At 74.2% G+C, this 56,675-nt stretch carries 49 protein-coding genes and 4 pseudogenes (1 of these 53 only partly in view); 28 read left to right on the forward strand and 25 right to left on the reverse strand.

The window, feature by feature from the left end; all coding sequences use genetic code 11:
* Window positions 1-108 precede the first annotated feature (108 nt).
* The 7 genes from AB0N63_RS18155 to AB0N63_RS18185 form a co-directional block, all read right to left on the reverse strand.
* Window positions 109-984, reverse strand: coding sequence for an alpha/beta hydrolase (locus tag AB0N63_RS18155; RefSeq protein WP_365529990.1), 876 nt, complete (start codon window positions 982-984; stop codon window positions 109-111).
* Window positions 985-1,120: 136 nt separating this feature from the next.
* Window positions 1,121-1,621 carry a MarR family transcriptional regulator gene (locus AB0N63_RS18160; protein WP_365529991.1) on the reverse strand — a complete coding sequence of 167 codons (501 nt, stop codon included), beginning with the start codon at window positions 1,619-1,621 and terminating at the stop codon, window positions 1,121-1,123.
* The gene (locus AB0N63_RS18165; protein WP_365529992.1) at window positions 1,618-2,115 is read right to left on the reverse strand and encodes a MarR family transcriptional regulator; all 498 of its coding nucleotides are present in this window, start codon (window positions 2,113-2,115) and stop codon (window positions 1,618-1,620) included. The genes AB0N63_RS18160 and AB0N63_RS18165 overlap by 4 nt, the downstream gene beginning before the upstream one ends.
* A gap of 85 nt (window positions 2,116-2,200) precedes the next feature.
* Window positions 2,201-2,578, reverse strand: a complete 378-nt coding sequence (locus AB0N63_RS18170; RefSeq protein WP_365529993.1) for a fic family toxin-antitoxin system, toxin component — start codon at window positions 2,576-2,578, stop codon at window positions 2,201-2,203.
* Window positions 2,578-2,817 carry a hypothetical protein gene (locus AB0N63_RS18175; protein ID WP_365529994.1) on the reverse strand — a complete coding sequence of 80 codons (240 nt, stop codon included), beginning with the start codon at window positions 2,815-2,817 and terminating at the stop codon, window positions 2,578-2,580. The genes AB0N63_RS18170 and AB0N63_RS18175 overlap by 1 nt, the downstream gene beginning before the upstream one ends.
* A 267-nt stretch (window positions 2,818-3,084) precedes the next feature.
* Window positions 3,085-4,062 carry a dTDP-glucose 4,6-dehydratase gene (rfbB, locus tag AB0N63_RS18180; RefSeq protein WP_365529995.1) on the reverse strand — a complete coding sequence of 326 codons (978 nt, stop codon included), beginning with the start codon at window positions 4,060-4,062 and terminating at the stop codon, window positions 3,085-3,087.
* A 99-nt stretch (window positions 4,063-4,161) separates the two neighbouring features.
* Window positions 4,162-5,094 carry a LysR family transcriptional regulator gene (locus AB0N63_RS18185; protein ID WP_365529996.1) on the reverse strand — a complete coding sequence of 311 codons (933 nt, stop codon included), beginning with the start codon at window positions 5,092-5,094 and terminating at the stop codon, window positions 4,162-4,164.
* Window positions 5,095-5,325: 231 nt separating this feature from the next.
* Here AB0N63_RS18185 and AB0N63_RS18190 point away from each other — a divergent pair, with 231 nt between their 5' ends.
* Both AB0N63_RS18190 and AB0N63_RS18195 read left to right on the forward strand, forming a co-directional pair.
* Window positions 5,326-6,375 (forward strand): YncE family protein, encoded by a 1,050-nt coding sequence (locus AB0N63_RS18190; protein ID WP_365529997.1) that lies wholly within the window; start codon window positions 5,326-5,328, stop codon window positions 6,373-6,375.
* 67 nt (window positions 6,376-6,442) lie between these two features.
* A complete protein-coding gene (locus tag AB0N63_RS18195; protein ID WP_365529998.1) occupies window positions 6,443-7,327 on the forward strand; it encodes an NAD(P)H-binding protein in 885 nt (294 codons plus the stop codon).
* A 104-nt stretch (window positions 7,328-7,431) separates the two neighbouring features.
* On the opposite strand, the gene AB0N63_RS18200 is transcribed toward AB0N63_RS18195, so the two are convergent.
* From AB0N63_RS18200 to AB0N63_RS18210, 3 genes are all read right to left on the reverse strand, one after another.
* Window positions 7,432-8,076, reverse strand: coding sequence for a dihydrofolate reductase family protein (locus AB0N63_RS18200; RefSeq protein WP_365529999.1), 645 nt, complete (start codon window positions 8,074-8,076; stop codon window positions 7,432-7,434).
* Window positions 8,077-8,259: 183 nt separating this feature from the next.
* Complete coding sequence (locus AB0N63_RS18205; RefSeq protein WP_365530000.1) at window positions 8,260-8,766, reverse strand: SRPBCC family protein; 507 nt, start codon at window positions 8,764-8,766, stop codon at window positions 8,260-8,262.
* A gap of 155 nt (window positions 8,767-8,921) precedes the next feature.
* Window positions 8,922-9,347: a cytidine deaminase gene (locus AB0N63_RS18210; RefSeq protein WP_365530001.1), complete on the reverse strand. Its 426-nt coding sequence runs from the start codon at window positions 9,345-9,347 to the stop codon at window positions 8,922-8,924.
* A 220-nt stretch (window positions 9,348-9,567) separates the two neighbouring features.
* On the opposite strand from AB0N63_RS18210, the gene AB0N63_RS18215 reads away from it, so the two are divergent.
* The 9 genes and pseudogenes from AB0N63_RS18215 to AB0N63_RS18255 all read left to right on the forward strand — a co-directional run bounded on the left by AB0N63_RS18215 (window position 9,568) and on the right by AB0N63_RS18255 (window position 21,878).
* Window positions 9,568-11,376, forward strand: coding sequence for a methylmalonyl-CoA mutase family protein (locus tag AB0N63_RS18215; protein ID WP_365530002.1), 1,809 nt, complete (start codon window positions 9,568-9,570; stop codon window positions 11,374-11,376).
* Window positions 11,376-13,547: a methylmalonyl-CoA mutase gene (gene scpA / locus AB0N63_RS18220; protein WP_365530003.1), complete on the forward strand. Its 2,172-nt coding sequence runs from the start codon at window positions 11,376-11,378 to the stop codon at window positions 13,545-13,547. The genes AB0N63_RS18215 and scpA overlap by 1 nt, the downstream gene beginning before the upstream one ends.
* Entirely contained in the window at window positions 13,544-14,548 is a 1,005-nt protein-coding gene (meaB, locus tag AB0N63_RS18225; RefSeq protein WP_365530004.1) for a methylmalonyl Co-A mutase-associated GTPase MeaB, read from the forward strand. Before scpA ends, meaB begins: the two co-directional genes overlap by 4 nt.
* Window positions 14,549-14,558: 10 nt before the next feature.
* Window positions 14,559-14,883: pseudogene (locus AB0N63_RS18230) on the forward strand (iron chelate uptake ABC transporter family permease subunit); the annotation flags it as partial.
* A 315-nt stretch (window positions 14,884-15,198) separates the two neighbouring features.
* Window positions 15,199-16,683: an SDR family oxidoreductase gene (locus AB0N63_RS18235; RefSeq protein ID WP_365530163.1), complete on the forward strand. Its 1,485-nt coding sequence runs from the start codon at window positions 15,199-15,201 to the stop codon at window positions 16,681-16,683.
* Between the two features lie 5 nt (window positions 16,684-16,688).
* The gene (locus AB0N63_RS18240; RefSeq protein ID WP_365530005.1) at window positions 16,689-18,062 is read left to right on the forward strand and encodes a deoxyribodipyrimidine photo-lyase; all 1,374 of its coding nucleotides are present in this window, start codon (window positions 16,689-16,691) and stop codon (window positions 18,060-18,062) included.
* 255 nt (window positions 18,063-18,317) lie between these two features.
* Complete coding sequence (crtI, locus tag AB0N63_RS18245; RefSeq protein ID WP_365530006.1) at window positions 18,318-19,892, forward strand: phytoene desaturase family protein; 1,575 nt, start codon at window positions 18,318-18,320, stop codon at window positions 19,890-19,892.
* A complete protein-coding gene (locus AB0N63_RS18250; protein WP_365530007.1) occupies window positions 19,879-20,868 on the forward strand; it encodes a phytoene/squalene synthase family protein in 990 nt (329 codons plus the stop codon). The genes crtI and AB0N63_RS18250 overlap by 14 nt, the downstream gene beginning before the upstream one ends.
* Window positions 20,865-21,878: a DUF5914 domain-containing protein gene (locus AB0N63_RS18255; protein ID WP_365530008.1), complete on the forward strand. Its 1,014-nt coding sequence runs from the start codon at window positions 20,865-20,867 to the stop codon at window positions 21,876-21,878. The genes AB0N63_RS18250 and AB0N63_RS18255 overlap by 4 nt, the downstream gene beginning before the upstream one ends.
* Window positions 21,879-21,962: 84 nt before the next feature.
* On the opposite strand, the gene AB0N63_RS18260 is transcribed toward AB0N63_RS18255, so the two are convergent.
* Entirely contained in the window at window positions 21,963-22,757 is a 795-nt protein-coding gene (locus tag AB0N63_RS18260) for an alpha/beta fold hydrolase (protein ID WP_365530009.1), read from the reverse strand.
* Window positions 22,758-22,945: 188 nt separating this feature from the next.
* Here AB0N63_RS18260 and AB0N63_RS18265 point away from each other — a divergent pair, with 188 nt between their 5' ends.
* Window positions 22,946-23,338, forward strand: a complete 393-nt coding sequence (locus AB0N63_RS18265; protein ID WP_365530010.1) for a MerR family transcriptional regulator — start codon at window positions 22,946-22,948, stop codon at window positions 23,336-23,338.
* Here AB0N63_RS18265 and AB0N63_RS18270 read toward each other — a convergent pair.
* From AB0N63_RS18270 to AB0N63_RS18280, 3 genes are read right to left on the reverse strand one after another with little or no spacing between them, the layout of a single operon-like run.
* The gene (locus AB0N63_RS18270) at window positions 23,327-24,904 is read right to left on the reverse strand and encodes an FAD-dependent oxidoreductase (protein WP_365530011.1); all 1,578 of its coding nucleotides are present in this window, start codon (window positions 24,902-24,904) and stop codon (window positions 23,327-23,329) included. The two genes, AB0N63_RS18265 and AB0N63_RS18270, sit on opposite strands and share 12 nt — an antisense overlap.
* Entirely contained in the window at window positions 24,901-25,629 is a 729-nt protein-coding gene (locus AB0N63_RS18275) for a methyltransferase domain-containing protein (RefSeq protein ID WP_365530012.1), read from the reverse strand. Before AB0N63_RS18275 ends, AB0N63_RS18270 begins: the two co-directional genes overlap by 4 nt.
* The gene (locus AB0N63_RS18280) at window positions 25,626-26,879 is read right to left on the reverse strand and encodes a lycopene cyclase family protein (RefSeq protein WP_365530013.1); all 1,254 of its coding nucleotides are present in this window, start codon (window positions 26,877-26,879) and stop codon (window positions 25,626-25,628) included. The genes AB0N63_RS18275 and AB0N63_RS18280 overlap by 4 nt, the downstream gene beginning before the upstream one ends.
* A 267-nt stretch (window positions 26,880-27,146) precedes the next feature.
* Between AB0N63_RS18280 and AB0N63_RS18285 the strand changes: the two are divergent.
* Window positions 27,147-27,422: pseudogene (locus AB0N63_RS18285) on the forward strand (hypothetical protein); the annotation flags it as partial.
* A gap of 65 nt (window positions 27,423-27,487) precedes the next feature.
* Here AB0N63_RS18285 and AB0N63_RS18290 read toward each other — a convergent pair.
* The 6 genes from AB0N63_RS18290 to AB0N63_RS18315 form a co-directional block, all read right to left on the reverse strand.
* The gene (locus AB0N63_RS18290; protein ID WP_365530014.1) at window positions 27,488-30,508 is read right to left on the reverse strand and encodes a glycoside hydrolase family 38 C-terminal domain-containing protein; all 3,021 of its coding nucleotides are present in this window, start codon (window positions 30,506-30,508) and stop codon (window positions 27,488-27,490) included.
* Window positions 30,509-30,625: 117 nt separating this feature from the next.
* A complete protein-coding gene (locus AB0N63_RS18295; RefSeq protein ID WP_365530015.1) occupies window positions 30,626-32,641 on the reverse strand; it encodes an endo-beta-N-acetylglucosaminidase in 2,016 nt (671 codons plus the stop codon).
* Entirely contained in the window at window positions 32,638-33,894 is a 1,257-nt protein-coding gene (locus tag AB0N63_RS18300) for a glycosyl hydrolase (protein WP_365530016.1), read from the reverse strand. The genes AB0N63_RS18295 and AB0N63_RS18300 overlap by 4 nt, the downstream gene beginning before the upstream one ends.
* Before the next feature lie 46 nt (window positions 33,895-33,940).
* On the reverse strand, window positions 33,941-34,849 hold the full coding sequence (locus AB0N63_RS18305) for a carbohydrate ABC transporter permease (RefSeq protein WP_365530017.1): 909 nt from the start codon (window positions 34,847-34,849) through the stop codon (window positions 33,941-33,943).
* A complete protein-coding gene (locus AB0N63_RS18310) occupies window positions 34,846-35,838 on the reverse strand; it encodes an ABC transporter permease subunit (RefSeq protein ID WP_365530018.1) in 993 nt (330 codons plus the stop codon). The genes AB0N63_RS18305 and AB0N63_RS18310 overlap by 4 nt, the downstream gene beginning before the upstream one ends.
* Window positions 35,839-35,844: 6 nt before the next feature.
* Entirely contained in the window at window positions 35,845-37,137 is a 1,293-nt protein-coding gene (locus tag AB0N63_RS18315; protein ID WP_365530019.1) for a sugar ABC transporter substrate-binding protein, read from the reverse strand.
* Window positions 37,138-37,392: 255 nt separating this feature from the next.
* Here AB0N63_RS18315 and AB0N63_RS18320 point away from each other — a divergent pair, with 255 nt between their 5' ends.
* Window positions 37,393-38,439 carry a LacI family DNA-binding transcriptional regulator gene (locus AB0N63_RS18320; RefSeq protein ID WP_365530020.1) on the forward strand — a complete coding sequence of 349 codons (1,047 nt, stop codon included), beginning with the start codon at window positions 37,393-37,395 and terminating at the stop codon, window positions 38,437-38,439.
* Window positions 38,440-38,507: 68 nt separating this feature from the next.
* Complete coding sequence (locus AB0N63_RS18325; protein ID WP_365530021.1) at window positions 38,508-39,425, forward strand: aminoglycoside phosphotransferase family protein; 918 nt, start codon at window positions 38,508-38,510, stop codon at window positions 39,423-39,425.
* Between the two features lie 60 nt (window positions 39,426-39,485).
* Here the strand turns inward: AB0N63_RS18325 and AB0N63_RS18330 are convergent, their stop codons facing one another.
* From AB0N63_RS18330 to AB0N63_RS18340, 3 genes and pseudogenes are all read right to left on the reverse strand, one after another.
* A complete protein-coding gene (locus AB0N63_RS18330) occupies window positions 39,486-41,783 on the reverse strand; it encodes an FdhF/YdeP family oxidoreductase (protein ID WP_365530022.1) in 2,298 nt (765 codons plus the stop codon).
* A gap of 70 nt (window positions 41,784-41,853) precedes the next feature.
* Window positions 41,854-42,372 carry an SRPBCC family protein gene (locus AB0N63_RS18335; protein ID WP_365530023.1) on the reverse strand — a complete coding sequence of 173 codons (519 nt, stop codon included), beginning with the start codon at window positions 42,370-42,372 and terminating at the stop codon, window positions 41,854-41,856.
* A 120-nt stretch (window positions 42,373-42,492) separates the two neighbouring features.
* Window positions 42,493-42,788: pseudogene (locus tag AB0N63_RS18340) on the reverse strand (DUF1345 domain-containing protein); the annotation flags it as partial.
* Window positions 42,789-42,906: 118 nt separating this feature from the next.
* Here AB0N63_RS18340 and AB0N63_RS18345 point away from each other — a divergent pair.
* A pseudogene (locus tag AB0N63_RS18345) lies at window positions 42,907-43,614 on the forward strand (FUSC family protein); the annotation flags it as partial.
* Window positions 43,615-43,771: 157 nt separating this feature from the next.
* On the opposite strand, the gene AB0N63_RS18350 reads toward AB0N63_RS18345, so the two are convergent.
* On the reverse strand, window positions 43,772-44,185 hold the full coding sequence (locus tag AB0N63_RS18350; protein WP_365530024.1) for a nuclear transport factor 2 family protein: 414 nt from the start codon (window positions 44,183-44,185) through the stop codon (window positions 43,772-43,774).
* Window positions 44,186-44,316: 131 nt separating this feature from the next.
* On the opposite strand from AB0N63_RS18350, the gene AB0N63_RS18355 reads away from it, so the two are divergent.
* The 12 genes from AB0N63_RS18355 to AB0N63_RS18410 all read left to right on the forward strand — a co-directional run bounded on the left by AB0N63_RS18355 (window position 44,317) and on the right by AB0N63_RS18410 (window position 56,108).
* The gene (locus AB0N63_RS18355; RefSeq protein ID WP_365530025.1) at window positions 44,317-44,934 is read left to right on the forward strand and encodes a PadR family transcriptional regulator; all 618 of its coding nucleotides are present in this window, start codon (window positions 44,317-44,319) and stop codon (window positions 44,932-44,934) included.
* Between the two features lie 904 nt (window positions 44,935-45,838).
* Window positions 45,839-47,494 carry a GAF domain-containing SpoIIE family protein phosphatase gene (locus AB0N63_RS18360; protein WP_365530026.1) on the forward strand — a complete coding sequence of 552 codons (1,656 nt, stop codon included), beginning with the start codon at window positions 45,839-45,841 and terminating at the stop codon, window positions 47,492-47,494.
* A complete protein-coding gene (locus tag AB0N63_RS18365) occupies window positions 47,491-48,588 on the forward strand; it encodes a cobalamin B12-binding domain-containing protein (RefSeq protein WP_365530027.1) in 1,098 nt (365 codons plus the stop codon). The genes AB0N63_RS18360 and AB0N63_RS18365 overlap by 4 nt, the downstream gene beginning before the upstream one ends.
* On the forward strand, window positions 48,585-48,920 hold the full coding sequence (locus tag AB0N63_RS18370; RefSeq protein WP_365530028.1) for an STAS domain-containing protein: 336 nt from the start codon (window positions 48,585-48,587) through the stop codon (window positions 48,918-48,920). The genes AB0N63_RS18365 and AB0N63_RS18370 overlap by 4 nt, the downstream gene beginning before the upstream one ends.
* A 77-nt stretch (window positions 48,921-48,997) precedes the next feature.
* Window positions 48,998-49,348 (forward strand): STAS domain-containing protein, encoded by a 351-nt coding sequence (locus tag AB0N63_RS18375; protein WP_365530029.1) that lies wholly within the window; start codon window positions 48,998-49,000, stop codon window positions 49,346-49,348.
* Between the two features lie 74 nt (window positions 49,349-49,422).
* Window positions 49,423-49,818 (forward strand): ATP-binding protein, encoded by a 396-nt coding sequence (locus AB0N63_RS18380; RefSeq protein ID WP_365530030.1) that lies wholly within the window; start codon window positions 49,423-49,425, stop codon window positions 49,816-49,818.
* A 106-nt stretch (window positions 49,819-49,924) separates the two neighbouring features.
* A complete protein-coding gene (locus tag AB0N63_RS18385) occupies window positions 49,925-50,755 on the forward strand; it encodes an STAS domain-containing protein (protein ID WP_365530164.1) in 831 nt (276 codons plus the stop codon).
* Window positions 50,752-51,120: an STAS domain-containing protein gene (locus tag AB0N63_RS18390; RefSeq protein WP_009192564.1), complete on the forward strand. Its 369-nt coding sequence runs from the start codon at window positions 50,752-50,754 to the stop codon at window positions 51,118-51,120. Before AB0N63_RS18385 ends, AB0N63_RS18390 begins: the two co-directional genes overlap by 4 nt.
* Window positions 51,117-51,536, forward strand: coding sequence for an ATP-binding protein (locus AB0N63_RS18395; protein ID WP_365530031.1), 420 nt, complete (start codon window positions 51,117-51,119; stop codon window positions 51,534-51,536). The genes AB0N63_RS18390 and AB0N63_RS18395 overlap by 4 nt, the downstream gene beginning before the upstream one ends.
* On the forward strand, window positions 51,524-52,570 hold the full coding sequence (locus AB0N63_RS18400) for an ATP-binding SpoIIE family protein phosphatase (protein ID WP_365530032.1): 1,047 nt from the start codon (window positions 51,524-51,526) through the stop codon (window positions 52,568-52,570). Before AB0N63_RS18395 ends, AB0N63_RS18400 begins: the two co-directional genes overlap by 13 nt.
* Window positions 52,567-54,495 (forward strand): ATP-binding protein, encoded by a 1,929-nt coding sequence (locus AB0N63_RS18405; protein WP_365530033.1) that lies wholly within the window; start codon window positions 52,567-52,569, stop codon window positions 54,493-54,495. The genes AB0N63_RS18400 and AB0N63_RS18405 overlap by 4 nt, the downstream gene beginning before the upstream one ends.
* Complete coding sequence (locus AB0N63_RS18410; RefSeq protein ID WP_365530034.1) at window positions 54,492-56,108, forward strand: fused response regulator/phosphatase; 1,617 nt, start codon at window positions 54,492-54,494, stop codon at window positions 56,106-56,108. The genes AB0N63_RS18405 and AB0N63_RS18410 overlap by 4 nt, the downstream gene beginning before the upstream one ends.
* 60 nt (window positions 56,109-56,168) lie before the next feature.
* On the opposite strand, the gene AB0N63_RS18415 is transcribed toward AB0N63_RS18410, so the two are convergent.
* On the reverse strand, window positions 56,169-56,675 hold the 3' end of the coding sequence (locus AB0N63_RS18415) for a beta-1,3-glucanase family protein (protein WP_365530035.1). The gene runs 849 nt beyond the window's last position; only the last 507 of its 1,356 coding nucleotides appear in the window; its start codon lies beyond the right edge, outside the window; its stop codon occupies window positions 56,169-56,171.

Raw genomic sequence — 56,675 nt, forward strand, 5'->3', positions numbered from 1 at the left:
TCCCGGGGGTGACGGCGGCCCGCCGCCCGGGGATCCGGGGCGGCGGCCCGCCGTCGGGGCAGACGCGGGACAGATGCGCAGGGCGGGGTGCTAGGACGGGCTCAGCCGTCAGCCGGACGTGACGGTCAGGTCGGCGACGGCCGACAGGACGCGGGCCGCCGGGGCCGGGTCGACCAGCCACTTCAGATGGCTGCTCCGGAGGGTGTGGACGTCGTAGGGGTTGTCCGGCGTCAGCGCGTCGCCCTCGCGGATCAGCCGGTCCTGCAGGGCCAGCGGGAGGCTGGCGTCGTCGGCCAGGCGTACGTAGCTCCTGGGGATGCGGCCCCAAGTGTCCGCCTGCGCGCGGTCGTCGGAGGTGCCCGCGTCGAGATTCTCGTCGGGCTGGAAGGTGTTGAGGAAGGCCAGGAACTCGTCGTCGGTGCCGTCGGCGAGGAACGCCGCCTTGAACGCGGCGAGCACGGCCGGGTCGGCGGTGCGGAAGTTGACCCGCAGCAGGCCGAGTTCGGCCGGCTTCCCGGCCAGCGCAAGGGCCAGCGAGCCGGCGTCGACCGCGGCCATCTCCGGCTCGGCGTAGTAGGCGGCGGTGTCCAGCTCGACCGGGCACCAGGCCGAGACGTAGACGAGGCGGTCGATCAGGTCGGGCCGCGCGTTGGCCGCGGCGGTGGCCGTGACGCCGCCGCGGCTGTGGGAGACGAGGATCACCGGACCGTTCCGCTTGGCCCGCTCCAGGACGCCGATCAGGTGCGTGACGTTGTCGGCCAGCGTCACGCCCTTGAGGGAGCCCGGCGCGGCGGCGAGGCCTTCGGGGTCCTGCGGGGCCTGGTAGGCGCGCGGGAAGGTCGCCCGGAAACCGTGGCCGGGCAGGTCCACGGCGACGGATCGGCGCCCGAGGAGGCCGAGTTCGGCCTGGAGTGGGGCGAAGGCGAAGGAGTTCGAGAACGCTCCGTGCACCAGCACGAACGTCGGCTGCGTCTGTCCGCTCATCCACGGGACCCTACGCAGCCGAAGATCACCGGCGCAACCGGCATCGACTCCTCCGTTCACGGCAGCCGCCACGCCCTGCGCCCCCGCTCCCCGCCCCGTGCGCCGGGCGGCCGGAACGGCCCGCCCGGCGGTGCGGTCAGACGGGCGCCCCGGCCGCCAGCCGCGCCAGTTCCGCGTCGGCGCGTTCGGTGACCAGGGCGAGGACGCGGCCGGCGGCGGCCAGGTCCTCGCCGGGTATCCCGCCCCAGATGCGCGCGCTCACGGGGGCGGTCTCCGTGGCGACGGCGGCGAGCGCCTCTCGCCCGGCGCCGGTGGGCCGCAGGTGTGCGCCGGTCACGGCGAGCAGACCACGGCCCACCAGTTCGTCCAGGGTGGCGTGGAGGGCGGCCGGGTCGGCCTTGAGGACGCCCCGTACCTCGGCCACGAGGTCGTCCCGCGTCCGCGGGGTCTCGGCGGTGACGGCGGTGCGCAGGGCGATCTGCTGCGGGAAGGTGAGGCCGTGCCGGGCCAGGAAGTGCTCCAGGACGCCGCGGGCGGCGTAGTGGGCGAGGCCCAGGGCGCGGGCGTCGGCGGGGGGTGCAGCGGCGCGGGAGGCGGAGGCTCCCGGTGCGGTGCGGGTGGGTCGTGTGGTGGTCATGGCGGTGTCGTCCCCTTCGTGCTCTCGTCGTGCGGTACGGGTGGAGCCAGAGGTGCGTCGAGCAGGGTCGTCAGTTCGTCGGTGAACGCGCGCGTCCGCGGGTCGTCCAGGCCGCCGAGCGGTTCCAGCAACTGTTCCAGCAGTCCCTGGACCACCTCGATGGCCTGGCGGGTGACGACCCGGCCCCGCTCGCTGAGGGCGACCTGCACCGCGCGCGGGTCGCGGGGGTCGCGGACCCGTTCGACCAGTCCGGCCGACTCCAGGGCGCGCGCCAGCTTGGAGACGTACAGCGCCTCCAGGCCGGTGTGGTCGGCGAGCCGGCGCTGGCTGGGCCGTTCGCCGGCGCGCTGCATGCCGTACAGCGACGCGACCAGCGAGTACTGCGCGTGGGTGAGGCCGAGCGGGGCGACCGCTCGGTCGACCGCGACCCGCCACTTGTTGGCGAGCCGCCACACCAGAAAGCCGGGCGTGGGGCCCGGTGAACCCTTGCTCATGAGAAATACCGTACATGGCTATAGTAGCTATGGCTACTAACTGGTCGCGTACCGACCCGACTCCCGCCCCGTCTGGCGACGCACTTCAGGCGGTGTTCGGCCAGGTGCGCAGGAGGGCCGCGATCCGTGCGGCGGTGCAGGCGGGGTCGCGCAGCAGGTCGCGCAGGGCGACCGCGTCCTCGCGGGCGGGTTCGACCGGGATGCCGGAGGCCTCCAGGTACATCACACCCGTGGCCGCGGCGACGGCCATGTTGGAACGCTCCAGCCAGCGACAGCGGCCGAGGATGTGCACCAGGGCGGCGGCGCGGGTGAACGGGCCGTCGTAGACGGGTTGTTCGAGCACTTCGGCCCGGTGGCAGGCGACGGCGGCGACGGGCACCCCGTAGTCGTCGGGGGCGGGGTCGCCGGCGCCGGCGAGTTCGGCGACCTGGAGGATCCAGGGGACGTCGATGTACAGGTCCATCAGGCGGCATGCGCTCCCGGCGAGCGGCGGCCGGCGTCCTCGGCCTCGTCGAAGAGGTCCTGGTGTTCGGCGAGGAAGCGCTGTGCGGCGTCCAGGCCACGCTGCCGCATCCCGTCGGCGTCGTCGCGCACCAGAGAGGCGATGTAGTCGCCGAGGCTCAGGCCGCGGTCCTTGGCCCGCGCCCGGGCCAGTTCCGCGATCTCGTCGTCGACGCGCGCACCCAGCTGTGTCTTGGCCATACGCCGATGGTAACAGCTGTTACCGAGATCGTGGCGCGTCGACGGCAGGTCGCCGGCCGGACGGCGGCGGAGTGCGGGCGGGACGGGGCCGGTTGCGGTCCGGGGATGGACACCGAACGATGGAGACCGGGCGGCTCTCGCCCCCCCGGGGGCGCGCAGACCGTCACCGGCAGCGGCCCGTGCCGCCGCACGGCGGGGCACTGCGGTGCTGGCGACCTGGAGCGAACACGGCGCCGCACCGCGGCTGAGGCGCGAACGCCCCGGCGCTCACCGGGCGGCGAACAGGGGCTCCCACCAGTCGCGGTGGGCGCGGTACCAGTCCGCCGTGGCGGTCAGGGCCGGGGCGAAGGCGGTGCGCGGGCGGTAGCCCAGCTCGGCGGTGATCTTGCCGTCGTCGACCGCGTAGCGGCGGTCGTGGCCCTTGCGGTCGGTGACGTGCTCGATGCGGTCCGGGCCCGCGCCGCACCAGTCCAGCAGGCGTCCGGCGAGCTCCAGGTTGGTGAGCGCGGTGCCGCCGCCGACGTTGTAGACCTCGCCGGGCCGGCCCCCCGTACGCACCAGTTCGACCGCGCGGACGTGGTCGTCCACGTGCAGCCAGTCACGTACCTGCAGTCCGTCGCCGTACACCGGCAGGCGGCCGCCGGTCAGCAGGGTGGCCACGAACCGCGGGATCGCCTTCTCCGGGTGCTGGTACGGGCCGAAGTTGTTCGTGCAGCGGGTCACCCGGACGTCCAGGCCGTGGGTGCGGTGGTGGGCGAGCGCGATCAGGTCGGCCGCGGCCTTGGAGGCGGCGTACGGCGAGCTGGGGCGCAGCGGGTCCTGCTCGCGGGCGGCGCCCTCGGGGACCGAGCCGTACACCTCGTCCGTGGAGATCTGAACGAAGGTGCGCACCCCGTGCCGCAGCGCCGCGTCCAGCAGCACCTGGGTGCCGACGACGTTGGTGAGGGTGAATCCCGAGCCGTCCTCGATGGAGCGGTCCACATGCGACTCGGCCGCGAAGTGCACGATCTCGTCGTGCCCGGCCGCAAGACGCCGCACGGTCGGCGCGTCGCACACGTCGCCGTGCACGAAGACGTAGCCGGGGTGGGTGCGCACCTGGTCAAGGCGGGTGAGGCTGCCGGCGTAGGTGAGCTTGTCCAGCACGGTGACCGTGACGCCGGGCGGGCCCGAGGGGCCGAGCAGGGCACGGACGTACGCGGAACCGATGAAGCCGGCTCCGCCGGTGACGAGGATGCGGGAGGTCATGAGGTCGGGGCGTCTCGCTGGTGGTGCGGGTCGGGGATGGGGCCCGCCGGCGGGGTCACCGGTCGGGGCGTCGGCCGGGGCTGCTGGTCCAGGGTCTGGTCACGGTTCTACCACCCTGGCAGGAGTCGCCGCCTGTTCCGTACCCGACAGGGCCCGTGCCGAGGCCGCCAGGTGGTCGCGGAACCAGCGGTGGCCCGGGTCGGCGGCGTTGCGCGGGTGCCAGGCCATGCCGAACTCGACCGGGGCCAGGTCGAGCGGGACGGGGAACGTCCGCAGCCCCAGCGCGGCGACCGTCCCCGACAGCCAGTCGGCCAGCGTGAGCGCGACGAGGTCGGTGTCCCTGGCCAGCATCATCGCGCTGGTGTGACTGGGGACGACGACCGCGACCCGGCGCCGCAGCCCGTGTACGGCCAGGGCGCTGTCGATGGGCCCGGACCGCTTGCCCAGCCGGGAGATGCCGATGTGCGCGGCCGCGGCGAACCGGCGGGCGTCGATCGGCCCGTCGAAGAGGGGATGGCCGGCGCGGGCCACGCCGACCAGGTGCGCCCGGGCGATGCTCCGGGTGCGGATCTCCGGATCGAGGTGTCCGAGGACGCCCAGTTCGACGTCGACCGTGCCCAGCCGCAGCGCGGGCCCGCCCTCGACCGCCTCGGGCAGGAACACCACGTCCACGTGCGGGGCTTCGGCGTGGATGCGCTCGGTCAGGGGGCCGGCCAGCCCCGCCAGGAGCAGTTCGGTGCTCTGCACGGTGAAGGTGCGCTGGAGGTGCACCGCCTCGAAACCCGCCCCGGGCCGCAGGACGTTGTCGCAGCCGCGTAGCAACGCGGCCACCTCGTCGCGCAATTCGAGGGCGCGCGGGGTGGGCACCATGCCCTGGCCCGCGCGCACCAGCAGCGGATCGCCGACGGCGCGGCGCAGCCGGGCCAAGGTGCGGCTGGCCGCCGCGGGCGAGGTGCCGAGCCGCTCGGCGGCGCGCGTCACGCTGTTCTCCTGGAGCAGCGCGTCGAGGGCGCGCAGCAGGTTGAGGTCCATGATCACTCCCGAGCCCGGCGCCTGCGCCTGCGCCTGCGCCTGCGCCTGCGCCTGCGGACGAGCTTGCGCCAGCGCGCCGCATCCACCGCACTGACCTGCGTCTTTACGATTGAGGCAAGTATTGCCTGCCTATTCTTGCATTGCTGCGGAATTCTCTCGCGACCACAGTGGAGGTGTTCGCCAAGACACCGGGTGTCCGCGAGGACGCCCACCACCTGTGCGAGGAATCCCATGCAGAAATCCGCACGCTCCGGGCGGGAGGGCGACGTCCTGGCCGTGGCCGACCAGAGCGGGCCGACCATCTCCTTCTACGACGTCACCGACGACCGCCGCCTCGGCTCCGTCCAGGTCCTCGCCGAACCGCACGAGTTGTGCTTCGACCCGGTCGAGCGCCTGCTGTGGTGCACCGTCACCTACCGCTCGGGCTTCTACCACGCCCACAACGGCCGGCGCACCGAGCTGGTCGTCGTCGACCCCGATGCGCGGCGGGTGGTGGAGGTCGTGGACCTCGCCCCCGAACAGGCCCCGCACGGGCTGGCGTTGGACGCGCGGCGCGGTCGCCTCCACGTCACCGTGGAGGCGACCGCCGACCGGACCGGCGGTGTCGTCGTGATCGACACGGCCACCCGGCGGCCGGTGGACCGGATCGACACCGGGGCCACCGGTTCGCACTGGGTCGCGATCGACGCGGCGGGCACGACGGCCTATGTGGCCAACAAGGAGGCGCCGTTCGTCTCGGCGCTCGATCTCGACCGGGGCGCCCTCACCGGCAGGGTCGAGGTGCCCGGCAGCGAGGGCGTCGCCGTCTCCGCCGACGGGGCGTACGCCTTCGTCGCGGCGCCGTACGGCGGCTCGTTCGCCGGCGGCGAGGACCTGGCCCCCGGGGTCAGGGTCGTCGACACCCGGACGGCGACCGTGGTCGAGACGCTGCCCACCGACCACCGGGCCATGCCGCTGCACCTGACCGCCGCCGGAAAGCTGCTGGTGGGCGAGGTGTGCACGGAGTCCGACCCGGCGGGCGGGGCGACGCGGATGGCGCCGGGACGCCTGACCGTGTTCGCCGCCGACACCCGCGAGCGGCTCGGCGGCCTGGAGGTGGGGCTCTGCCCCCTGACCCTCACCTCGTCGCCCGACGGCCGGCTCGCCTACGTGGCCTGCTACGCCTCGTCCACCGTCCACGTCGTGGACCTGGACGCCCTGCGGCACCTGGCCCGGATCGACGTCTCCGCGGCCGGCGTTCCCGGAGCGCACGGGCTGGCGTACGTCCCGCGTGCCGCCTGACCGCCCCCATCCCGCCCCGCCCCACCCCCGCCCACGGACACTTCACCCGGATCACCGAGAAGGAATCATGATCGTCATCACCGCACCCACCAGCACCATCGGCCGCCGGCTCGTCGCCGACCTGCTCGACCGGGGGGCGCCGCTGCGCCTCGTCGTCCGCGATCCCGGCCGCCTCGAGCCCGAAGTCCGCGAGCGCGTCGAGATCGTCGAGGGCTCGCACGGCGACGCCGCCGTCATCGACCGGGCGTGCGCCGGAGCCGAGGCCGTCTTCTGGCTCGCACCGGGCGACGGCGCCGAGCCGGGCCCCGAGGCCGCCTACGTCGACTTCAGCCGCCCCGCCTGCGCGGCCTTCGTCCGCCACGGCGTCCCTCGCGTCGTCGGCGTGTCCGCGCTCGGCCGCGGCACTCCGATGGCCGAGCACGCCGGACTGGTCACCGCCTCACTGGCGATGGACGACCTGATCGCCGCCACGGGCGTCGCCTACCGCGCGGTGGTCTGCCCGTCGTTCATGCACAACCTGTTGCACCAGGCCGGCGCCATCAGGGAGCAGGGCCTGTTCCTCCTGATGGCCGACCCGGACCTCAAGGTCCCCACCGTCGCCGCCCAGGACATCGCCGCCACCGCCGCGCGCCTGCTGCTGGACGGCACCTGGACGGGCGCCGGCGAGGTCGCCTGTCCCGGCCCGGAGGACCTGTCGCCCACCGACATGGCCCGGATCATCAGCGAGGTCCTCGGCACCGAGGTCGGCTACCGGCAGATCCCGGGCGCTGCCCTCAAGGAGCGTCTGACCGGGTTCGGGACGACCGACGCGATGGCGCAGGCCATGGTGGACATGTTCGAGGCCAAGAACAGGGGCCTGGACAACGCCGCCGCCCGCACCCCCGAGTCGGCCACGGGGACGACGTTCCGCCAGTGGTGCACGGAGGTGCTCAAGCCGGCCGTGACGGGCTGACCCACGGCGGGACGACCGGTGGACGGCGCCGCCCGGCAAGACGGCTGCGCCGTTCCGCCGGGCGGCGCCGTTCCGGGTCGGGGCGGCGTCCTGTGCGGACCGGCTCACTTCCGCCAGAACAAGTGGTGCGTCACTCCGCTCGGGCTGGGCACGACGTCCAGGTGGAAGCGGTCGAGCAGTTCCTCCGGGGACTCCCACAGCCGCAGTCCGGTGCCGAGCTTCACCGGCGAGACCGCCACGTGCAGGGCGTCCACCAGGTCGGCGTCGAGGAACTGCCGGAGGGTGGTCACCCCGCCGCCGAGCCGTACGTCCTTGCCCCGCGCCGCCTCGCGTGCCCGGTCGAGGACCGTGGCCGGGTCGCCGGAGACGAAGTGGAACGTGGTGTCGGAGAGCGTGAAGGACGGGCGCTCATGGTGGGTCATCACGAAGACCGGGGTGTGGAACGGCGGCTCCTCACCCCACCAGCCGCGCCACTCGTGGTTCTGCCACGGCCCGCGCTGGGGGCCGAACTTGTTGCGGCCCATGATCTCGGCGCCGATGTTGTGCGAGAAGTCCCGGGTGAAGTAGTCGTCCAGGCCCCGGCTGCCGCCGGGGTCGGTGCGGTTGGGCCAACTCGCCGTGGCCCCGGCCCACGCGAACAGCCGCTCGGGCTCCACGAGGCCGAACGGACGCTCGAAACTCTGGTCCTCACCGGCGGCGATGCCGTCGCTGGACACGTTGAAGTTCTGGACTCTCAGTAGCTGGGCCACTGTGCCTCCCCTGTCGTCGTCGACCATACGACCGCACGGGGCCGGAAAACTCATCGCCGCACGCGGCGCGTACGGGCCGGGCATGTTCGGCGCGCTGTCGGACTGGGGCCGTCTCCGCCGCCGCGCGCCTCCGCCGGGCCCGGACCGGAAACCCCCTGGCGCCCCCGCCGGGCCGGGCCGCGGTCACGCCCGGCCCTTCTCCAGTTCCCGCTTCAGGTTCCGCAGGGTGATGTCGATGTTGCGGTTCTGGAACTCGGCGAAGGTCCTGCCCGAGGTGACGATCCGGTCGAAGACGCCCGCCGCGGCGTCGGGCCAGGCCCGCCGGTCGTCGGTCCAGGTCTCCGTCACCCGGGTCCCGGCGCCCTCGGGTTCGAAGGAGTACTCCCAGGTGGCGATCGGGCCGCGCAGGCGGGGGCGCTTCAGCCCGATGGCGTGGACGCGGAAGGCGAACCGGCGGCCCGGTTCGGCCGCGGTCACCGTGCACCGCGTGGACCACCGGAACGCCCCGCGCTTGTTGCGGCCGACGAAGGAGTCGCCCAGGGCGGCGGGCCCGGCCGGCGCGTCCTCGGTCGTGCCGAGGTTCTCCGGGCTCCAGCGGCCCATGTCGCCGGGGCGGCTCACCGCCTCGTAGGCCGCTTCGGGCGAGACCTCGACGAAGACACTGCGGGCCACGGTGAGGACGCGGGTCACGATGGCTCCTTTCCCACGCGGACGGAGCGGACGGCTGCCCGCCAGTAACTTACTGACGAGTAGATATCTTGGCACCTCCGCCGGCACCGCGCCGCCCTGCCCCGACACTCAGCCCGCCCGGCCACCGTGGCCGCCCGACTGCTCGGCCCGTCCGGCTACTCCGCGTCGAGCCGGTGGTCGGCCCAGACGTACGTCGAGGGCAGCAGCTCGGCGACGGGCACCGCCCGCAGACCGTCGCCCTCGCCCTCACCCCCGCCGACGATGATCCGCAGCTCGGGAAAGTAGTCGAGCAGGGCTTGGCGGCACCGGCCGCAGGGCGGTACGACGCCCCGGTCGCGGTCGCCGACGGCGACGACGGTCTCCAGCTCGTAGACGCCCTGCGCGGCCGCCGCGCCGATGAGGACCAGCTCGGCGCAGGGGCCGCCGGTGAAGTGGTAGGCGTTCACCGCCGTGACGATGCGGCCGTCGCGGGCGCGGGCCGCGGCCGCCATGGTGTGGTTGTCGCCCCGGCAGCGGGTGCGGGCCACCTCCGTCGCCGCCCGCACCAGTTCGTGGTCGACGTCGTTCGTCCGCGTGGTCATCTCTTCCGCCTTCTCCGGGTCCGCGGGCGGGCCGGACGGGGCCACCCCGGCCGGCTCCTCGGCACGCCCGCGATCATCTCATCCGGCGGTGTACGACCCTCGGCCGAGGCCGCAGGGGAGCGGGCGGGGGACGACGAGGCGGAGGTCACAGTGACCGCGAGGGCAAGGTCACAGCCGCGCCCTCTCCTGCGGATTTAGCCGCGTGGCCTAGCATCCGAGCATGACGGTCCTGCCTGACGACGGGCTCGAACTGGCCGCCGAGTTCCCTGACGTGACCCATGAGCAGTGGCAGCGCCTCGTGGCGGGTGTCCTGCGCAAAGCGGGCAAGGACGTCGAGGGCGACGCGGCCGAGGAAGCCCTGTCCACCCAACTGGAGGACGGGCTGCGCACCCGTCCCCTGTACACCGCGCGCGACACCGCGCCCGAACCGGGCCTGCCCGGCTTCGCGCCCTTCGTCCGGGGCGGCCGGGCCGAGGGCAACACCGTGGGCGGCTGGGACATCCGGCAACGGCACGCGGTGGCCGACCGCGACACCGTGCTCGCGGACCTGGAGAACGGCGTCACCTCTCTCTGGCTGGTCGCCGGAGAGGGCGGCATCCCGGTGCCGGAGCTCGGCACGGTCCTCGACGGCGTCTACCTCGATCTCGCGCCCGTCGTGCTCGACGCGGGCGCGGACGCCGAGCCGGCCGCGCGGGAGCTGCTGCGGCTGTACGAGGAGCGGGGCGTCGCGAAGGAGGCCGCGCGCGGCAACCTCGGCGCGGACCCGCTGGGCCACGAGGCCCGCACGGGGCGGCCGGGCGACCTCGCCCCGGCCGCCGAGCTGGCCCGGCTGTGCGCCGGGACGTACCCCGGGCTGCGGGCGCTGACCGTGGACGCGCTGCCGTACCACGAGGCCGGCGGTTCGGCCGCGCAGGAGCTGGGCGCCTCGCTGGCCACCGCGGTCGCGTATCTGCGCGAGCTGACGGAGGCCGGACTGAGCGTCGAACAGGCCTGCGCGCAGCTGGAGTTCCGGTACGCGGCGACCGCGGACCAGTTCCTGACGATCGCCAAGCTGCGGGCCGCGCGCCGGCTGTGGGCGAAGGTCGCCGAGGTGTGCGGCGCACCCCGCGCGGGGGCACAGGTCCAGCACGTGGTGACGTCGCCGGTGATGATGACGCGCCGCGACCCGTGGGTGAACATGCTGCGCACCACCGTGGCCACACTGGCCGCCGGGGCGGGCGGCGCCGACTCCGTGACCGTGCTGCCCTTCGACCACGCGCTCGGTCTGCCGGATGCGTTCGCGCGCCGTATCGCCCGCAACACCTCCACCATCCTCATCGAGGAGTCGCATCTGGCGCGGGTCATCGACCCGGCGGGCGGTTCCTGGTACGTGGAGCGGCTGACCGACGAACTGGCCCGGGCGGGCTGGGAGTTCTTCCGCTGGATCGAGCGGGCCGGCGGCCCGGCGGCCGCGCTGCGCTCGGGCGACCTGGAGCGGGAGCTGGCCGAGACCTGGCGGGCGCGCTCGGAGCGGCTGGCGAAGCGGCGCGAACCCATCACCGGCGTCAGCGAGTTCCCGCATCTGGCGGAGAAGCCCGTGGTGCGTGAGAGCGCGCCCGAGGCGCGGTCCGGCGGTCTGCCGCGGGTGCGCCGCGACGAGGCGTACGAGGCGCTGCGCGCCCGTTCGGACGCCCGTCTGGCCGCGACGGGCGCCCGGCCGCGGGTCTTCCTGGTCCCGATCGGCCCGGCCGCCGCGCACACGGCGCGCCTGACGTTCGCCGCCAACCTCTTCCAGGCGGGCGGCGTCGAGCCGGTGACCGGGGGCTCGTTCGAGGACAGCGGGGCGACCGAGGTGTGCCTGTGCTCCAGTGACGCGCTGTACGAGGAGCAGGCGGAGACCGTGGCCGCCGAGCTGCGGGCGGCCGGCGCCTCGCATGTGTTCCTCGCCGGCCGGCCCGGGCAGTACTCCGGTGTCGACTCCTACGTCTACGCGGGCTGCGACGCCGTGGCCGTGCTCTCCGCCACCCTCGACCGCATGGAGGTGTCCTGATGGGAATCCCCGACTTCACCGGGATCGAGCTGGGCAGCCCGGCCGTCGACGGCGACGCCGAGCAGTGGCGCACGGCCGTGCGGGCGGCGGCCGGCGACGGCGCGGACTGGGAGACCCCGGAGGGCATCCCGGTCAGGCCGCTGTACACCGGGCGGGACCTGGAGGGCCTGGACTTCCTGGACACCCGGCCGGGCATGGCGCCGTATCTGCGCGGCCCGTACCCGACGATGTACGTCAACCAGCCCTGGACGATCCGCCAGTACGCGGGTTTCTCCACGGCCGAGGAGTCCAACGCCTTCTACCGGCGCAATCTCGCGGCCGGGCAGAAGGGCCTGTCGGTCGCCTTCGACCTGCCCACCCACCGCGGCTACGACAGCGACCACCCGCGGGTGACCGGTGACGTCGGCATGGCGGGCGTGGCGATCGACTCGATCTACGACATGCGGCAGCTGTTCGACGGGATCCCGCTGGACCGGATGACGGTGTCGATGACGATGAACGGCGCCGTGCTTCCGGTGCTGGCGCTGTACATCGTGGCGGCGGAGGAGCAGGGCGTGCCGCCCGAGAAGCTGGCCGGAACCATTCAGAACGACATTCTGAAGGAGTTCATGGTCCGCAACACCTACATCTATCCGCCGAAGCCGTCGATGCGGATCATCTCCGACATCTTCGCCTTCACCTCGCAGCGGATGCCCCGCTACAACTCCATCTCCATCTCCGGGTACCACATCCAGGAGGCGGGGGCGACGGCCGATCTGGAGCTGGCGTACACGCTCGCGGACGGCGTGGAGTACATCCGGGCGGGCCGGGAGGCGGGGCTGGACGTGGACGCGTTCGCGCCCCGGCTGTCGTTCTTCTGGGCGATCGGCATGAACTTCTTCATGGAGGTCGCCAAGTTGCGGGCGGCGCGCCTGCTGTGGGCGAAGCTGGTCAGGCAGTTCGACCCGAAGAACTCCAAGTCGCTGTCCCTGCGCACACATTCGCAGACCTCCGGCTGGTCGCTGACCGCGCAGGACGTGTTCAACAACGTGACGCGCACCTGTGTGGAGGCGATGGCGGCGACCCAGGGGCACACCCAGTCGCTGCACACCAACGCCCTGGACGAGGCGCTGGCGCTGCCGACCGACTTCTCCGCGCGCATCGCCCGCAACACCCAGCTGCTGCTCCAGCAGGAGTCGGGCACCACCCGGGTCATCGACCCGTGGGGCGGCAGCGCGTACGTGGAGAAGCTGACGTACGACCTGGCCCGGCGGGCCTGGCAGCACATCCAGGAGGTGGAGGCCGCCGGCGGCATGGCGCAGGCCATCGACGCGGGCATCCCGAAGCTGCGCGTGGAGGAGGCGGCGGCCCGCACCCAGGCCCGGATCGACTCCGGCCGCCAGCCGGTGATCGGTGTCAACAAGTACCGGGTGGACAGCGACGAGCAGATCGAGGTCCTCAAGGTCGACAACTCCTCGGTGCGCGCCCAGCAGATCGAGAAGCTGCGGCGGCTGCGCGCGGAGCGGGACGAGGTGGCCTGCCGGGGCGCGCTGGACGCGCTGACCCGGGCCGCCGCCGGCGAGGGCAACCTGCTGGAGCTGGCGGTGGACGCGGCCCGTGCGAAGGCGACCGTGGGCGAGATCTCGGACGCCCTGGAGAAGGTGTACGGGCGGCACGCGGGCCAGATCCGTACGATCTCCGGGGTGTACCGCAACGAGACCGGACAGTCCCCGTCCGTGGACCGCACCCGCACGCTGGTGTCCGCCTTCGAGGAGGCCGAGGGGCGCCGCCCGCGCATCCTGGTCGCCAAGATGGGCCAGGACGGCCATGACCGCGGCCAGAAGGTGATCGCCACCGCCTTCGCCGACCTGGGCTTCGACGTGGACGTCGGCCCGCTGTTCCAGACCCCGGCGGAGGTGGCCCGCCAGGCCGTCGAGGCGGACGTGCACATCGTGGGCGTCTCCTCGCTGGCGGCCGGTCATCTCACCCTGGTGCCGGCGCTGCGCGAGGCGCTGGCCGAGGAGGGCCGGGAGGACATCATGGTCGTGGTCGGCGGAGTGATCCCGCCGCAGGACGTGCCGGAGCTGCTCCAGATGGGCGCCGCCGCCGTCTTCCCGCCCGGCACGGTCATCCCGGACGCGGCGTACGACCTGGTGCGCCGGCTGGCGGACGAGCTGGGGCACGACCTTTGAGGGCCGGGGCGGTCGATCTCGACGCGTACGTGAAGGGCGTCCTCGACGGGAAGCGTGCCGTCATCGCGCGCGCCATCACGCTCGTCGAGTCCACCCGCCCCCAGCACCGGGCGCTGGCGCAGGATTTGCTGACCGCGCTGCTGCCGCACGGCGGGCGGGCGCGGCGGATCGGGGTCAGCGGGGTGCCGGGGGTCGGCAAGTCGACGTTCATCGACGCGTTCGGCACGATGCTGACCTCGCTGGGGCACCGGGTGGCGGTGCTCGCCGTCGACCCGTCCTCCAGCCGGACCGGTGGGTCGATCCTGGGCGACAAGACCCGGATGGAGCGCCTGGCGGTGGATCCGGCGGCGTTCGTGCGGCCCTCGCCCACCGCGGGCACGCTCGGCGGGGTGGCCAAGGCGACGCGTGAGTCGATCGTGGTGATGGAGGCGGCCGGTTACGACGTGATCCTGGTGGAGACGGTCGGCGTCGGCCAGTCGGAGACCGCGGTCGCGAACATGGTCGACTCCTTCCTGCTGCTCACCCTGGCCCGCACCGGCGACCAGTTGCAGGGCATCAAGAAGGGCGTGCTGGAGCTGGCCGACGTGATCGCGGTGAACAAGGCGGACGGCCCGCACGAGCGGGACGCCCGCGCCGCGGCGCGTGAACTGGCGGGCGCGCTGCGCCTGATGCACGGCAAGGACGCCTTCTGGACGCCCCCCGTGCTCAGTTGCAGCGCGCGGGAGTCGGCGGGTCTGGACACCGTCTGGGAGCGGCTGGAGCAGCACCGCGCCCTGCTGGACTCCACCGGGCGGCTGGCCGCCAAGCGCCGTGACCAGCAGGTGGACTGGACCTGGGACATGGTGCGCGACGAGATCCTGGGCCGGCTGTACGCCGACCCGGCGGTCCGGTCGCTCGCACCGGTGCTCGAACAGCGGGTCAGGGAGGGTGAGTTGACGCCGACGCTGGCGGCCGAGCAGATCCTCGGCGCGCTCGGGAGCGGCGCGGACGGAGCGGCCTGAGGCGGGGGCCGAACTCGACCTGGTGTCGCTGGACGAGGGCACGCCCCGGCTGCCGGGGCTCGACACGGCGCGCGGACGGCTCGGCTTCCTCGCGCCGAGCGTCCTGCCCAGCGCCACCGCCGTGGCCGCCGCGGGCGCCATCGGCTTCGTCGGCCTGGTCGCCTCGCACGCCGCCCGGGCGCTGGTGGGGCGCCGGCATGTACGGGTCGTGCCGGTCGCGGTGCTGCTCGGCGCCGTGCTGGTGTGCGCGGCGGAACTGGTGGGCCGCACCGTGATCGCCGCCGGCCCAGCTCGGCGCCGGTCTGATGACCGCGGTGATCGGGACGTCGTACTTTCCCGCATCTGCTCGTCCAACAGCAGGGGTAGCCCCGGCCGGCCGGTGGTCCCGGCGGGGAGGTGGTCCCGGCCGGGCTCGGCGAGCGTCCCGGCCGGGAGAGGCGGTGGCCCGTTCGGGTGACGTCACGCGTCCGCCGGGCCGCCGCACCGTTGAGCGGGTACGTGGACAGTCCGCGCCGGGTGTCCGAGCACGGCGGGCGGCGGCGCGGCACACGGCATCGGACCGACCGGTTGGAGACTCGCTCGTGGACACGGACGGACAGCCGGACGCGGCCGGACAGGCGGACACCGAGGGGCGGCCGGACACGGAGTCCCTGCACTGCCTGGTCACCGGGGCGTCCGGGTACGTCGGGGGCCGCCTGGTGCCCGAGCTGCTGGCGGCCGGCCACCGGGTGCGGTGCCTTGCCCGCGCCCCCGGAAAGCTGCGCGACCAGCCGTGGGCGCACGACGTGGAGACCGTCGCCGCCGACGTCACCGACGCGGACTCCGTGGCCGGGGCCATGCGCGGGATCGACGTGGCGTACTACCTGGTGCACGCCCTCGGCACCGGCTCGACCTTCGAGGAGACCGACCGTCGCGCGGCCCGCGTCTTCGCCGAGCAGGCGCACGCCGCCGGGGTGCGGCGGATCGTGTACCTGGGCGGACTCACCCCGCACGGCGTGCCCGAGCGGGAGCTGTCCCCGCATCTGCGCTCCCGCGCCGAGGTCGGGCGGATCTTCCTGGACTCTCCCGTGCCTGCCACCGTGCTGCGGGCGGCGATCGTCATCGGCTCGGGATCGGCCTCGTTCGAGATGCTGCGCTACCTCACCGAACGGCTGCCGGTCATGGTCACCCCGAGCTGGGTGCACACCCGCATCCAGCCCATCGGCATCCGCGACGTGCTGCGCTACCTCGTCGGCTCCGCCGCCATGCCCGAGGACGTGAACCGCACCTTCGACATCGGCGGCCCGGACGTGCTCACCTACCGCGAGATGATGGCCCGCTACGCCGCCGTCGCCGGGCTGCCGCGCCGGCTCATCGTGCCGGTGCCGGTCCTCACGCCCGGACTGTCCAGCCACTGGGTGGGGCTCGTCACCCCGGTGCCCGCCTCCATCGCCCGGCCGCTGACCGAGTCGCTGCGTCACGAGGTGGTCTGCCGCGAGCACGAGATCGCCCGCTACGTCCCCGATCTGCCGGGCCGGCCGCTGCCGTTCGACGACGCGCTGGCCCTCGCGCTGCGCAAGGTGCGCGAGGCGCAGGTCGCCACCCGCTGGTCGTCCGCCGCCGTGCCCGGCGCGCCGAGCGATCCGCTGCCCACCGACCCCGACTGGGCCGGCGGCAGCCTCTACGAGGACGTACGCGAGGTCCCGGTCGACGCCTCCCGGGAGTCGCTGTGGAAAGTGATCGAGGGCATCGGCGGCGACCACGGCTGGTACTCCTTCCCGCTTGCCTGGGCGGTACGGGGCTGGCTGGACCGGTTCGTCGGCGGGGTCGGTCTGCGCCGCGGCCGGCGCGACGCGGAGCGGCTGCGGGTCGGCGACTCGCTGGACTTCTGGCGGGTGGAGGAGATCGAGCCCGGCCGGCTGCTGCGGCTGCGCGCCGAGATGCGGCTGCCCGGGCTGGCCTGGCTGGAGATGTTCGCCGAGACGGACGAGCGGGGCCGCACCCGCTACCGGCAGCGCGCCCTGTTCCACCCGCGCGGCCTGCTGGGGCACGCCTACTGGTGGTCGGTCGCGCCCTTCCACTCCGTGGTCTTCGGCGGCATGGCCCGCAACATCACCCAGGCGGCGGCCAAGGGCATGTCCGCCCACCGGAAGTGACCTCCATGACCGTCGCCGTCGTCCTGTTCACCTCGGATCTGCGGCTGCACGACCATCCGCCGCTGCGTGCGGCTCTGGCGGCGGCCGACGAGGTCGTCCCGCTGTTCGTCCGCGATCCAGGTGTCCACGCGGCCGGGTTCGACGTGCCCAACCGCGCCGCCTTCCTCGCCGACTGCCTGGCCGATCTGGACGCGGCGCTGCGCCGGCGGGGCGGCCGGCTGGTGGTGCGCGGCGGGCCGGTCGTCCGTGAGGTCGCGGCGGTGGCCGAGGAGTGCGGCGCCGCGCAGGTGCATCTGGCCGCGGGCGTCACCGGCTACGCCCAGCGGCGCGAACGGCGGTTGCGCGACCGCCTGGCGGGACGGGGCGTCGAGCTGCGGGTGCACGACGCCGTGATCACCGCTGTCGCCCCGGGCGTCCTGGCGCCGTCCGGCTCCGACCACTACGCGGTCTTCACCCCGTACTTCCGCCGCTGGTCCGGCGAGCGGCTGCGGGAGGTGTGCCCGGCGCCCCGGAGCGTACGGGTGCCGGAGGGGGTGCGCGGCGAGCCGGTGCCGGTCCGCGACGACCTGTCCGGCCTCTCCCCCGCGCTGCCCGCCGGCGGCGAGACGGCCGGGCGCGAGCTCCTGGCCGGGTGGCTGCGGGCGGGCGTGGCCGCGTACGGGGAGCGGCACGACGACCTCGGCGGTGACGGCACCTCCCGGCTCTCGCCCTATCTGCACTTCGGGGCGCTCTCACCCGTCGAGCTGGTCCGGCGGGCGCGGGAGCGGGGCGGTGAGGGGGCGGAGGCGTTCGTGCGGCAGCTGTGCTGGCGCGACTTCCACCACCAGGTGCTGGCGGCCCGCCCGCACGCGTCCGTACGGGACTACCGCACCCGCGACGACCACTGGCGCGGCCCGGACGAGGCGGCCGGGGACATCGCCGCCTGGCGGGAGGGCCGTACGGGCTACCCGCTCGTCGACGCGGCGATGCGCCAGCTGCGCCACGAGGGCTGGATGCACAACCGGGCGCGGCTGCTGGTGGCGAGCTTCCTGACCAAGACGCTGTACGTGGACTGGCGGATCGGCGCACGGCACTTCCTCGACCTGCTGGTGGACGGGGACGTCGTCAACAACCAGCTCAACTGGCAGTGGGCCGCCGGCACCGGCACCGACACCCGCCCCCACCGCGTCCTCAACCCGGTCGTCCAGGGCAAGCGCTACGACCCGGACGGCGCGTACGTACGCCGCTGGGTGCCCGAGCTGCGCGAGGTGGCCGCCCGGTTCGTGCACGAGCCGTGGCGCCTGCCGGAGGAGGAGCGGGCCGCCCTCGGCTACCCGCGTCCACTGGTGGACCTCGGGGAGGCTCTGGCGCGCTTCAAGCACGCCCGGGGACGCGACTGAGGGTGGCGCGGGCGCGCGGCGGGCCGCGGCCGAGGCGGCGTGGGGCTGTTCGGCCGACCGGGCGGTCGGCCGGTGGAGTGACGGGGTGGCCGGGGAGTGCCCCCGCGGGGCCCCGCGGGGCAGGGATCAGCGCAGCCGCGCGGCGACCGCGCGGCCCACGCCCCGGTGTGCGGGGATCGAGAGCGGGTGAGCGTTGTCCGTGCTGCGAGCGCGGCCCCCGGTGGCCGCACCGACCGGCCGTGCCGGGGAGACCGGGTGAGAACGGTGCCCGGGGCGACCGGGCATGTCGTCGTCGTGGGCGCCGGTCTGTCCGGTCTCTCCTGCGCCCTGCACCTGCTCGGCGCGGGCCGGCGGGTGACCGTCGTCGAGCGCGACGCCGGTCCGGGCGGCCGGGCCGGGCGGGTGCGGCTCGGCGGCTACGAGCTGGACACCGGACCGACCGTGCTGACCATGCCGCACCTGGCCGACGAGGCCTTCGCCGCCGTCGGCGACCGCCTCGACCGCCATGTCTCCCTCACCCCCCTGCACCCGGCCTACCGGGCCGCCTTCGCCGACGGCTCCGCGCTCGACGTGCACACGGACGCCGGGGCGATGGAGGCGGAGGTGCGCCGCTTCGCCGGTCCCGCCGAAGCGGCCGGCTACCGTGCCCTGCGCGACTGGCTGACCCGGCTGTACCGGGCGCAGATGGGGCGCTTCATCGACGCCAACTTCGACTCCCCCCTCCAGCTCCTCACCCCCGACCTGGCGCGCCTCGCGGCACTGGGCGGATTCGGCCGGCTGGACCGGCGCGTGGGCCGCTTCCTGCGCGATGCCCGGCTGCGCCGGGTCTTCACCTTCCAGTCCCTGTACGCCGGAGTCGCGCCCGCCCGGGCGCTCGCGGCGTACGCGGTGATCGCCTACATGGACACCGTGGCCGGGGTCTGGTTCCCCGAGGGCGGCATGCACGCGCTGCCCCGCGGCATGGCGGCCGCCGCGGCCGGCGCGGGCGCGGACCTGCGCTGGTCGGCCGAGGTGAGCGGCCTGGAGTGCGCGGCCGGGCGGGTGCGGGCCGTACGGCTGGCGTCGGGCGAGCGGATCGCCTGCGACGCCGTGGTGCTGAGCTGTGAACTGGCCGCCGCGCACCGGCTGCTGGGCCGCGCCCCGCGCCGCCCGGTGCGGCTGCGGCACGCGCCGTCCGCGGTGGTCCTGCACGCGGGCTGCGACCGCACCTGGCCGGGCCTGGCCCATCACACCCTGTCCTTCGGCGCGGCCTGGGACCGCACCTTCGACGAACTCACCCGCACGGGACGGCTGATGAGCGACCCGTCGCTGCTGATCACCCGCCCGACGACGCACGATCCGGCGCTCGCGCCCCCGGGCGGCCACCTCCACTACGTCCTCGCGCCCTGCCCGAACACCGACATCGGCCCCGACGCCGCCGCCTGGCGGGACCTCGGCCCGCGCTACCGCGACAGCCTGGTCGCCGAGCTGGCGCGCCGGGGCCTGACCGGATTCGCGGCGAGCGTACGCGAGGAGCTGCTCGTGACGCCGCTGGACTGGACGGCACAGGGGCATGCGGCGGGCACCCCCTTCTCGGTCGCGCACACCTTCGCCCAGACCGGCCCGTTCCGGCCGCGCAACCTGGTGCGCGGGCTGGAGAACGCCGTCCTGGCCGGCTGCGGCACCACCCCGGGGGTCGGCGTGCCGACGGTGCTCCTCAGCGGCAAGCTCGCCGCCGCCCGCATCACCGGCGCGGCCCGCCCCCGGCGCGTCCGTCACCACCCCGTGCCGCAGCGCCCCGTGCGGACCACGGCCGTACCGACCCCGGAGGCCGCCCATGACCCGGCGTGAACTGGACGCGGCCGGGATCACCGATCCCGCGCTGCGCGCCGACTACGCCCGCTGCCGCCGGCTCAACGCCCGCCACGGCCGCACCTACTTCCTGGCCACCCGGCTGCTGCCGGTCGAACGCCGTTCGGCCGTGCACGCGCTGTACGGCTTCGCACGCTGGGCCGACGACATCGTGGACGACCTCCAGCGCGGCCGTCCGCCCGCCGAACGCGACCGCCTGCTGCGCACGCTGGAAGGCGACCTCACCCACGCGCTGCGCACCGGCGGCGGGTCCGAACCCGTGGTCCGCGCGGTCGCCGACACCGCCGCTCGCTACGGCATCGACCACACGCTGTTCGCCGACTTCCTGGCCTCCATGCGCGCCGACCTTGACGTCACGGACTATCCGACCTACGCCGACCTGCGGGCGTACATGCACGGCTCGGCGGCGGTGATCGGCCTCCAGATGCTGCCGGTGCTCGGCACGGTCGTGCCCCGTGCCGAGGCGGCTCCGCACGCCGCCGCGCTCGGCGTGGCCTTCCAGCTGACCAACTTCCTGCGGGACGTGGGCGAGGACCTGGACCGGGGCCGCGTCTACCTGCCCGCCGATCTGCTCGCCGCGCACGGCGTGGACCGCCCGTTGCTGGAGTGGAGCCGCCGTACCGGACTGGGGGATGCGCGCATCCAGGCGGCGCTGATCGCCGCCGAGGCGCTGACGCGGGAGGTGTACCGGGAGGCGGAGCCCGGCATCGCGATGCTCGACCCCCGGGTGCGGCCCTGCATCCGCGCGGCGTTCACGCTCTACGGCGGCATCCTCGACGCCATCGCCGAGCAGCAGTACACGGTGCTGCACCGGCGGGCGGCGGTCTCCCGCACTCGCCGTGCGGCGGTGGCCGCGGCCGGGGTCGTCCAGATCGCGGGAGCGCGGTGGCGCACCCGTGGCGTGCGCGCGGCACCGGACGCCGTGGTGCCGGAGTACAAGGGGGCCGCACCGTGAACGGATGTGCGCGACGTCCCGGTTGGCGGCCGCCGCTGCGTCGGCGGCGGGGCGGCCGGCCGGACTGGGCCACCCAGCCGTCGACGTGGCGTGCGGCTCGCCCTGCGCTGATCGCCGACGCGCTGAAGCGGGCGGCGGCCCGCCCGTCCGGCAACTGGTTCGTCGTCGGCGCCTCCCGCGAAGTGCGAGCCGGGGGGCCGCCGTTCGGCAGGACCGTCGGCGGCGTCGAGGTCGTGCTGTGGCGCTCGGCGGCCGGCGAGCTGCACGCGGGTCCGGGTATCTGCCCGCACCTCGGGGCGCCGCTGCGGGAGAGCCGGGTGGTGTGCGGCACGTTGGTGTGCCACTGGCACGGACTCGCCCTGGACGGCCAGCCGTTCGCCGGCTGGGAGCCGTATCCGGCGTACGACGACGGGGTGCTGGTGTGGGTGCGGCTGGACGCGGTGGGCGGCGAGGAGCCGACCCGGCGGCCCGCGGTGCCGGAGAGGCCGGCGGCCGGCGGCGCGCTGGACGCCGTGTGCACGGCGGAGGGGCGGTGCGAGCCGCAGGACGTGGTCGCCAACCGGCTCGACCCGTGGCACGGGGCGTGGTTCCACCCGTACTCGTTCGTGGACCTGACGGTGGTCCGGGCGCCCCGGGGCGAGGACGACGACGCCTTCGTCGTGGACGTCTCCTTCCGGGTGACCGGGCGGTGCGTGGTGCCCGTCCGGACGGAGTTCACGGCGCCCGGTCCACGCACGGTCGTGATGCGGATCGTCGAGGGCGAGGGAGCCGGGTCCGTGGTGGAGACGCATGCCACGCCACTGACCGGCGGGGCGGACGAGCGGCCCCGGACCGCCGTGATCGAGGCGGTGGTCGCCGCCTCGGACCGCCCCGGTTTCGCCCTGGCCCGCGCCGCGGCCCCCGCCCTGCGCCCCCTGGTCCGCCGCACGGCGGCCCGCCTGTGGCGCGACGACCTGGCCTACGCGGAACGGCGCTGGGAGCTGCGGGCCTCGGGGCGCTTCCCGGGGTGAGAGGCTTCCCGGCGGGGTGAAGTCGCTCGCGGTCACCGCCGCTTGCGAAGCCGCCCCGCGGCGTCGCCCCGCCGAAAGTCGCCCTCAGGCGTCGTTGTCGCGCAGGAAGTCGCGGATGAGGGCGCCCCACTCCTCGGGCCGTTCCACGAACGGCAGGTGCCCGGAGACGATCTCGGCGCGGCGCGCCCCGGGTATGCCGTCGCTGAGCTGCCGGTGGTGGTACGGGGTGACGAGCTGGTCGAGCGTGGTGGAGACGACGAGGGTCGGCACCGTGATCGCGGCGAGGTCGTCCCGTACGTCGACGCCGTCGAGGATCAGGTCGACGTGGTCGGACGTGCCCGGCGGAACGGTGGCCGCGCTGGTCTTGAGGGCCGTGTCGAGCGCGTCCTGGCCGAGCGCGTCCAGGGCGGGGGCGCTGAAGGCGACCAGGGCGAGGAAGCCGGCCAGGGCCTCCGGGTCGTCCGCGTCGAGCAGGTCGCGCCACATCCGGGCGGCCAGCAGGAACCGCGGGTTGGGGTGGGCGAAGCCCGCGGTGAGGACCAGGGCGGTGACGCGCTCGGGGTGCCGGGTGGCGGCGCGGACGGCGACCGCGGCGCCCAGCGAGTACCCGGCGACGGCGAAGGTCCCGACGCCTTCCTCCACGGCGGTGGCGACCAGTGCGTCGGCCAGGCCGTCCAGGGTGAGCGGGGCGTCGGCGCGCGGGGTGCGGCCGCTGCCGGGGTAGTCGGGCCCGACGACGGTGTGGTGCGCGGCCAGGGCGTCCATGACGGGGCCGTAGTTGGCGTCGATGCCGCCGCCGGCGCCGTGGGCGAGCAGCAGGCCGGGGCCGGTGCCGCGGACGGTGCGGCCGAGGCTGGAGCCGGGCAGGGCAGGGGACATGGTTCGGGTCTCCTTCGGGTTCGCCGCGCCTGCCGCGGGGACACGGTGCGGGCACACGCAGATCACGGGACCGTCGGCAACCGGCGGTTGACGTGCCGTCAGGCAGTGGAGGCGGCTGCCGGTGGTCATGTCCGGAACGCTAAAGTCTCACACCGGTGTGAGAGTCAACGGGGTGAGGGGCAGATCACATGCGCATCGGGGAGATGGTCCGCCGGACCGGGGTCGGCGAGCGGCTGCTGCGCTACTACGAGGAGCAGGGCCTGCTGTCGCCGGCCCGTCTGCCGAGCGGTTACCGCGTCTACGGCGACGCGGACGTGGACACCGTCCGGCGCATCCGGATCCTGCTCGCGGCCGGGCTGCCGACCGCCACCATCGCGCAGGTCCTGCCCTGCGTCCGCGACGACGGCCCGATCCTCGCGCCCGTCTGCCCCGACCTGGTGGCGACCCTGCGCCGCGAACGCGAGCGCATCGCCCGCGCCATCGAGGACCTGCGGTCCTCCCAGGGCCTGCTCGACGCGGTCATCGCCGCCGGCCCGCAGGACACCGCCCCGGCGGTGCCCCCGCCGGCGTCACCGCACTGACCCCGCCCCCGGCCGGCGGGCCGCCGCGCTCAGGGCGCGCAGGACCGGGGAGCGCCCGGCGCGGGGGACGGTCCACAGCACCTGGCCGCGGACCCCCCAGGCGGCCAGGAGCAGGCCGGCCGCCAGGAAACCGGTGGTGGCGGCGCGTTCCATCAGGGCCACGGGCAGGTCGCAGCGGATCGCGTCGCCGGCGAGCGTCACCCGGGGGTGCGGGGTGGCCACGGTGGGCCGCCGGGTGTGGCCGCCGACCGGGAACAGGGGGCAGTCGGCGTGCCAGGCGTGCCGGGCGTCCACGATCCGCGCCTGCAGGGTCTCGGGGTAGACGCGGTGCAGGGCGCGGAGGAGGCGGTCCTGGGTCCCCCGCCGGTCGGCCGGGCCGGTGACGGCGTAGGCGTGCAGTTCCACCACCGAGCCGCCGGTGCGGGCGGACCAGCGGGCGGCCTCGCCCTCGTAGCGGTCGAGGACGCTGACGTTGTCGAGGCCGTCGTAGCCGCTGGTGCCGAGGAAGCCTGGCCGGTCGGCGCGGACCGGCCGGTCGAGCCAGAGCCGGGAGACGAGGAAGGGCGGGGCGGTGCGCAGGGCGGCGATCCCGGCGCGCCAGGCGGGTGTGCCGAGCCCGGGCGAGTCGGCGACGAGGGCGCGCAGCGCCCCGGGGTCGAGAGCGAGGACCGCCGCGTCGTGGCGGTGGGCCGCGGCGTCGGTCCGTACCGTCACGCCGCCGCCGTCGGTCTCGGGGTGGACGGCGCGTACGGGGGTGCCGGTGCGCACGTCGGCGCCCAGACGGCGGAGGTAGGCGCCGAGGGGTTCCCACAGCGCCTGCGGGAACGGCTCGTCGGGCACGTCGAAGAGGAGGCCTTCGGCGGAGCCGAGGAAGTAGATGTGGAACATCAGGACGAGTTCGGCGGCCGAGAGTTCGCGCGGGTCGGCGAAGAAGCTGCGGGAGAACACCTCGAACGCCAGGTGGTGCGCGGCCTCGGGGAAGCGGACGCCCTCCAGGAAGCGGGTGGCGCTGACCGTGTCGAAGCGTTCGTAGACCTCGGGGACGCGGACGTCGAGGAGCGGGAGCGCGGCCCGCGCGTCCATCGCGGCGAGGTCGCGCCAGCCGAAGGTGGGGCTGAGGGCGACGAAGCCGAGGGCGCTGAGGGGCGGCGTGCGCGGGACGCGCGCGAAGCTGTCGGTGAGGCCGCCGCTGTGCCGCAGCGGGTAGTCGGGCAGGGGGCGCAGCCGGTGCAGGCCCGGGTCGGTACGGCGCAGCAGGCCGCGCAGGTTGTAGTACTGGCGGAAGAAGGCGTGGAAGCCGCGGGTCATCGTGGCCGGGGAGCCGTCGGCGAGGCGGGTGCGCGCGCCGGACAGCCGGCCGCCGAGTGCGTCGTGCCGCTCGTAGAGGGTGACGCGGGCGCCGCGTTCGGCGAGCAGCGTGGCGGCGGCGAGGCCCGCGATGCCGCCGCCGGCGACGGCGACGCTCGGCGCGTCGGTGCGGGCGAACCGGTCCCGGCCGGGCGCCGGGTACAGGATCTCGGCCTTGCGGTCGCGGCCCCGCCGGACCGTGCGGCGCGGGGCGCTCACCGGGCGTCCCGCGGCGTCACCGCGGCCCCGCGGGCGAGGAAGGTGTGCACGATCCCGGTCTGCCACCCGGCGACCGGGACGGTGCGTACGCCGGTGAAGCCCGCGTCCGTCAGCCGGGCGGCGAACTCGGGGGCGGTGTCGAAGGCGAGGACGCTGCGCCACAGGTGGCGGTAGAGGGCGCGGTCGCCGCTGAGCGTGCCCGCCGGGATGATCACGCCGTGGCACACGGCCGTCCACAGGGCGCGGTGGGCGGCCGAGCCGCTGAGGCTGTACTCGTGGACGGCGAGCCGTCCACCCGGCCGCAACAGGGCCCGCACGGTGGCGAGGACGCCGTCGGGGTCGGTGACGTTGCGGAACAGATAGGCGGCGAACACCGCGTCGTACCGCCCTTCTTCGGCGGTGCTCACCTCCTCGGCGGTCAGGTGCCGGAAGCGCACCCGGTCCGGCCAGGTCTTGCTGAGGGCGCGCCGCAGCATGCCCGCCGAGGCGTCCACCGCGGTGATCCGGGCGTACGGCGCCGCCCGCAGCAGGGCGCGGGTGGAGGCGCCGGTGCCGCAGCCGAGATCGAGGACGCGCAGCCCGGCGCCGCCGTCGGGCAGCCGCAGCCGGCGGGCGGAGCGGGCGAGGTCGGCGCGGTAGCCGGGGTTGAGGGCGGTGAGGAGGTCGTAGCTGTGGGACGCGTGGTCGAAGGCCCGTGCCAGGTCGTGGTCGCGCAGCAGGGTCATCGGCGGCTCTCTTCGGCTCGGGGCGCAAGGTGGCGGCGGGGCAGGAAGGGCAGTTCGAGGGCGGTGCGGAGCATGGGGCCCACGGGGCAGCGCAGTCCGACGCACCATTCCTCCCGAGGAGTGCTGACGCCGTCGAGGAAGCGCAGCAGCCGGTGCGGCGGGACGTTCCGGAAGAGGTCCGTGAAGAAGGCGGGCCCGTCGACGCGCCCGGTGTCCAGGGCCCGCAGCAGCACGGCGTCCATGGCGAGGGTGCGCCGCCGGTACGGCCGGGGTGCGGTGGGAGTGCCTCGGGCGCGTCGTCCCTCGTGGAGGGCGGCGGCGATGGCGCGGCTCTGCCGCTGGACGGCGGCGAAGGTGTAGCCGGTCGCGGGGCGGGTGGCGCCGCCGGCGGTGCCGATGAGGACCGCCGGTCCGTGCCGGCGGGGGAAGCGGGCGTCGGTCATCGGGATGACTCCCTGCTCCGCCGCCTCGACGCTGAAGGCGCCGAGGCCGAGGACGCGGCGAGTGTAGTGGGCCAGCGCGGCGTCGTAGGCGGGGGTGGTGAGGGGCGTACGGGAGAACTCGGTGTACTCCACGAGCGCCCGGCCGGGGGTGAGCGGCAGGACGTAGCCGAAGGCGAGGCCGTGGCGGGGCTGGGGCACTCGGAAGTCCATGAGATCGGCGACGTCCGGGTCGAACCGGTCGGTGTCCGTACGGACGAACCAGCCGCGGAAGTGCTGGAGCAACAGCGTCCGGGCGGGCGGGAGGCCGGGCAGGGGCCGGGAGTCGAAGAGGTGACGGGCGCGCAGGGTGATCCGCCGGCCGTCGGCCGCGGTACAGTCCACTTCCGCGCCGTGGGCGGTGGCCCGCACCGCGTCGGCGGTCGCGCGCAGGACCCGCCCGCCGGGCGTGCGGGCGAGCCGGCCGTGCACGTGCCGCTCCAGCGCGGAGGACCGGATCATGCGGTACGTGAAGGGTGCGGGCCGGACGACGACGGCGCCGCCGTCGGCGCCGTGCACCCGCAGCCGCCCCCAGGAGGCACGCACCACCTCGTCCAGCTCCCCGCCGTCCCGGTCCCAGTAGCACCAGGTCCGCTCCCCCGGCCGTCCCGGCCCGTCCGGGGCCTCCACGAGCGTCACGCGCCCCGCCCCGCCGGCCACCAGCCGGTGCACGAGTGACAGCCCGGCGGCCCCGCCCCCGAGAACGAGGACATCCGACGTGCCGGCACCGGCGACGACACGCGCCGGATCGGGCGCGGCGAAGACGTCCACGTCATCACTCCGGGGCGCGGGGGCGGTCAGGGGTTCCCTCTTACCGCGCCGCCACGTCCGCCCGGGGCCGCCAGGGGCGCGGCGGGGCCGCTGCCACCCGTCCGGAGCACGCCCGTGGACAGCGGCATCCGTGGACGGCGGCGGCTCGGCGGGCGGCGGTCGCCCCGCCCGGCGCGTACGTGCCGTGGCCTCGGCGAACCGTTCGGCGGCGGGAGCCGGACAGGCGCTCCCGGGCACCGACGTACCGCATGGGGACGCGCGCGGGCGCTGGAGACGGCCGCCCTCCGCCGCTGCCGGCTGCCGCAGTGCGCCGATGTGCCGCGCACCGAGGTGCACTTCACGGAGTCGGCGGACGCGATCGTGCCGCTGGGGGCCAAGTCGGTGAGCGAGAGCGCGTTCGACCCGGTCGCGCCCGCCTTCGCCACCGCGCTGCGGGACGCGGCCGGCGTCCGCTTCACCGCACCCCCGCTGACGCTTGACCGGGTGTGGCCGACGCTGCGCGAGGCGGGCGGGGCGGACCGGCGTAGGGCCGAAGCGGTGTGACGGGCACGCGCCCGGTCCGCCGCTTCCGTCGCGTACGGTCCCGGGCGCGCCCCCGTCTACGTCCCTCAGGCGCGCCGGAACCGCAGCGTCACCAGTTCGAAAGGCCTCAGGCGCACGGCGATCCGCTCGCCGTCCCGCTCGGGCGCGGCGCACTCGTCGAGCGGCCGTTCCAGCAGGTCCGTCGCCGTCACCCCGGCGAACGCGAAGCCGGCCGTCAGCGTGGCCCGGGCCCGGCCGCCGTGCGCCTCGTGGAAGCGGACGACCACGTCGCCGCTGCCGTCGTCGGCGAGTTTGACCGCCGTGACGACCACCGCCGGGTCGTCCACCGTCACCAGCGGGGCGACCTCGCCGGACCCGGTGAGGCGCCGCTCGGACACGTTGATCCGCCAGCCCTCGCGGACCGCGTCGGCGATGTCCGCGCCCGGCACCAGGGCGTGCCGGAAGCGGTGGACGCCCTGGTCGGTCTCGGGGTCGGGGAAACGCGGGGCGCGCAGCAGCGAGACCCGGACCGTGGTGGTGGTGCCCCGGTCGCCGTCGGCGCGGACGGTGCGGGTCACATCGTGGCCGTACGTCGAGTCGTTGACGATCGCGACGCCCCAGCCGGGCTCGGCGACGTGGACGAAGCGGTGGTTGCAGGCCTCGAACTTGGCCGCCTCCCATGAGGTGTTGGTGTGGGTGGGCCGGTGGAAGTGCCCGAACTGGGTTTCGGACGCGTACCGTTCGGCGTGCACGTCCAGCGGGAAGGCCAGTTTGAGGAACTTCTCCGTCTCGTGCCAGTCGACCTCGGTGTCCAGCACCAGCCGCCGCTCCCCCGCCGCAAGGGACAGCACCTGGGTGACGCGGGAGGCCCCGAAGGACCGGACGATCCGCACCGAGGCGCCGTCCTCGCCGGGGGTGACCGAGTCGGCGTCGGTGAGGTCGGTGACCGTGTTGCGGTAGAACTCGTCCACGTCCCAGGCGTCCCACATGTTCGGGAAGTCGGGGTGCAACTGGAGCAGGTTCGCGGCCCGGCCCGGGGCGATCGTCTCCCGGTCGGCCTCCAGGTCGTAGGCGGAGACGACCAGGCCCCGGGCGTCGACGGTGATCCGCAGCAGGCCGTTGTCCAGGACGTGTCCGCCGTCCTCGCCCGGGGTCAGACGGGTGCCGCCCGCGGCGGCCGGGGTGGACGCGCCGCCCGCGGGCACGCCGGCGCGGGTGTGCGGGGCCGCGTTGAAGAGGAGTTCCGTCGCGCCCTCGCCGGCCAGCGCGCGCTGCGCGGCCTCGATGATCGCGCCCAGTTCGGCGGCGATCCGGTCGTAGGTGGCGCGGGCCTCGCGGTGCACCCAGGCGATGGACGAGCCGGGCAGGATGTCGTGGAACTGGTGCAGCAGCACCGTCTTCCAGATCCGGTCCAACTCCTCGTAGGGGTAGGGGACTTCGGTGCGGACGGCGGCGGTGGCCGCCCACAGCTCGGCCTCGCGGAGCAGGTGCTCGCTGCGCCGGTTGCCCTGCTTGGTCCTCGCCTGGCTGGTGAGGGTGGCGCGGTGCAGTTCGAGGTACAGCTCACCGACCCAGACGGGCGGTTCCGGGTACTCGGCCTCGGCCTTGTCGAAGAAGGCGGCCGGGGTCTCCCACACCACCCGCGCCGAGCCCTCCAGGTCGCGCAGCCGCGCCGCCTTGGCGACCATCTCCCGGGTCGTGCCGCCACCGCCGTCGCCCCAGCCGGTGGGCGCGAGCGAGTGACTGGCGACGCCCTTGTCCTTGAAGTTGCGGGCGGCGTGGGCGATCTCGCTGCCCTTCATCGAGCAGTTGTAGGTGTCGACGGGCGGGAAGTGGGTGAAGATCCGGGTGCCGTCGATGCCCTCCCACTGGAAGGTGTGGTGCGGGAACCGGTTCGTCTGCGACCAGGAGATCTTCTGCGTCAGCAGCCGGGTGGAGCCGGCCGCCTTGATGATCTGCGGGAGTCCGGCGGCGAAGCCGAAGGTGTCGGGCAGCCAGGCCTCGTCGTTCTCGATGCCGAACTCGTCGAGGAAGAACCGCTTGCCGTGCACGAACTGCCGGGCCATCGCCTCCGAGCCGGGCATGTTGGTGTCGGACTCCACCCACATGCCGCCGGCCGGGACGAACCGCCCGTCCGCGACCGCCTTCTTGACCCGCGCCCACACCTCGGGCCGGTGCTCCTTGATCCACGCCCACTGCTGCGCCTGGGACATGGCGAAGACGAAGTCGGGCTCGTCCTCCAGCAGCGCGGTCATGTTGGACGTCGTGCGGGCCACCTTGCGGACGGTCTCGCGCAGCGGCCACAGCCAGGCGGAGTCGATGTGCGCGTGCCCGACGGCGCTGATCCGGTGCGCGGAGGGCACGGCGGGCGCGGCGAGGACGCCGGTGAGCCGTGCGCGGGCGCGTTCGGCGGTGCCGTTCACGTCCTGGAGGTCGATGGCGTCCAGCGCGCGTTCCACCGCGCGCAGGATCTCGTGCCGGCGCTGGGAGTCCACCGGCAGCTCGGCCATCAGCTCGCCGAGGACCTCCAGGTCGATCACGAGCTGCCACACGGTCTCGTCGAAGACGGCGAGGTCCATGCGGGTGAGCGTGTACTGCGGGTCGCTGCCGGCGGTCTCCTTGTCGCCGAGCCGCGTCGGCAGGAAGGGGTGGTAGTCGAGGATCACCGGGTTGGAGGCGGCCTCGATGTGCAGGCGCACCTCCTCGCCGCCCGCGACCGGCGCGCCGATCCTGACCCACTGGTTGCGCGGGTTGAGGCCCTTCACGGGGGTGCCGTCGGGCCGGTAGACCAGGCCCTCGCACTGGAAGCCGGGCATGTTCTCGTCGAAGCCGAGGTCGAGCAGCGCCTCGACGGTCCTCCCGGCCCACGCCTCGGGGACGGTCCCGGTGACCCGGAACCAGCTGGTGCCCCACGGGGCGCCCCAGCGGGTGCCCACCTCGATCGGCGCGGGCTCGGCGGCCAGTCCCTCGGCGACCGGCACGGGCTCGCCGGGCGCGTGCCACACGGCCACGTCCAGCGGGACGGACTCGGGGTACACGGCGGGGCGGACGCGCTCGTCCAGGACGCGCTTGAGGCGGGCTTCGACCAGGCTGCGGTCGTCATGCATGGGGGATGCTCCGTAGGTCGTACGTCAGCGGGCGGATCGGCGGATGGCTACCAGGGTGCGGGCCACGAGGTGGGGATCACCGGGTGGCCGCACCGGGCGGGGATCACCCGGTGCGGCTCACCAGGTGTGGGTGACGGTCGCGGGGGCCGACGAGGTGTACAGCTCCCCCACCGCGCGCACTTCCAACCGTGCGGCGCGCTCGCCCGGCGCGGGGGCGAGGCCCCCGGTGAAGTAGGCCCGCTGGCAGGTGCCGCCGAGGAAGCGGCGGGCGCCGTCGGGCAGCACGCGGTGGACGGTGTAGTGGCGGACCGCGCCCGGCGCCGGATGGTTCCAGGCGAGGCGCAGGTCGCCGCCGGACGCGGCGGTGATCCGCGCCCCGGCCGGGGCGGCCGGGGTGGTGACGCGGTCGCGGACGGCGAGGCCGCCGAGCCGCCAGCGCACGGGTGCGCCGCCGGTGGCGGTGAGCCGCACGCCGAGCGCGTGCACGGTGCCGGACAGACCGGTGAGGCGTACGGCCGCGGTCCGCCAGCCGTCGCCGGTCGTGGCGGGCAGCGGGAGATACGTGTACGGCGGCGCCGCCCCGGCCGCGTCCGGCTCGGCGGTGGCGACGGCCAGCTCGACCCGTACGTCGCCGCTCTCCGCACGGCAGGTCAGCTCGACCACGGTGTCCCGGCCGATGGGCAGCCGGGCGGCGTACAGGTCGAGCACGGCGGGAGCGTCCAGCGCACCGGCGACCAGCACGCTGCTGCCACCGCGCCAGGCGTCGGCGAAGTCGAAGGAGACGGCTGGGCGTCGGCCTTCCGTGCGGACCGCCCAGCGCCGGGACGGCAGCCGGTCCTGGAGGCCGAGGTGGTTCCAGGGGGTGTCGGAGGTGACCTGGCCGTCCTCGTACCAGCGCAGTCCGTGCCCGGTGTTGAAGACGCTCGCGAACGGCAGCGCGGTCACCGTCGAGCGGTCGGCGACGGACACGGCGGGCGCGCGCCAGCGGTCGGCGGGGTCGGGGCGGGCCGGGTCGAGGGAACGGCCGGTCCAGAAGCGGTCGTCGGCGGCGTGGAAGTCCTCCGGGGTGTGACCGGCGGGAAGGTGGTTGCGGGTCCACTCGGGTCGGTAGAGGCCGAGGGAGGCGGTGTGCGGGGCGTCGGCGGGCAGGATCGCGTCCCAGTCGACGGACGTGTTCGAGCCGCTGGACTCGACGTCCACGCCCGCCCACAACTCGTAGCGGTCACGACCCAGGTGCTCCGCCTTCTGTCCGGAGGAGGCGAGCGAGCCCGCGCTCCAGCGGAAGTCGAGGAACATGGCGTCGGCGGCCTGGAACAGGGCCTGGTTCTGCTCGTCCAGCGCGCCCTGCCAGCTCACCGAACCGTTCACGGTCATCGCGTCGTACCAGGTCACCCGCTGCCCCCTGGCCGCGGCGAGGGTTCTCAGCTCCTTGACGAAGCCGAGCATGGCGGCGCCGAGCGTGCTGTCGCCCCCGCCCGTCTCGGCGTTGACGAACCACCCGTCGAAGCCGTACGCCGCGGCGACCGCGACGAGTTGGGCGGCGAGCGGGTAGTGCCCGGCGGCATCGCGCTGGACGAGGTCGCGGGTCCAGCGGAGTTGTCCGCCGTAGGCGGCGGGGGGCAGGAAGACGTTGCCGAGGACGGGCACGCCGTGCCGGTGGGCGGCGTCCACGACCGGGGCGTTCGGCGCGAGGATCAGTCCTTCGCCCGACGATCCGCCCCAGAAGACCAGTTCGTCCAGGTACGCCCAGTGGGTGAGGGCGTAGTAGTCGGCGGTGGCCGAGCCCTGGGAGGGGTTGCCCGCGGTGGGGCCGAAGGAGACCAGCGACTGGATGCGGGCCTGGTCCGTACGGGCGGTGGTGTTGGCGGGGGTCGGGGTGAAGCGGGCGGCGAGCGGGACGGAGGCGGCGTTGAAGGCGAGGTCGGCGTCGGTCGCGGCGCGCCAGCCCTTCAGGCTGCGCCAGGTGATGCCGGGGCCGGGACTGCCGGCGGGCAGGGAGTCGGGGTACCAGTAGGAGGCGTACGGCTGGAGGGCGGTCGCGGCACTCGGGACAGCCGTCGCCGTGGCGGGCAGGGCGGGCAGCAGCGCGGTGGTGGCGGCGGCGAGCAGGACGGTGCGTCTGGTCGGGTTCACGAGCGGGTGCCTCCTCGGGAGTGGTGGAGTACCTGGTCGGACGTGACGACTTCGGTGATGCCGCGGGCGGCCAGATGGGCGGGGTCGGCCGCGTGGGTGTCGAGGACGGTGGTGGGGCGGGCGCCGTCGGCGGTCAGCCGGAAGAACGCCTCGAACACGTCGCCGCCGGGGGCGCAGCGGGAGCGGGCGGCCGGGTCGGCGGGGACGGCTAGGGCGGTCGTGCGCGGGGCCGGGGCGTAGGTGTGCTCGCGGGCGGCGCGCGCCAGGGCGTGGGCGATGTCCTTGGGCCGGCGGTCGTTGGTGAGCAGGCCGAGGCTGTATTCGAGGTCGGGGAAGTCGGCGAGGTCGCGGGAGACGTCGTGCGAGCACCACCAGGTGACGCCCCACAGGTCGGGGCAGTCCAGCGCGGCGGCGACGGTGGCCTCGGCGAAGGCGGCGGCGTGCTCGGCGGGGATCAGCGGGGCGGGCGCGCCGACCTCCTGGAGCCAGACCGGGCGGTGCGGGTCGGTCGCCCACGCCTTGCTCAGCTCGATGAGATACGCGGCGTGGTGCTCGGTGGGCACGGAGGTGCGGCCGTGGCGCTGGGCGGTGCCGTTGAAGACCCAGGAGTGGACGGCGGTCAGGGCCCCGTGCCGGGCGGCCTGGGCGGGGGTGAACGGCATGTCGTCGCGGTACCAGGTGGCGTCGTACTCGGCGTGCAGGTGCAGTTTGCCGGGGGCGCCCTCCTCGCAGGCGGTGAGCATGCGCTCCAGCCAGGCGTCGATCTGCTCGGCGTCGGCCCGGTCGGGGTCGGGGTGGGGGGCGCCGGAGAACTGGTTGATCTCGTTGCCGAGGGTCATGCCGAGGAAGTGGGGGCGGTCGGCGAGGGCGGCGGCGAGGGTGCGCAGATAGGCGGCCTGGCCGTCCAGGACCTCGGGGTCGCTGAAGAGGTTGCGCCGGTGCCAGGTGCGGGTCCAGGCGGGCAGGAAGTCGAAGCTGGACAGGTGCCCTTGGAGGCCGTCCACGTTGACGTCGAGCCCGCGTTCCCCGGCGGCGTCCACGAGGTGGACCAGGTGCTCGACGGCGCGGGGGCGGATCAGGGCGCGGTCGGGCTGGAAGTAGGGCCACAGCGGGAAGACGCGGATGTGGTCCAGGCCGAGCGCGGCGATGGAGTCGAGGTCGGCGCGGACGGCGTCGAGGTCGAAGTCGAGCCAGTGGTGGAACCAGCCCTGGCTCGGGGTGTAGTTGACGCCGAAGCGCACGGCAGCAGGCATACGGGGTCCTTGCGGGATGGGGTACGGGGTGCGGCGGCGCGGAGTCTCAGCCCTTGACCGCGCCCTCGCCGACGCCGCGGAAGAAGAACCGCTGGAGGCAGGCGAAGAGGGCGATCAGCGGGGCCACGGCGATGACGGTGCCGGCGGCGACGAGGCGTTCGTCGCCCGCGAAGGTGCCGTGGAGGTAGTTGAGGCCGATGGTCAGGGTGAACTTGGAGGGGTCGCTGAGCACGATGAGCGGCCACAGGAAGTCGTCCCAGGCGCCCATGAAGGCGAAGATCGCGACGACGGCGAGGGTGCCCTTGACCGAGGGCAGCGCGATCCGGCAGAACCGCTGCCACACGTTGGCGCCGTCGACGTAGGCGGCCTCCTCCACCTCGTAGGGCAGGTTGCGGAAGGCGTTGCGCATCAGCAGGACGTTCAGGGCGGCGACGGAGCCGGGCAGGACGACGCCCACGAGCGTGTTGTTCAGGCCGAGTTCCCGCATCGTCGTGAACTGGGCGATGATGATGCCCTCGGCGGGCACGAGCATCGCCAGCACGAAGACGAGGGCGGTCGCGCCTCGGCCCCGGTAGCGCAGCCGGGCCAGCGCGTACCCGGCGAGGGCGGAGCCGACGCAGTTGGTGACGACGTTGGCGGCGGCGACCTTCAGGGAGTTGAGGGCGTAGTCCCACACCGGGATGGTGTCGGAGACCCGTTCGTAGTTGTGCAGGGTGGGGTGACCGGGCAGGAACTTGGGCGGGGAGCTGAAGATGTCCTCGGTGGGGCCCTTGAGCGAGGTGGACAGCTGCCACAGGAACGGGCCCACGGTCAGGGCGAGGACGGCGAGCAGCAGCGCGTAGCGCAGGACCAGTTCCCAGACGGGGATGCGGCGGCCGTGCTCGTCGGTGAGGCGGCGGGCGGTGCGGGCCGGGGCGGCCGGCTGCGCCGCCGCGGTGTCGGCGCTGGTGGTCACGAGTCCTCCTTCCGGTCGGCGCGCAGGACGAGCAGCATGAGGACCACGGTGACGACGAAGACGACCAGGGAGATCGCGGAGGCGTAGCCGACCCGGCCGGACAGTCCGGTGCCGGTGCGCTGGACGAGCATGACCAAGGTGGTGTCCTCGCCGGCTGGTCCGCCGCTGGGGCCGGCCATCAGGTACACCTCGGAGAACACCTTGAAGGCGGCGACCGAGGAGAGCGCGGCGACCAGGACCATGGTGGAGCGGACGGCCGGGACGGTGACGGTGAGGAAGCGGCGCACCGCGCCCGCGCCGTCCACGGCGGCCGCCTCGTGCAGTTCGCGCGGCACGTTGGCCAGGGCGGCGAGGTAGACGATCATGTAGTAGCCGAGACCCTTCCAGACCGTGACGGTCATGGCGCTGATCAGCAGCAGCCACTGGTCGCTGAGGAACCCGATCCGGCCGAGTCCGACCGTCTGGAGCAGCGAGTTCACCAGGCCGCGCTCGTCCAGCAGCCACACCCAGATCAGGCCGACGACGACGATCGAGGCGACGACGGGGGTGTAGAAGGCCGACCGGAAGAAGGCGATGCCGGGGATGTTCTTCTGCACCAGCAGGGCGAGCAGCAGCGGCAGGATCACCAGGGCCGGGACGACGCCGGCGATGTAGAGGACGCTGTTGCGCAGGCCGATCCAGAACATGTCGTCGTGCAGCAGTTCGCGGAAGTTGGCGAGCCCGACGAAGCGGCCCGGGACGAGGGTGCGGCGGTCGGTGAAGGCGTTCACCACCGTGGACAGGAACGGGTAGAGCACGAAGGCGGCGGTGACCAGCAACCCGGGGGCGGCGAACAGCCAGGGGCTCGTGGGCAGTTGGCGGCGCACCCGGACCGCCGGCCGCGCGTCCGGGCGGCCGGCGGGGCGACGGCCCCGGAGCCAGGCCGGGCGGCGGCCGGTGGGCCGGGCCGGACGCGGGGCGGGCGTCCGTGAGACGGTCGAGGCGGACACGAGGTCTCAGCCCTGCTGCCGGAGGAGCAGATCGCAGGCCTTGACAGCGTTGTCAAGCGCTTCCTTGGGGCTCTGCTTTCCCTGGAGCGCCTTGGCGACCTCGTTGCGCAGGGCGGTCTTCATCTGCTCGCTGAACAGGACGGGTGTGTAGTTGACCGCGTTCTTCAGGGACTTGGCGGCGGCGACGCGGACACGGGTCACGTCGGTGCCGTCCTCCTTGTTGAAGTACGGGTCGTCCAGCGAGCCGGCGGTGCTGGGGAAGATGGCGACCTTCTTGGCGAAGGACATCTGGTGCTCGGCGTCGGTGACGTAGTGCGCGAAGGCGACGGCGGCCGGGGCGTGCTTGGTGCGGGAGTTGACCATCAGGCCCATCACGTACATGTTGACGTGGCCGGTGCTGGTGATCTGGTCGGTGATGCCGATGTTCCTGTACAGGCTCGGCGCCTGCTTCTTGAAGTTGTCCAGGTCCAGGGCGCTGCCGGGGTTCATGGCGACGGCGCCGGTCAGGAACTTCTTGCCGGTGGACTCGGGGGTGGCGGTGAGCGCCTGCGGGTCGAGCGCCTTGGCGTCGTACAACTGCTTGTACTTGGTGAGCAGTTCGACGCCCTTGGCGTCGTTGAAGGCGAAGCCGGTGCCGTCCTTGTTCATCAGGGACGAGCCGTAACGGCCGAAGTCCTCGATGGTGGGCACGTTGGCGAGGGTGGCGACCTTGCCGCCGGACTTCCGCGCCAGCTGGAGGGCGTCGGTGAAGAGTTCGTCGTACGTCTTCGGCGGCTTGCCGGCGTCGAGGCCGGCCTGCTGGAACAGGGTCTTGTTGTAGAACAGCGGGCCGGTGTTCAGGTACCAGGGGAAGGCGTACGTGCCGGGCAGGCCGGGGACCTGGTGTCCGGCCCAGGCGCCGGGCAGGTACTCGGACCTGTACTTGGCGGCGGCCTTGTCGAGGTCCATCGCGAGACCCGCCTTGGCGAGCGGTGCGGCCAGGTCCGGGGAGACGTTGACGACGTCGGGCAGGGTGCCGCCGGCGGCGTCCGCGCTGATCTTGTCGGCGTAGCCCTCGGCGGGCTGGTCGATCCACTTGACGTGGGTGCCGGGGTACTTCTTCTCGAAGTCGGCGATCAGGCCCTCGAAGTAGTCCTTGAAGTTGGCGCGCAGGTTCCAGGTCTCGAAGGTGATGTCGCCCTCGACCTTGCCGGAGGCGTCCGTGGTGCCCCCGCCGTCGTCGGAGGAGCCGCAGGCGCTCAGCGGCAGGACGAGGGCGGTGACGGCGGCTGCGGCGAGCGCTCTGCGGGACATGGGCACGGTGACACGGCTCCCTCGGACGACGGCGGCGGGGTTGCGGCTCGTTTCGGCAGTGACGATGCACGCCAACTTCGGGGAAAGTCAATGGATTAGGCGACGCTAAAGCCATTAGTTGATGAAAAGAGCAGGTCAGGATGTGTTGGAGAGATGACTTGCCAGCCTGACTAATGCGCTTTAGAGTCCTGCTCGCAGTTGTTCCACTCAAGCGCTTTAGCGATCACCGTGCCGCCGTGTCGCGGGGAAATGAGGACGTCCATGCCGGCCAAGCGGTCCCCGGCTCGCCGGCCGACGATGAAGGACATCGCGCGCCGAGCCGGTGTCTCGGAGAGTGCGGTCTCCTTCGCGCTCAACGGCCGGCCCGGCGTCTCGGAGGTCACCCGCGACCGGGTCCGCCGGGTCGCCGAGCAGCTCGGCTGGCGGCCCAGCACGGCGGCCCGCGCCCTGTCCGGTGAGGGCGCCGCCACGATCGGCTTCGTGCTGGCCCGGCCCGCGGACACGCTCGGCGTGGACTCCTTCTTCCTGCAACTGGTCTCCGGCATCCAGGAGGTGCTGGCCGAGCGCCATCTCGGGCTGCTGTTCCAGGTGGTGGAGGATCTGGCCGACGAGTGCGCGGTCTACCGCCGGTGGTGGGCCGAGCACCGGGTGGACGGCGTCCTCGTGGTGGACCCGCGCACCGACGACCCGCGCCCGGACCTGCTGGACGAACTCGGCCTGCCCGCCGTGGTGATCGGCGGCGCGCCGGACGAGCGGCACCCGGGCCTGTCCACGGTGTGGGCGGACGACGCGGGCGCGATGGCCGCCGTGGTGGACGGGCTCTACGCACTGGGGCACCGGCGGATCGTGCACATCGCCGGGCTCTTCGGCCTGGCCCACACCCAGCGCCGGATCAGGACGCTGCGCGCCGAGGCCGAGCGGCGCGGGCTGACCGGTGTGGAGTCGGTGACCACCGACTACTCCGACGCCGAGGGCGCCGCCGTCACCCGCCGGGTCCTCGGCTCCCCCGCTCCCCCGACGGCCCTGATCTACGACAACGACGTGATGGCCCTCGCGGGCGTCGCCACCGCCGCCGAACTCGGTTTCACCGTGCCCGCGGACGTGTCGGTGGTGGCGTGGGAGGACTCGGCCCTGTGCCGGATGGTCCGGCCCTGGCTGTCGGCCCTGTCGCGGGACAGCGTCGAGTTCGGCCGTACCGCGGCCCGCGAACTGACCGCCCTCCTCGACGGCGGCCCGGCCCGCACCGTACGGGTGCCGGTCCCCCGGCTGATCGAACGGGAGAGCACGGGGGCGGCCCGGGAGAGGTGACGGCGGCGGCCGGACGGGAGGTTGGTTATTGCCTTGCCGCCCGCGGCCGTGCCGGTGACGATGGGTGGATGCCTACGACTGTGCCGACGGCGCCGGACGGACGCGCGGGGATCGACGCCTCCTTGGTGAGGCGGCTGATCGCCGCGCAGTTCCCCGAGTGGAGCGGGCTGCCGGTGCGGCCCGTGGAGGTGGACGGGTGGGACAACCGCACCTACCGGCTCGGCGAGGACATGACGGTCCGGCTGCCCACCGCCGCGGGTTATGTCCCCGCCGTCGCCAAGGAGTGTGCGTGGCTGCCCCGGCTGGCCCCCTCGCTCCCGGTGCCGATCCCCACCGTCCTCGCCCAGGGCGCCCCGGGCGAGGGCTACCCCTACCCGTGGTCGGTGCGCCGCTGGCTGCCCGGCGAGGCGGCCACCGAGGAACGCGTCGCCGACCTGGGCCGGTTCGCCGCCGACGTCGCGGAGTTCCTCCTCGCCCTGCACCGCTGCGACACGGCCGACGGCCCGGGAGCCGGGGCGCACAGCTGGTACCGCGGCGCCTCGCCCGCCCACTACGACGACGAGACGCGCCGTTGCCTCGCCGCCCTGGACGGCCGGATCGACACCGTCCGGGCGACCGAGGTGTGGCAGGCGGCGCTGGCGGCCGAATGGCGCGGGAAACCGGTGTGGTTCCACGGCGACATCGCCGCCGGCAACCTGCTGGTCGCCGACGGCGCGCTGGCGGCGGTCATCGACTTCGGCACCTCGGGCACCGGCGATCCGGCCTGCGATCTCGTGATCGCCTGGACGATGTTCCACGACGACAGCCGCGAGGCGTTCCGGCGCGCCGTCGGCCAGGACGACGGCGCCTGGGCCAGGGCGCGGGGCTGGGCGCTGTGGAAGTCCCTGCTGACCGTGGCCGAGTGCACGGACCCGCACGACGAGCGGATCGCGGTCCACCTCCGGGTGGTCGAGGCGGTGCTGGCCGACCACGCGCGCTTCGCCTGACCCGGCGTCTTCCGGGAAGCGGGGCCCGGCACGCCTCCCGGACGCCCGGCACGCCTCCCGTCACCCCTGCGCGGCAACGGGTTCCAGACGGACCACGACTCCCTTGGAGGTGGGCTGGTTGCTGGTGTCGGCCACACTGTCCAGGGGCACCAGGACCTGGGTCTCCGGGTAGTAGGCGGCCGCGGAGCCGCGTGCGGTCGGGTAGGGGACGACCTCGAAGTCCTCGGCGCGGCGTTCGGTGTCGTCCGTCCACACCCCGACCAGGTCGACGTGCGCCCCTTCGGTCAGGCCGAGTTCGGCCAGGTCGTCCGGGTTGACCAGCACCACCCGGCGGCTGCCGTGGATGCCGCGGTAGCGGTCGTTGGGCGTGTAGGGGACCGTGTTCCACTGGTCGTGGGAGCGCAGGGTCTGAAGGAGCAGATGGCCGCGGGGCACCTCGGGCATCTCCCAGGCGTTGCGGGTGAACAGCGCCTTGCCTGCCGGGGTGTGGAACACGCCCTCGTTGACCGGGTTCGGCAGTCTGATGCCGCCGGGGCGCGCCACGCGCCGGTTGAAGTCGTGCAGTCCGGGCACGATGCGGGAGATCCGGTCGCGGATCGCGCCGTAGTCACCCTCGAACTCCTGCCAAGGAATGACGACTTGGCCGCCGAGGGTGTGACGGGCGAGGCGGCAGAGGATGGCGACCTCGCTGAGCAGGAGGTTCGAGGCGGGCTTCAGCCTGCCGTGTGAGCTGTGCACCTCGCTCATGGAGTTCTCCACGGTGACGAACTGCTCCCCGCCCGCCTGGTAGTCCCGTTCGGTGCGGCCGAGGGTCGGCAGGATGAGCGCGGTCCCGCCGCACACCGTGTGGGACCGGTTGAGCTTGGTGGAGATGTGGGCGGTCAGCCGGCAGGTGCGCATCGCGTCCTCGGTGACCGCGCTGTCCGGCGCGGCCCGGACGAAGTTCCCCGCGAGACCGAGGAAGACCTTGATCCGGCCCTCGCGCATCGCCCGGATCGTGTGTACGGAGTCCAGGCCGTGGGCGCGCGGCGGATCGAAGCCGAACTCCTCGCGCAGCGCGTCGAGGAAGGCGTCGGGCATCTGCTCCCAGATGCCCATCGTCCGGTCGCCCTGCACATTGCTGTGCCCGCGCACGGGGCAGGCACCGGCCCCGGCCCGGCCGAGGTTGCCGCGCAGCATCAGGAAGTTGACGATCTCCCGGATGGTGGGCACGCCGTGCTTGTGCTGGGTGACGCCCATCGCCCAGCACACGATGACGCGTTCGCTGCGCAGCACGTCGTCGCGGAGCTTCGCGATCTGGTCGCGGGTGAGACCGGTGGCGGCGCGCACGTCCTCCCAGCCGATGGTCCGGGCGTGCTCGGCGAACGCCTCGAAGCCGCTGGTGTGGGAGCGGATGAACTCGTGGTCGAGGACCTGGCCCGGCCGGGAGTCCTCGGCCTCCAGCAGCAGCCGGTTGAGTCCCTGGAACAGGGCCAGGTCGCCGCCGGCGCGGATGTGCACGAAGCGGTCGGCGATCTGGACGCCGTGCCCGATGACCCCGCGTGCCTTCTGCGGGTTCTTGAACCGCAGCAACCCGGCCTCGGGCAGCGTGTTCACCGCGATGACGCGCGCTCCGTTCAGCTTGGCCTGCTCAAGCGCGGACAGTTGGCGGGGGTGGTTGGTGCCGGGGTTCTGGCCCACCAGGAAGATGAGGTCGGCGTGGTGGAGGTCGTGCAGGCTGACGGTCCCCTTGCCGGTGCCGAGCGTCTCGTGCAGGGCGAAACCGCTGGACTCGTGGCACATGTTGCTGCAGTCGGGCAGGTTGTTGGTGCCGAACGCCCGGGCGAACAGCTGGAGGACGAACGCGGCCTCGTTGCTCGCCCGGCCCGAGGTGTAGAAGACCGCCTCGTCGGGCGAGGTCAGGGAGTTGAGCTCGTCGGCGAGCAGTCCGAAGGCGTCGCTCCAACTGATCGGCTCGTAGTGGTCGGAGTCCGGTCGCTTGACCATCGGCTGGGTGAGCCGGCCCTGGTGGTTGAGCCACATGTCGGAGCGGCCGCTCAGGTCGGTGACGGAGTGCCGGCGGAAGAAGTCGGCGGTGACGCGGCGGCCGGTCGCCTCGTCGTTGATGTGTTTCGCGCCGTTCTCGCAGTACTCGTTGCGGTGCCGGTGCCCCGGGGCGGGGTCCGCCCACGCGCAGCCGGGGCAGTCGATGCCGCCGACCTGGTTCATGGTCAGCAGGTCCACACCCGTCTTTCCCACGGAGGTCTGTTCCAGGGAGTACTCCAGCGCGTGCACCACGGCAGGGACTCCGGCGGCCCACTTCTTGGGCGGCGTGACGGTGAGAGCGTCCCTCGGCTCTTCGCGGGGCGGCTTCTTCATCAGGTTGCCTCTCGCTTGCCCAGGCCACGGGAACGGCACCGGCGCCACGGCCCGGCCGGGACCCGGCGGGTCAGCCGACCGGCCAGCAGGGCACCCGGCTGCGGGGCGGTTCCGGTTCCGCGGGATGGACGTGCCCGTGACGGATGCTCCCCCGCCAGGCGCCGCCCGCCTCCCCGCGCCCTTCGATGAACTCCTTGAAGTGCCCGAGTTCCGACCGCAGCACCCGGCCGGCCAGGCCGGGAACCTGGGTCAGCCGTCCCGCGACGCCGCGCGGCTCCGCCTCGATGCGCACCGTGACCGCGGTGCCGCCCGCTGCGGTGGGCCGGAACCGCACCTCACCGCGGTGCCCGGGACGCCGTTCGAGGCTTCGCCAGGTCACGTGCGAGTCGGGTTCCTGGTCCACGATCTCCGCCTCGAACTCGCCGCGGACCGGGCCGACGCCGATGACCCACGCGGTCACCGTCGGCCGGACCTGCTCGACCCGTTTCACCACCGTCATGAACCGCGGGAAGCTCTTGAACTGGGTCCACTGGTCGTACGCGGTGCGCACCGGCACCGCGATGTCGATCGTTTCCTCGACGGTATGCATGGGGCGCTACCTCCAGGCACCGCTTCCTCCCAGTGTCACCGCCGCCACGGCGGGCCGCCACACGGGAGGCCGGGCGCCTCAGGACGGTCGGCGCGGGGCGCGCCGGGCGCCCGCGGACGGTCAGCGCGAGACGATCTGCGCGACGAGGTTGATGGCCGTGGCGAGGATGCTGGTGCCGAACACGTAGGAGAGAGCAGGCAGTGCCGCAGCACCATGGCGCGGATCGCCGGACTCGACACATCGGTGTCCGACACCTGGTAGGTCATCCCGAGGTTGTAGCTGAAGTAGAAGAAGTCCCGGTACGCCGGCGGCTGCAGGGAGTTGAAGTCGATGCCGGCCGCCGAGCGCGGGTAGTACAGGAACGCGTAGCGGGTGGCGTACATGAGGTGGAGCGCCGCCCAGGCCATGAACACCCCGGCCGGCGGCCGGGCGCGCGGCACGGCCCCGACGGGTCCCCCCACGGCCCGGCCCGCCGCCGTACGGGCCTCCGAACTGATGGGGGGACGCCGGCCGGCCCGTCCCGGCCACGCCCCGGTCCGGATCGTCCCCGCTCTGCGGATGACCCTCGGCACCGGGGTGTCCGGCGGGCTGGCCCTGCTGTTCGGTCTCGGGCACGGCTACTGGGCGGCGATCTCGGCCGCCGCCGTACTGCACTCGGTCAACGCCCGCACGACCGCGCAGCGGGCCGTCCAGCGCACCCTGGGCACGGTGGCGGGGCTGCTGCTGGCCGTCGGGGTGCTGGCCGCGCATCCGGGTCCGGTGGCGCTCGCCGCGGTCATCGTGGTCCTGGAGTTCCTGATGGAGTACGTGGTGGTCCGCAACTACGGCCTCGGCGTCGTCTTCCTGACCCCCCTGGCGCTGCTGCTCAGCGATCTGGCGGCCCCCGTGTCCGCCGAGGAACTGGTCTTCGACCGCGGTCTGGCGAGCCTGCTGGGGATCGCGGTGGGGCTGGTCTGCGCGCTGCTGGTGGCCGGCGACCACGCGGCGGTACGGGCCCGGCGGGCGCTGGCCGCGTGCGGGCGGGCGGCGGAACAGGCGGAGCGGGCGCTCGCCGACCGCCCGGGACCGCCGCCACCGGAGGTCCAGATGCGCCTGGCCCAGGCGGTGGTGGAGCTGCGGGCGGCCGACGACGCCGCGGCGGGCGAGCTGTGGTCGGCGGACATCGACCCCGTCGAACTGGTCACGGCGGAGCAGCGTGGCTACCGGCTGCTGGAGCGGCTGCTGCGCCATCCGTGGGACTGAGCCCGCCCCGCCGGACCCCCCGCCCCGGCGGGAGCCGGTCCGCGAGGAGCCGGGCCGGGAGCCGGTCCGGGGCGTACTGGGGCGGGAGCCCATGCGCGCGGGGCGGAAGCCGGTTGGCGGCGGCCGCCCCGCCCTCACCGCGCCGGTACGGCGACGCTCAGTCCTCGGCCCCTTCGGCCTCCGCCTCCTCGGCCTCGCGCAGGATGCCGTCGAACTGCGCGCCCATGGCCTCGGCGAGCGCCTTGGCGGCCGACAGCGGCCGGACCATGACGGTGAAGTCCTCGATCCGCCCCTGCTCGTCGAAGTGGAGGAAGTCGCAGCCCTGGAGCTGCTTGCCGGCGACGGTGGCGGTGAAGACGAACGCGTGGTCGCGGCCGTCGGGGTTGGCGATCTCCCGTACGTAGGTGAAGTCCTCGAAGACGCGCAGCACGCCGCGCAGGATCGCCGTGGTGATCGCCTTGCCGTGGTACGGCTTGAAGACGACCGGGCTGGTGAAGACGACGTTCTCGGCGAGCAGTGCCTCGACGGCCGCCACGTCGCGGTTCTCGACGGCCTTGCGGAAGGGATGCACGGGCCCACCTCTAGTCAATTCGTTGAGTAAGTGCATCGGAGAATAGGGCTGTCTCGCGCACGCCGTCCACCCCCGCGCGCACCCGGATCAGTCACCTTTTTGACTGATCAACGGCGTGCTAGCTTGCCCGCATGGCATTGCGCAACGCGGTGATGGCGGCGCTCCTCGAGGGAGAGGCGTCCGGCTACGACCTCGCCAAGGGGTTCGACGCGTCCGTCGCGAACTTCTGGACGGCCACGCCCCAGCAGCTCTACCGGGAGCTGGACCGCATGGAGGGCGAAGGCCTCATCGCCGCCCGGGTGGTCGAGCAGGAGCGGCGGCCGAACAAGCGGCTCTTCTCGCTCACCGAGGACGGCCTGGAGGCCGTGCGCGCCTACGTCGCCGAACCGCCCGGCAGGCCGACGGCCATCCGGGACGAGCTGATGGTCAAGGTGCAGTGCGCGGACGTGGGCGACCTGGAAGCCGTACGGAGGGCGGTCGCCGAGCGCGTCGAGTGGGCCACGGCCAAGCTCGCCCGGTACGAACGGCTCCAGGAACGCCTGCTGGACGGGCGCACGGAGGACGAGTACCTCGCGCGGGCCGAGCGCATCGGGCCGTATCTGACGCTGCTGCGCGGCATGGCCTTCGAGCGCGAGAACATCCGCTGGGGCGAGACCGCGCTCCGCGTCATCGACCGGCGCGCCACGCAGGCCGGCGACGGCGAGCACACCGACCTCAGGCAGGCCCCGGCCGCGTCCCCCGGACGGTGACCGGCGGCGCCGTCGCAGCCCGGCCGGAGCGACCGGGGGAGACGCCCGCGGGGACACCGGAGGAGACGCCCGCGGGGACGGTGACCGCGCTGCGCCGGTACCCGGTGACGTCCGTGCTCGGCGAGGACCTGCCGGCCGTGGACCTCACCCCGGCGGACCGCGCGGCGACCGCGCCCACGCCGTGCTCGACCAGGCGGGCGCGGCAGCCTCAGCCGCCTCTTCCCTCTGCCCGGGCCCGGCCGCTCCCGGGCGGTGGCCCGGCCGGTTCATGGACGCTCCCGGTCGGCGGCGGACGGTGGGGCCGGCAGGACTGCCGTCTCGTAGGGCGGCAGTCCTGCCGTGGCGGAGCACCGGCGGGGTCGCCTGGGGTGCTCCACCGCTCCGGCGCGGCGCAGTGGGGTGTGCCCCACGCCGAGGTGTGCGGTCGCCCGGTCAGGCGGCGTCCGGGCTCACGCCCGGTGCGCGGGGACGGCGCCCGCCGCCAGGATCAGCACCGCCGTCGCGGCGCCGGATGCCAGGACTGCTCGTAGACGAAGCACTGTGCCTTCCTTTCGGTCCCGGCCGCGCGCAGCGGCCGGTGGGGGGTGTGCGGAGCGCGGCGGGGAAGCGGGCCGCGGCCGCAGCAGAACCTTGCTATCGAGGCGCGTCCCTGACAAGGAGAAGGAGCGGGGCAAGAATCAACAGAACCGCGACTGACTGTTTCCGCCCGTGGTCGGCGCCCGCCCGGCCCCGACCGGCCTGCCCGGCAGCAGCGTCTCCTAGGCGCCCGGCGACCGTCGTGTGACCGCGAGAAACCGTCGCGCGGCCGAGGGCTGGTTGATGCGCTGCCCGAAGTGCGAGAGGGTGGCGGAGCCGTGTCTTCCAGTGGAAGGTGACCAGACGCGCGGAAGCGGGTCTGAGGATCATGACGAGTGGGGAAGGCTCCGCGCGCTCCGCGCCGGGGCTGCTGTCGTCCGTGGGCGCCTCGTGGATGCGGGCGCCCTTCCCGGCGTTGGTCGTGGACGCCCTGGGCGCCGTGACGGAGGTCAACGCCCGAGCGGCCGCCCTCTTCCCGGCGGCGGTCCCGGGCGTGCCGCTGGCGCGGATCGCGCCCGGCTGGCTGGCGGACGGGCACCGGCTCGCCGTCGCGGGCGGGACCGACGCCGTGGGCACGGTGCGCGGCCGGCACGGCCCGTCGGCGCTGGCGGCGCACGCGACGCCCGGGGCGGACGGCGAGGTGGTGTGGTGGCTGGCCGACGAGACGGGCCGGTCGCTGGCCGAGGCGGCGCTGCGCACCGAGCAGGAGCGCACCGCCTTCCTGGCCGACGCCTCCTCCCGGCTGCTCGCCTCGTTGAACGTCGAGCGGTGCATGGAACTGGCAGTGGAGCTGGCCACCGGCCATCTGGCCGACGCCGCCGTGCTGGTCACGCCCGCCCTCGGCCGGCGCCATCCGCTGGCGAGCTGCGCCGGGGGCTCGGTCGAGCACCGGTCGGTGCGTCTGGACCCGGCTTCGGTGCCGGGCCTGGCCGAGGCGTTGCGCGGGTTCCCGCCGGTGCCGTCGCGGTGGATCGACCCGGCGGTGCTGCCCGAGTGGGCGGTGCCGGACGGCTTCGCCGGTCCGGTCGGGTCCGTGGTGGTCACCCCGCTGCCGGGGCACGGGGTTCCGGCCGGGGCGCTGATCCTGCTGCGGCGCAGCGGACACGCCGCCTTCGACGCCTCGGAGGAGGTCTTCGCGCGGGTGTTCGCCGCCCGGGCGGGCGTGGCCCTGTCGGCGGCCCGGCTGTACCGGGAGCAGAGCGGCATCACGGCCACGTTGATGGCGGAGCTGCTGCCGCCGAGTCTGCGGCAGGTGCACGGCGTGGAGTTCGCCGGCGGCTACCGCACCTCGAAGGACACCGAGCGCGTCGGCGGGGACTTCTACGACGTCCATCCCGGCGCCGGGCCGGACGACGAGACACTGGCGGTCCTCGGCGACGTGTGCGGCAAGGGCCTGGAGGCGGCCGTGCTGACCGGCAAGATCCGCAGCACGCTCCAGGCGCTGCTGCCGCTGGCCGACGACCACGGGCATCTGCTTCGGCTGCTCAACGGCGCCCTGCTCAGCAGTCGCCACACCCGGTTCGCCACCCTGGTCCTGGCCTCGGCGCGGCGGCGGGAGGGCCTGACCCGGCTGCGGCTGACCAGCGCCGGGCATCCGCTGCCGCTGATCGTGCGGCAGGACGGCACCGTGGAGGAGGCGGCGACGTCCGGCACCCTCATCGGCGCGCTGCCGGAGGTCAGGTCGCGCACCGCCGAGGTCGATCTCGGGCCGGGCGAGACGTGTCTGCTGTTCACCGACGGCGTCACCGAGGCGCGCGGCGGGCCGCTGGGGGACGCCATGTTCGGCGACGACCGGCTGCGGGCGGCGCTGGCGGAGTGCGCCGGGCTGCCCGCCGAGGCCGTGGTCGAGCGGATCCAGATGCTGGCCGCCGCGTGGATCGGCGACAACCGGCACGACGACATCGCCGTGATGGCGATCACCACTCCCCGCACCACACACCTGGCGGCGGTGGACGGACACACCCCGGGCAGGTACACCGCATGACCGACACCACCGCCGTCCAGGACGTCGGCGCCGTACTGGCCCACGCGCGCGAGGAGCTGTGGCGGGCGGTGTGCGCCCGCGACGAGTACGCCGCCGGGCAGGCCGTGTTCACGGCGCTGGACGCGGGCGCGGCGGAGGAGGACGTCCTGCTGGAGGTGGTCGCGGCCGTCCAGCGCAAGGTGGGCGTGGAGTGGGCGGCGAACCGGTTCACGGTCGCCCAGGAGCACGCCGCCACCGCGATCCACGACCGGGTGATCGCCGCCATGGCCCACCGCGCCCCGCCCCCGCAGGCGCCGGGCGGCACGGTGACCGTGGCCTGCGTGGACGGCGAGTGGCACGCCCTGCCGGCCCGGCTGCTGGCCGAGGTGCTGCGCTGCCGCGGCCACCGGGTGGACTTCCTCGGCGCGCAGGTGCCCACTCCGCACCTCATCGCCCATCTGCACCGGACCGCGCCCGCCGTGGTGGCGCTGTCCTCCTCGCTGCCCGTCCGGCTGCCGGACGCGCACACCGCGATCACCGCCGTGCAGGCCCTCGGGATCCCGGTGCTGGCCGGCGGTGCGGCCTTCGGTGACGACGGCCGCTACGCCCGGCTGCTCGGCGCCGACGCGTGGGCGCCCGACGCGCGCGCCGCCGCCGATCTCCTCGCCCGCGGGCTGCCGCGCCCCACGTCCGGCGCCGTCCGGCAGACGGTGGACGACCTGCCGCATCTGCTCGACCAGGAGTACTCCCTGGTGCTGCGCGGCAGACGGCAGCTGGTGCGGGACACCCTGGCGGGGCTGGAGGAGCGGCTGCCGGCGATGCGCGCCTACACCGACGCGCAGCGCGAGCGGACCGCCGAGGACGTGGCGCACATCGTGGACTTCCTGTCCTGCGCCCTCTACACCGACGACGGCCGGCTGTTCACCGGCTTCCTGGACTGGACGGGCGACGTCCTGGAGGCCCGCCGGGTGCCCGCGCGCGTCCTCGACCCCGGTCTCGCGCTCCTCCAGGACCTGCTGAAGGACTTCCCCCGCTCACTCGACTTCCTCACCCGCGGCCGGGCGGCCCTGGCCGCGCGCGCCGCCCGCCCGCGTGTTCCCGGCGCAGAGGCATGACCGCTCTTCCCGACGACGCCTTCTTCGCCGCCTCGGCCCCGGACGGCGCGGGCGTCGCCCGGATCCGGGTCACCGGCGACCTCGACTGGGACACCGCCGACGCCCTCACCGAGGCTGCCGGTGCGTTGCTCGGGTCCGATCCGCCGCCCCGCCGGCTGCGCCTGGACTGCGCGGGGATGACGCTGTGCGACTCCCTGGGCCTGGCCGCGCTGCTGATGATCCACCGCGAGGCGACCGAGGCCGGCACCAGGCTGCACCTGGACGACCGGCCCGCGGCGCTACGGCGGCTGCTGGACGTCACCGGCACCGCGCACCTGTTCCCCGAGCCCTGAGCGTTCCGCGAGCCGTGAGCGCGCACGAGGGGTGCCCCGGCTGTCGCGCCGCACCGGCGGCTTGTGAGAATGCCCTGGTGAACGACGAAGCCGAGATATCCGAGACCGTACTCGACGGGGTGCGGATCGTCCGTGTCACGGGCGAGTTCGACTCCGACGGGGCGGACGGCGCGGCTCGGTGTTTCGCCGTTCCCGCCGCCGGGTCGGCCCGGGCCACCGTGATCGACCTCGCCGAGGTCACCTTCGCCGACTCCTCCCTGCTGCACGCACTGCTCACGGCGCGAATGCGGCACGGGGAGGCGGGGGTCCCGTTCGTGCTGGCCGCGGTGAGCCCGCCGGTGCTGCGGCTGCTGGAGCTGACCGACACCGCCCGGGTCTTCACCCGGGCCGCCGATCTCGCGGCCGCCCTGAAGCTGACCCGCCCATGACCGGCCGTACGCCGCCCATGTGTCCGCGGCCCCCGGAGGCGGGCGGGGGGTCCGTGCCCGGCGCGGGAGCGGACGTGACCGTCGCGGCGCCCGGCGCCGGCCGGAACCGGCCGCCCACGGCGGCCGCCGCCCGGGACCAGGTCCGCCGTCTGGTGACGGGGGCCGCCGGTGATACGCCGTCGGCCGTCCTGGACGACGTGCTGCTCGTGGTGACCGAACTGGTGACCAACGCGCTGCGGCACGGCGGCGGGCTGACCGCCTTCGACGCCCGTCTCGACGGCGGCGCCCTCACCGTCAGCGTCGCCGACGCCTCGCCCGTCGCGCCGCACACCGTGCCGCGCACCGACGCCGCCGCCCCGGGCGGGTTCGGCTGGCGCATCGTGCAGCGGCTGTGCCGGCGGGTCACGGTCACACCGACGGCGGGCGGCAAGACCATCGAGGTCGTGATGGCGGCGTTTCCGGAGGTGTGAGCGGCACCGAAGAGTGCCCGGTTGGGCGGATTGCCGCGTGCCGTATCGTCGTCCTGGCATATTCGATCAGAGCTCAGATGAGGAAGACGTGACGACAGACAGCAAGATGCCGCTCCTGGTGGAGACGCTGACCGCACAGCGTGACGCGTTCCTCTCGCAGTGGACCAGGACCGTCGGCGAAGACCTGCAAGGCCGGCTGAGCCTGGCCGAACTAGGCCGTGAACTGGGCGAGTTGTACGAGGCGATACTGCGCGCCATGACCGCGGGCGATCTCGACAGCCACGGCGAGAACTTCGCCGAGACCCGCAGCCTGCTGATCGAACTCTCCCGCAACCGCGCCCGGCAGGGTTTCACCCCGACCGAGACCGCCCGCAGCGTCTTCGCCCTCAAGGAGGTGCTGGAGCCCACGCTGACCAGCGACGACAAGGGCGCGCAGCAGTACCTCGAGTTCGCCCGGCTGCTGGACGACCTCGGTCTGCTGACCACCGAGGCGTACGTCCGCACCCGCGAGGAGATCATCTCCGCGCAGGCCGAGCAGCTGCTCGAACTGTCCACGCCGGTCGTCAAGCTGTGGGACGGCGTCGTCGGGGTGCCGCTGGTGGGCACGCTCGACTCGGCGCGCACCCAGGTCGTCATGGAGAAGCTGCTGCAGACGCTCGTCGACAGCGACTCCACGCACGCCATCATCGACATCACGGGCGTGCCGACCGTGGACACCCAGGTCGCCCAGCACCTGCTGAAGACGGTCGTCGCGGCCCGGATGATGGGCGCGCAGTGCACCATCTCGGGCATCCGCCCGCAGATCGCCCAGACCATCGTGGCGCTCGGCATCGAGTTCGGCGACATCCCCACCAACGCCTCGCTCTCCGACGCACTGCGCCAGGCGCTGAAGGAAGTCGCCGAGGACGCCACCGAAGAGATCCGGGGCCTGCTGTGACCGACCGCGTCCCCGTCCTCAAGATCGGCGAGATCCTGCTGGTCTCCATCCAGGTGGACCTGGAGGACCAGATGGTGATGGATCTCCAGGACGACCTGTCGAACCGCATCGTCGCCACGGGCGCCAAGGGCGTCATCATCGACATCTCCGCGCTGGAGATCGTGGACTCCTTCGTCGGACGCATGCTGGCCACCAACGCCGCCATCTCCCGCGTCCTCGGCGCGGAGACCATCGTCGTCGGCATGCGGCCCGCGGTGGCCATGACGCTCGTGGAACTCGGCCTGTCCCTCCAGGGCGTGCGCACCGCCCTCAACCTGGAGCGCGGGCTGAAACTCCTGCGCCGGATCAGCGCGGGCCGCGCATGAGGGACTACGGCGCCGTGCTGGCCTCGGCCGACACCGTCTCCGTGGCCGACAGCAGTGACGTGGTCTCCGCCCGGCAGATGGTGCGCACCCTCGCCCAGCGCAGCGGCATGTCGCTGGTCCACCAGACCAAACTGGTCACGGCGGCCAGCGAACTCGGCCGCAACATGCTGGTGTACGGCGGCGGGGGCGTGGTCCGCGCGGCCACCATCACCGAGGCCGAACGCTTCGGCGTCTACGTGGAGTTCGAGGACCGGGGTCCGGGCATCGCGGACATGGAGCTGGCGTTGACGGACGGCTGGACCTCGGGCTCCGGGATGGGGCTCGGCCTGAGCGGCGCCAAGCGGCTCGTGGACGAGTTCGACATCAGTACCGGGCCGGACGGCACCACCGTGCGCATCGTCAAGTGGGGCCGGTGAAGGGGGTGCTGATCGCCGAGGCCGGTGATGTGCACTGGCTGCGCGCGGACGTCGCCCTCGCGGCGGCGGCGCGCCGCCAGGTGGGTCAGCTGGCCCGCGGCATCTGCCTGCCCGAGGAACGGGTGGCGCGCGCCGAGCTGTGCGTGACGGAGATGGCGACCAATCTCCTCAAGCACGCCGACGACGGCTCCCTGGTGCTGCGCGTGGTCCGCTCCCAGGGCAGCGCGGCCGTCGAGTGCCTGTCCCTGGACAACGGCCCCGGCATCGCGGACGTGCACCGGGCGCTGCGCGACGGCACGTCCGCCGCCGGCAGCCTGGGGATCGGCCTGGGCGCCATCGGCCGGCTCGCGGACGTGTTCGGCGTCCACTCCGTGCGCGGGCGCGGCACCGCGCTCTACGCGCGTTTCCGGGCGGACGGCGAGGCGCCGGCGCCCGGCCCGGTGCAGACCGGCGGGCTGACCCGCCCGATCGGCGGCGAGCAGGTCTGCGGCGACAGCTGGGCCGTGCGCACGGTGGACGGACACGGCCCGGACGCCCTGCTGCTGATGATGTGCGACGGGCTCGGCCACGGGCCGCTGGCGGCCCGGGTCGGCGACCGGGCCAGGGAGGCCTTCCGCGACAGCCGCAGCACGAGCCCGGCGGCCGTGCTGGAGGAGATGCACCGGGGGCTGCGCGGCACCCGCGGCGCGGCCCTGGCCGTCGCCCTGGTCGATCCGGCCGAGCAACGGGTGCGGCTGTGCGGGGCCGGCAACATCACGGCGGTGGTCGCGGCCGGCGACGCCCGCACCGGGCTGCTGTCGATGCCGGGCATCGCCGGTGTGCAGCTGCCCCGGCCGCGCACCTTCGAGGCGCCGTTCCCGCCGGGCGCCGCCCTGGTGATGCACTCCGACGGCCTGAGCGACCGCTGGAAGCCGGCGGACTTCCCCGGTCTGTTCCCGCACGACCCCGCGCTGGTCGCCGGGCAGATCCTCAACCAGGCGGCGGTCCGCAGGGACGACGCCGGGATCGTCGTGGCCGTGCACGGGCGGCCATGAGCGCCAGGCCGTCCGTCTACGAGCTGATCACGGTCGTCCTGCGGGAGGGGGGCGATGTCGTCGCCCTGCGCCGGTGCACCCAGTCGGCGTGCCGGGCCGCGGGGCTGAAGGGCAGTGTGCTGGTCCGGCTGACGACCGTGGTGAGCGAGGCCGGCGAGCATCTGCTGGGTGCCGCGCGCCTCACCGCCCGGCTGAGCCTGGAGCAGGACGGTGCCGCCGTGCGGCTGGCCGTGCGTTTCGGCTGGGCCGAGGCACGCCGGCCGCCGCGGACCCTGCTGACCGCCGCCGAGCGGCTGCTGGACGAGAGCCGTCTGCTGCCCGCCGGCGACGGCCACGAACTCCTCCTCGCGCAGCGCCTCCCCGCGCCGACGGCATCTCTCGGCGAACTGGCCGCCGACGTCCGTGGGCGGCTCGCCGACGGCGACGCGACGGCCGACCTGGTCGACGCGCTGCGCACCCAGAACCGCCAGCTGCTGGCCGCGCTGGAGGAGTCGCAGCGCCAGCAGGAGGAACTCCAGCGCCTGAACGCCGAGTTGGAGGAGACCAACGCCGGGGTGGTGGCGCTCTACTCCGAGCTGGCGAGCGAGCTGGAGGAGACGAACAGCGGTGTCGTCGCCCTGTACGCGGAGCTCGAGGACAAGACCCGCCAGCTCGAACGGGCCGACGCGTACAAGTCCCGGTTCTGGGCCAACGTCAGCCATGAGCTGCGCTCGCCGGTGAACTCGGTGATAGCCCTGGCCCGGCTGCTGCTGGACTCGGCGGCCGACCCGCTCACCGACGAGCAGCGCCGGCAGGTGTCCCTGGTGCAGGCCTCGGGCAGCACCCTGCTGGCGCTGGTGGACGAGCTGCTCGACATCGCCAAGGCGGAGTCCGGACGGCTGGAGCCGCACCCCGCCGAGGTCGATCTGCGCTCTCTGCTGCACCAGTTGCGCGGCATGCTCCAGGGCACCGCGCAGCCCGGAGTGGACCTGCGCATCCCGGACCGCGTACCGTTGCGGCCCCTGGTCACCGACGAGGTCATGCTGACCCGGATCCTGCGCAACGTCCTGTCCAACGCGCTGAAGTTCACGGTCGAGGGCCGGGTGGCGCTCGAGATCGCCGAGGAGGAGCGGGAGGACGGCGACCGCTTCGTCTTCCGCGTCCAGGACACCGGCGTCGGCATCCCGGCCGAGGAACTGGAGCGCGTCTTCGAGGAGTTCTACCAGGTGCGCGGACCGCATCAGCGGGGCCGGGCGGGGACCGGCCTGGGCCTGCCCTACGCCCGCCGGCTGACCGAACTGCTCGGCGGCCGGCTGAGGCTCGACAGCGAGGTCGGCAGCGGCACCCGGGTGGCCGTCGAGATCCCCGCCCGCCTCGACCGCCGGCCGGGGGACGGCACGGCTGCCGTGACCGGCGCGGAACCGGCCCCGTACCCGGGTACGGCACGGCCTGCGGAGCCGGTCCGGCCGACCGGAACCGGCGGCCCCCTGGTCGGGTCGGTGGTGATCGTGGACGACGACGAGACGTTCCTGGCCGGGGTGCGCCCGCTGCTGGCCGCTGTCGCCGGGTCCGTCAGCGTCGTCACCGACAGCGGCCGGGCCGAGGCGACCGTCGAGCGCGAACACCCCGACGCCGTCTTCCTCGACCTGGGCATGCCCGGCCTGGACGGCTACGAGGTGCACCGGCGCCTGGCCGCGAACCCGGCGACGGCCGCCGTGCCCGTGGTGGTGCTGACCGCGCTGGAGGCCGGTGACGTGGACCGCTCCCGCCTGGCCGGGGTCCGCACCGTGCTCAACAAGTCCCGGCTGATCGCCGCGGACCTCGCCGCAGCCCTGCACCGGCCGCAGGCCGCACCGGCCGCGGACCGCCCGGCCACCCCCGCGGACGCGGAGCAGGCGGCCACCCCCGCCCCCTCGACGTCGCCCAGGGCCAAGGAGCGCCGATGACCCGACCGTCCGACACCGACCACAGTCCGGCCCACATCCTGGTGGTGGACGACACCCCCGCCAACCGGTACGTCCTGTCCACCACGCTGCGCCGGGCCGGGCACCAGGTCACCGAGGCCGAGGACGGCACCCGCGCGCTCGACCTGCTCCGGGGGCCCGGCCAGCTGCCGGAGATCGCCATCGTGGACGTACGGCTGCCCGACATGACCGGCTTCGAGGTGTGCGAGCACATCAAGAACGACCCGGCCACCGCCGCCGTGCCCGTCATCAACATCTCCGCCGCCGCCATCACCGTGGACGACCGCGCGCAGGGCCTGTACCGGGGCGCCGACGCGTATCTCGTCGAGCCGGTCGCCTCCGACGAACTGCTCGCCACGGTCACCGCGACCCTGCGCTACACCCGCGCCCGGCGCCGCGCCGAAGTCCTCGCCGAGCGGCTGCACCTGCTCAACCGCCTCACCCTGGCGCTCTACAGCGCCGCCGACGCCCGCGAGCTGGTCAGGGTGACGGCCGAGGCGGCGGCGGTGATCTTCCGGTGCAGTGTGGCCGCGCTGCTGACCACACCGCAGGGCAGTCCCCTGGTCGCCCACACCTGGCAGGACGAGGACGGGACGGCGCGTGCCGACGGGCCGCAGGTGCACCCCACGGCGGCCTGGCCGCAGCGGCGCGACCACTCCGGCCCGGGGCGGGCGCAGCCGCCGGGAGCCGATCTGCCGTGCCTGCCGCCCGAGTTGAAGGACCCGGCGCGCCGCCGGACGGTGATCGGCCGGGCCAAGGCCGAGCGCCCGCCGGTCGTCATCGTCACCTCGGCGGACGCCGTCACCACGCCGGACGACGAGCAGTTGCTGACCCAGCTCACCCAGGCCAGCGCCCTGGCCCTGGAGGCGCTGCGCAGTTACAGCGAGGAGCACGCCCTCGCCCTCACCCTGCAACGCAGCTTCCTGCCCGAGAGCCTGCCGGCCACCCCCCGCGCCGATCTGGCCGTGCGCTATCTGCCGGCCAGTGAACGCACCGAGATCGGCGGTGACTTCTACGAGGCGATCAGCACCCCGGCCGGTCTGGTGGTGGCCGTCGGAGACGTCGCCGGGCACTCGCTCGACGCGGCCATGGTGATGGGCCAGGTGCGGCACGCGCTGCGCGCCTACGCGGCCGAGGGCCATCCGCCGCAGGTGATCCTCTCCTGTCTGGACCATCTGCTGGCCTCGGTGGAGCCGGGCGCCACGGTCACGCTGTGCGTGGTGCTGATCGAGTTCGGCTCGGACACCCTGCACGTCGCCAACGCGGGCCACCTTCCGCCGCTGATCCGCCACCCGGACGGCACGACCTCGTACGTGCACGAGCACGGCCCGCTGCTGGGGCTCGGCCTCGCGCATCCGCCCGCCCGGCGGATCACCGTGGCGCCGGGTTCGCTGCTGCTCCTGGTCACGGACGGTCTGGTCGAGCGGCGTCACGAGGACCTCCAGCACTCCCTGGAGACCCTCGCCGCGGTGGCCGCCGAGGCCTCGTCGGACCCGGAGGACGCGTGCGGGCTGCTGCTGGAGCGGCTGCTGCCGGACGGCAGCGACGACGTGGCGCTGATGGCCGTACGGCTGAACGCGGTCCGCCCGGACTGACCGCGTTCAGGGCGGCCGGTCCGGGCGGGGTCCTGCGGGGTGCGCCGGGAGCCGCTGCTCCTACCAGCCCACCGCCACGAGCAGCCACTGCGGGTCGCCGTGGGAGATGAAGGAGGACTGGCCGGCCACGTCGTCGTACGGGAAGCCGTAGGCGAGGCGGTTGATGGCGTTGTCGTGCCAGAACTGGGCGTAGTAGTTCGCCGGCGCGGCCTTGTAGTAGTGGGCCGGGTCGCCCTGCTGGGAGGCGGGCAGCGTGGCCACATGGCGGTTCAGTGCCGCGCACATGTCCGGGTTGCCGGCCAGCGCGGCGGCGCAGCCGAAGATGTCCGAGGTGGCCGCGTTGACGCCGACGGACTGCGCGTAGGCGGTGAAGTAGTTCGCGTTGGCGCCGCCCGCGCGGAAGCTGGGGTCGCTGCCGGGCGCGATGATGCGGTACGGGGCCTGGGTCCGGGCGAGCACCTTGAACGGGGCGGGCACGGCGTCGGTGAACCGCTGGAAGGTGGTGGCGCGGTCCTCGGCGAAGGTCTGGCGGTTCTCGCCGACCTCCACGTCGTAGCCGTCCTTGCT

Source organism: Streptomyces sp. NPDC093260 (assembly GCF_040683715.1).
GTDB lineage: Bacteria > Actinomycetota > Actinomycetes > Streptomycetales > Streptomycetaceae > Streptomyces > Streptomyces sennicomposti.

Coding starts and splice junctions, on each gene's coding strand:
- AB0N63_RS18155 (WP_365529990.1), bottom strand. CDS start 984: ATGAGCGGACAGACGCAGCCGACGTTCGTGCTGGTGCACGGAGCGTTC.
- rfbB (WP_365529995.1), bottom strand. CDS start 4,062: ATGACCTCCCGCATCCTCGTCACCGGCGGAGCCGGCTTCATCGGTTCC.
- AB0N63_RS18320 (WP_365530020.1), top strand. CDS start 37,393: ATGCCGGCCAAGCGGTCCCCGGCTCGCCGGCCGACGATGAAGGACATC.
- AB0N63_RS18210 (WP_365530001.1), bottom strand. CDS start 9,347: ATGACCACGCGGACGAACGACGTCGACCACGAACTGGTGCGGGCGGCG.
- AB0N63_RS18325 (WP_365530021.1), top strand. CDS start 38,508: ATGCCTACGACTGTGCCGACGGCGCCGGACGGACGCGCGGGGATCGAC.
- AB0N63_RS18275 (WP_365530012.1), bottom strand. CDS start 25,629: ATGACCCTGCTGCGCGACCACGACCTGGCACGGGCCTTCGACCACGCG.
- AB0N63_RS18160 (WP_365529991.1), bottom strand. CDS start 1,621: ATGACCACCACACGACCCACCCGCACCGCACCGGGAGCCTCCGCCTCC.
- AB0N63_RS18335 (WP_365530023.1), bottom strand. CDS start 42,372: ATGCATACCGTCGAGGAAACGATCGACATCGCGGTGCCGGTGCGCACC.
- AB0N63_RS18165 (WP_365529992.1), bottom strand. CDS start 2,115: ATGAGCAAGGGTTCACCGGGCCCCACGCCCGGCTTTCTGGTGTGGCGG.
- AB0N63_RS18300 (WP_365530016.1), bottom strand. CDS start 33,894: ATGCCTGCTGCCGTGCGCTTCGGCGTCAACTACACCCCGAGCCAGGGC.
- AB0N63_RS18240 (WP_365530005.1), top strand. CDS start 16,689: ATGACCGTCGCCGTCGTCCTGTTCACCTCGGATCTGCGGCTGCACGAC.
- AB0N63_RS18250 (WP_365530007.1), top strand. CDS start 19,879: ATGACCCGGCGTGAACTGGACGCGGCCGGGATCACCGATCCCGCGCTG.
- AB0N63_RS18290 (WP_365530014.1), bottom strand. CDS start 30,508: ATGCATGACGACCGCAGCCTGGTCGAAGCCCGCCTCAAGCGCGTCCTG.
- AB0N63_RS18265 (WP_365530010.1), top strand. CDS start 22,946: ATGCGCATCGGGGAGATGGTCCGCCGGACCGGGGTCGGCGAGCGGCTG.
- AB0N63_RS18395 (WP_365530031.1), top strand. CDS start 51,117: ATGAGGGACTACGGCGCCGTGCTGGCCTCGGCCGACACCGTCTCCGTG.
- AB0N63_RS18175 (WP_365529994.1), bottom strand. CDS start 2,817: ATGGCCAAGACACAGCTGGGTGCGCGCGTCGACGACGAGATCGCGGAA.
- scpA (WP_365530003.1), top strand. CDS start 11,376: ATGGGAATCCCCGACTTCACCGGGATCGAGCTGGGCAGCCCGGCCGTC.
- AB0N63_RS18405 (WP_365530033.1), top strand. CDS start 52,567: ATGAGCGCCAGGCCGTCCGTCTACGAGCTGATCACGGTCGTCCTGCGG.
- AB0N63_RS18190 (WP_365529997.1), top strand. CDS start 5,326: ATGCAGAAATCCGCACGCTCCGGGCGGGAGGGCGACGTCCTGGCCGTG.
- AB0N63_RS18170 (WP_365529993.1), bottom strand. CDS start 2,578: ATGGACCTGTACATCGACGTCCCCTGGATCCTCCAGGTCGCCGAACTC.
- AB0N63_RS18385 (WP_365530164.1), top strand. CDS start 49,925: ATGCCGCTCCTGGTGGAGACGCTGACCGCACAGCGTGACGCGTTCCTC.
- AB0N63_RS18185 (WP_365529996.1), bottom strand. CDS start 5,094: ATGGACCTCAACCTGCTGCGCGCCCTCGACGCGCTGCTCCAGGAGAAC.
- AB0N63_RS18355 (WP_365530025.1), top strand. CDS start 44,317: ATGGCATTGCGCAACGCGGTGATGGCGGCGCTCCTCGAGGGAGAGGCG.
- AB0N63_RS18360 (WP_365530026.1), top strand. CDS start 45,839: ATGACGAGTGGGGAAGGCTCCGCGCGCTCCGCGCCGGGGCTGCTGTCG.
- AB0N63_RS18410 (WP_365530034.1), top strand. CDS start 54,492: ATGACCCGACCGTCCGACACCGACCACAGTCCGGCCCACATCCTGGTG.
- AB0N63_RS18365 (WP_365530027.1), top strand. CDS start 47,491: ATGACCGACACCACCGCCGTCCAGGACGTCGGCGCCGTACTGGCCCAC.
- AB0N63_RS18260 (WP_365530009.1), bottom strand. CDS start 22,757: ATGTCCCCTGCCCTGCCCGGCTCCAGCCTCGGCCGCACCGTCCGCGGC.
- AB0N63_RS18330 (WP_365530022.1), bottom strand. CDS start 41,783: ATGAAGAAGCCGCCCCGCGAAGAGCCGAGGGACGCTCTCACCGTCACG.
- AB0N63_RS18370 (WP_365530028.1), top strand. CDS start 48,585: ATGACCGCTCTTCCCGACGACGCCTTCTTCGCCGCCTCGGCCCCGGAC.
- AB0N63_RS18215 (WP_365530002.1), top strand. CDS start 9,568: ATGACGGTCCTGCCTGACGACGGGCTCGAACTGGCCGCCGAGTTCCCT.
- AB0N63_RS18195 (WP_365529998.1), top strand. CDS start 6,443: ATGATCGTCATCACCGCACCCACCAGCACCATCGGCCGCCGGCTCGTC.